Here is a 49,380-nt window from a genome sequence, read left to right as displayed (position 1 = left end):
CCGAGGCGGATGAGCTCCTGGGGGACCGGGGCCCGCCCCGGCGGGCCGGTGGCGCCGGCCAGCGCCTGCCCGACCGGCCCGTCGAGCGGGAGGCGGCCGGCGGCGAGGTCGCGGAAGGCGCCGGGAAGGGCGGCGGCGTCGGGCACGACGTCGCCCAGGGCGTCGAGCAGGAGCTCGAAGGGCCGGCCGAGCGAGCCGGGGTCGGCCTGGCCGGCGAGCACGGGGGTGCCCGGGGGGACGGCCTCGACCAGCTCCTGCACGAGCCGGGTCTTGCCGATCCCGGCCTCGCCGCTGATCAGCGCCACCTCGGGGGCCTTGAGGGTGGACAGCAGCGACGCCAGGCGACCCAGCTCGGCAGAGCGCCCGACCATCACCGGGCTCAATCCGGACCGACCGACGAGCATGGGACGAGCGTACCGGCGGGGTGTGACAGCCTCCCGGACCAGGTGGACCGCCCCGGTGGGCGCCGTCGTCAGAGGACCCGGGCGGGCGGGCGGAGGAGGCGAGCGCCAGCGCCCCGAGGGGTGCAGCGGCCTGCACGCCGGCGCCGGACGACGGCCTCGCAAGCCGACGCGACGACCAGCCGCGCCCCGAGGGGTGTGGCGCCGGGCGCCGGGCGTCGGACGCGCACCGAGCGCCGCCCACGGGGGGCCGGCGCTCGGCGGGAAGGGGTACGGGTCGGGCCGGGCGGCCGCTGGCGCGGGCCGGGCGGCGTGGGGGGTGGGGTCAGGCGGCCTGGCAGGGCTCGGCGGCCATCGCCGGGGCCACCGGCAGCTCCATGAGGTCGGCGGGCACGATGCTCGGGACGACCAGACGCCGGCGGAGGCGGGGGGCCGACCGGCGCTCGGCCGCCTCGGACAGGAGGGCCCGGCTCCGGTCGTCGGCGATGGTGGCGCTGTGGATGGGGTGCGGCATCACTGCTCCTCCTGGTGGTTCTCGTCCATCACAGGATGCGCCCCTGAACCAGTGCGCCACATCGACAGGTCGCCGTATTGCGCGACGTAGTCACCGTCTACGTATGACGATCGTCACCGGACCCGGTCGGCTCGTCCGGCCCCTCGACGGGCCGGCCGACGGCGCCGATGGCCACCAGGTAGTCGAGGTGGGCGGTGAGCACGGCGTCGACCTCGGCCGGCGTCACCTCGAGCCCCTCCGCCGCCGCCCGCTCCAGCACCCACGGCCTGGCCTCCTCGTCGCCGACCACGACGGGCGCGCCCGACACGGCCGCGTCGACGTCGGTCGGGACGCCCTTCGCGTCGAAGTGCAGCAGGTGGAGGCGGAGCAGGGCCCGCACGTCGTCGTGGCTGAGCGAGGCGCTCACCTCGAACGGGACGTGCTCGGCGACGTAGTCGACGGCGGCCTCCAGGTCGACGACGGCCCGGGGCGGCGCCGTGCCCAGCCGCCCGGCCTCCCGCCCGACGGCGGCCGCGGCGATGGCGAACACGACCAGGCCGACGAGCACGGCGACCACGACGACGACGGCCACCCGCCGGCCCCCCGCCGCGCTAGATGCCGATGCGCTGCGCGAGCAGCTCGCGGTGGTACGTCGGGTCCCCGAAGAGCAGCTCGGAGGACTTGGCCCGCTTGAAGTACAGGTGGGCCGGGTGCTCCCAGGTGAAGCCGATGCCGCCGTGGATCTGGATGTTCTCGGCGGCGGCGTGGAAGTAGGCCTCGGAGCAGTACGCCTTGGCGAGGCTGGCCATGGCCGGCAGCTCGTCGTTCAGCTCGGACGCGCACCAGCCGGCGTAGTAGGCCGCCGACTTGGCCGACTCCACCTCGAGGAGCATGTCCGCGCACTTGTGCTTGATGGCCTGGAACGAGCCGATGGGCCGGCCGAACTGGACCCGCACCTTGGCGTACTCGACCGCCATCTCGAGGCACCGCTGGGCGCCGCCGACCTGCTCGGCGGCGAGGGCGACGGCGGCGAGGTCGAGCACCCGCTGGAGGACGGCCCAGCCCTCGCCGTCGGTGCCGACGAGGCGGGCCGGCGTGCCGTCGAAGTCGAGCTTGGCCTGCTTGCGGGTCTGGTCCATCGTCGACAGCGGCGTGCGGGTCAGCCCGTCGGCGTCGCCCGGCACGGCGAAGAGGCTGACGCCGGCGTCGGTGCGGGCGGCCACGAGCACGAGGCCGGCGGTGTGGCCGTCGAGCACGAACGACTTGGTGCCGGCGAGCGACCAGCCGTCGCCGTCCCGCGTCGCCCGCATGGTGATCCCGGCCTCGTCCCACCGCCCGCTCGGCTCGGTGAAGGCGAGGGTGGCGATCGTCTCCCCGCCGGCGATGCCGGGCAGGAGCTCCTTCTTCGCGGCGTCGTCGCCCGAGTGGAGGAGGGCGTTGGCGGCGAGGGCGACGGTCGAGAAGTAGGGGGCCGGCAGCAGCGCCCGGCCCATCTCCTCGAGGACGACGATCAGCTCGACGTAGCCGTAGCCGGAGCCGCCGAACTCCTCGGGGACGACGAGCCCCTGGAGGCCGAGCTGCTCGGCCATCTGCCGCCAGACGCCCTCGTCGTAGCCGGCCTCGGTCTCCATCAGGCGACGCACCGTGGGCTCGTCGGACTTGGCCTCGAGGAACTGCCGGACCACCCGGCGCAGCTCTTCCTGCTCCTCGCTGAACGCGAAGTTCACGGCGACCCCCCGAGGGCGGTAGACAACCAGCGGCACTCCTTGTCTACTAGACCGGACGGTCAAGATGACAACGCACTACCAGGACGAGCAGGCCGAGATCCACAAGGTCGTGGTCGGCCCGATGGACAACAACGTGTTCGTGCTGCGGTGCCGCGCCACCGGCGAGGCCGTGCTGCTCGACGCGGCCAACGAGCACGAGCGGCTCCTCGACCTCTGCCGGCGCCTGAACGTGCGCCGGGTGCTCGAGACGCACGGGCACTGGGACCACATCCAGGCCGTCCCGGCCGTCCGCGATGCCGGCTACGAGGTCGGCGTCACCGCCGAGGACGCCTCCATGCTCCCGTCCTACGACTTCGTGCTGGAGGACGACTCGGTCGTCGAGGTCGGCCGGCTCCGGCTGCGGACGATCCACACGCCGGGCCACACGGCCGGCTCGATGTGCTTCCTGCTCGAGGGCTCGCCCGTGCTGTTCAGCGGCGACACGCTGTTCCCCGGCGGCCCGGGCGCGACGAAGTACGGCGGCGACTTCCCCACGATCATCCGCTCGATCGACGAGAAGCTGTTCTCGCCGCTGGCCGCGGAGACGATCGTCATGCCCGGCCACGGCGACGACACGACGATCGGGCGGGAGCGGCCCCACCTCCAGGAGTGGGTCGACCGGGGCTGGTGACCACCCACGAGGAGCGGCCGATCGACCCGACGCCGCTCCACACCGACGACCTGCCGGCCCTCCCCCAGCGGGACCGCCGCATCCCGGCCTCCGCCTGGGTCGAGGCGCCCGCCGCCCTCGTCCACCTCGGCGACGACCTCGGCACCGCCGAGCCGACCTACCTGCGCCGGATCGGGCGGTGGCTGCTGTGGCGGTCGGGCCCGCCCACCCACGGCGACGCCCGGTACCTCGCCGTCGCCGCCGACGACCTCGACCGGCACTGGACGTTCCGCCTGTTCCCCGACGGCACCGGCGAGGGCGACGCCCCCGACGGCGCGACCCACACCAGGTTCAGGACCTGGAAGGAGGCCCTCCGGGACGCCGGCTGAGGGTCAGGACGAGGTCGCCGTTATCGGGCGGCGAGGCGACTTGATCAGCGTGACCTCCGGGGGGAGGCCCTCGACGGAGACGTCGTCGCCGTCGACCTGGACGGTGATGCGGCCGCCGAGGATCGGGATGCGCTCGATGCGGAGGCGGCGGATGTCGGGCGGGAGCGCCGGCGCCAGCCACAGCTTCCCGGCCGGGATCCACGGGTCGATGCGCAGCAGGGTGCGCAGGAACATGAGCGGCGCGGCGGCGGACAGGGCTTTCGGCGCCGACGTGCCCGGGAAGGCGACGGGCACGGGGAGCTCGTCCCGGTCGATGCCGCTGACCAGCTCGGGCAGGCGGCCACCGCAGGCGGCGGCGGCGTCGAGCATGCCGCCGATCAGGCGGTGGGCCTCGTCCACGAAGCCGTAGCGCATGAGGCCGGCGGCGGCGAGGGCGGTGTCGTGCGGCCACACGGAGCCGAGGTGGTGGCTGAGCGGGTTCCACCCGGCCATCGACCGGCCGAGCGTGCGCACCCCCCAGCCGTTGAACAGCTCGGGGCTGGTGAGCTGCTTGGCCACCATCGACGCCCGGTCCTCGTCGAGGATGCCGGTCCAGAGGCAGTGCCCGACGTTCGAGGCGAGCGCGTCGACCGGCACCTTGTCCCGGTCGAGGGCCATCGCCAGCCAGCCCCGGTCGTCCATCCAGAAGTCCCGGTTGAACGCGGCCCGCAGCTTCCCGGCCTTCGCCGCCCAGCGCTCGTAGCCCTCGGCGTCGCCGGACTCCCTGGCGAAGTGGGCCCTCGCCACGTAGGCGGCGTAGACGTAGGCCTGCACCTCGGCGACGGCGAGCGGGGCCACGCCGGGCCGGCCGTCGGCGAAGCGGATGGCGCCCTCGGTCTCCTTCCAGCAGAGGTTGTGCGGGCTGCGGTCGCTCGCCCGCTGGTACTCGACGTAGCCGTCGCCGTCGCGGTCGCCGAACTCCTCGATCCAGGCGAGCGCCCGGTCGGCGTGGGGCAGCAGCCGGTCGACCACCTCGGGGGCGAGCCCCCAGCGCCGCAGCTCGCCGAGGAGGATGACGAACAGCGGGGTGGCGTCCACGCAGGCGTAGGAGACGAACCCGCCGAACGACAGCGACGCCGACGCGTCGAACCGCAGCTCGTAGAGGATGCGGCCCGGCTCCTCCTCCGACCGCGCGTCCACGTCCTCGCCCTGGAAGCGGGCCAGGGTCTCGACCACGCCGAGGGCGAGGCCGGGGTCGGCGAGGAGCGCGAGGTAGGCGGTGAGCAGCGAGTCCCGCCCGAACAGGCTCATCGCCCACGGGGCGCCGGCGGCCACCACGGCCCGCTCCGGGTACTCGGGGTCGAACACCCGCAGGGCGGCGAGGTCCTCGGTGCTGCGGGTGACGATCACGTCGAGGGCCGGGTGGTCGCTCACGACCGTCGGCACGTCGCGGCGCCACGACTCCAGCCGCTCGACGGCCTCGGACCGCTCGATCGGGCTGCCGCACCGCCACCGCGGCTCGATCTCCTCGCCCTCCAGCACGAAGGCGACCTCGAGGCAGGCCCGCCACGCGCCCTTGGGCGGGATGATGACCTCGTAGGTGACCGACCCGGGGGCGACGCGCGCCGCGCCCTCGCCGGCGAGCGTGAGGCGGACGACGCGGCGGTTGTCCCCCCGCCGGTAGTGCACCTCGATCCGCCCGTCGACCACCTCGGCCCACGGCTCCGACCGCGGGGGGCGACCGGCCCGGAGCTCGGCCACCGTGGCGAAGTCGGCGGCGAGGAGGACCTCGACCTCGCAGTAGGCCGGCTCCTCGGCGAAGTTCCTGACCTCGAGGTCCTCCCGGAGGCCGAGGCCGAGGTAGCGGTTGCGCCGCAGGAGCAGGGTGCTGTCGGTGCCGACGGGGGCCGGCGAGCGGGCGACGAACATCGCCGTGAACGGCTCGCCGCCGACGGCGGCCAGCGGCTCGGGCACCTCGCCGTTCAGGCGGACCTCGAGGCGGGAGAGGTAGCGGGTGTCGCGCAGCCACACGCCGTCGGCGCCGCCGGGGACGACGTCCCCCGAGCGGCGGGAGATGCAGAAGGCCGGCCCCTCGACGAGGGTGACGGCCAGGGGGTCGAGCGCCGCTCCCGGACCGCCCGGCTGCCCTGAGGGTGGCGACCACCACTGGGACACGCGCGGTGACGTTACCCACGCTCCCGGCCCGCCGGGGGGCACGTTCGACATTTCCCCTATGCCGGTAGTGCTAATACACTGCCGGCATGGACGTGCCGCTGTTCGAGATCGAGGGCCTGCACGTCGCCGCGGCCGGTCGGGAGATCCTGAAGGGCGTCGACCTGGTGGTCCGGGCCGGCGAGGTGCACGCCCTCATGGGGCCGAACGGGTCGGGCAAGTCGACCCTCGCGACCACCCTGCTCGGCAGCCCCGAGTACGAGGTGACGGCCGGGCGGATCCTGTTCAAGGGCGACGACGTCACCGGGTGGGACACCGACGTGCGGGCGAAGGCGGGCATGTTCCTCGCCTTCCAGTACCCCCAGGAGATCCCCGGCGTCTCGGTCATCAACTTCCTGCGCCAGGCGCTGTCGGGCCGGAAGGGCATCGACCTGTCGGTCCTCGAGCTGCGCCTCTCGATCATGGAGTGGATGTCGCGGCTGGAGATGGACCCGTCCTTCGCCGACCGCTACCTGAACGAGGGCTTCTCCGGCGGCGAGAAGAAGCGCAACGAGATCCTCCAGATGGCCGTGCTGGAGCCGGACTTCGCCGTCCTCGACGAGACGGACTCCGGCCTCGACATCGACGCCCTGCGGGTCGTGGCCAGGGGCGTCGAGGAGGTGCGGAGGGACCGGCCCGACCTCGGCGTGCTCGCCATCACCCACTACCAGCGCCTGCTCCAGGAGATGACCCCCGACCGGGTGCACATCCTCCTCGACGGCCGCATCGTCGACAGCGGCGGCCCCGAGCTGGCCGAGCGGCTGGAGCGGGAGGGGTACGAGGCGTGGCGCTAGCGGCCGACCCGCTCGACGTCGCCGGCCTCCGGCGCGACTTCCCGCTCCTCGCCCGCCACGACGGCCCGCTCGTCTACCTGGACTCGGCGGCCACGTCGCAGAAGCCCCAGGCCGTGCTCGACGCCATGGCCGACTTCTACGAGACGGCGAACGCCAACGTCCACCGGGGGGTCTACGGCCTGGCCGAGGAGGCGACGAGCCGCATGGAGTCGGCGAGGGAGCGGGTGGCCCGCTTCGTCGGCGCCCGGTCGTCCTCGGAGATCGTGTTCACGAAGAACGCCACCGAGGCGATGAACCTCGTCGCCCACACGTGGGGCCGGGCCAACCTCGGCCCGGGCGACGCCGTGCTCCTCACCGTGATGGAGCACCACAGCAACATCGTGCCCTGGCACATCCTCGCCGCCGAGCGGGGCTTCGAGCTGCGCTGGGTGCCGATCGGGCCGGACGGGCACCTCGACCTCAGCGACCTCGACCGGCTGCTCGACGGCGTGAAGCTCGTCGGCCTCACCGCCATGTCGAACGTGCTCGGCACGCTGAACCCGGTGGCCCGCATCGCCGAGGCGGCCCACGCCGCCGGCGCCGTCGTGCTGGCCGACGGGTGCCAGTACGTGCCCCACCTGCCCACCGACGTGGCCGACCTCGGCGTCGACTTCCTCGCCTTCTCCGGCCACAAGATGTGCGGCCCGACCGGGGTCGGCGTGCTGTGGGGCCGGGCCGCCCTGCTCGACGCCATGCCCCCGTTCCTCGGCGGCGGCGAGATGATCCGGGACGTCCGCCTCGACGGGTTCACCTGCAACGAGCTGCCGTGGAAGTTCGAGGCCGGCACGCCGCCGGTGGCCGAGATCGTCGGCCTCGGCGCCGCGGTCGACTACCTCGACGCCGTCGGCATGGACAACGTGCGCGAGCACGAGGTCCGCCTCGTGGCCGGCGCGCTGCGCACCCTGACCGAGCGCTTCGGCGACGACCTCACCGTCCACGGCCCGTCCGAGCCGGCCGAGCGGGGCGGGGTGCTGTCGTTCACCTTCCGGGACCTGCACCCCCACGACGTGTCGCAGGTGCTCGACCAGCACGGCGTGTGCGTCAGGGCCGGCCACCACTGCGCCAAGCCGCTGATGCGGGAGCTCGGCGTGGGCGCCACCGCCCGCGCCTCGTTCTACCTCTACAACGACGAGGCCGACGTCGAGGCGCTGGCGGACGCCCTCGACGCGACCGCGACCTTCTTCGCCTGACCCGCCGGAGGAGCCCGACCGTGCCCCAGCTCGAAGACCTCTACCGGGAGATCATCCTCGACCACTACCGGAACCCGCGGAACCGGGGCGAGCTGCCGGTGCCGCCCGCCCACCGGGCCGAGGGGTTCAACCCGCTGTGCGGCGACGAGGTCGTCGTGTTCCTCGACGTCGACGGCGACACCGTCCGCGACGTGCGGGTGAGCGGGCAGGGCTGCTCGATCAGCCAGTCGTCGGCGTCGATGATGGCCGCGGCGGTGAAGGGCAGGACGCTCGGCGAGGTCCGGGCCCTCGACCGGGCCTTCAAGGGGATGATGTCGATCCACGAGCAGGCCCTCGACGGCGAGGGCGAGGACGAGGTGGCCGCCGCCGACCTGAAGCTCGGGGACCTCGAGGCGCTCCGGGGCGTGGTGAAGTTCCCCGTGCGGATCAAGTGCGCCACCCTGCCGTGGCACACGCTGTCCCAGGCCGTCGCCGAGGTGGCGGCGGACGGGACGGTGGCGTCCTCCTAGCCCTCGCCGAGGGTCGTGTTGATCTCGGCCGCGAACGTGAGGTCGGCGTCGGTGACCCCGCCGGCGCTGTGGCTGACGAGGTCGATGCGGACGGTGTTCCAGCTGTTGGACCAGTCCGGGTGGTGGTTCCGCTTCTCGGCCACGAGCGCCACCATCGTCATGAACCCGAAGGCGTCGACGAAGGACGGGAACTCGAGCGTGCGGTGGAGCTTGCCGTCCACGAGGTCCCAGCCCTCGGGCAGGCGGGCGCGGACGTCGTCGTCGGCGAGGACGGTCGGGTCGCTCATGCCGACATCGTGCCAGGCCGGGCGAACGCCCTGACCAGCCCGGCCAGCGCGTCGGGCCGCTCGACGGCGAGCAGGTGGGCGGCGCCGTCGAGGACCTCCAGCCGGGCGCCCGGGATGCCGGCGACGTAGGCGTCCGCGTGGGCCGGCGGCACGAGCGTGTCCTGGGCTCCCCTGACGACGAGGGTCGGGGCGCTGACCCGGTGGAGGCGGCGGGGCAGCTTCGGGTCGTGCAGGTACGGGTTCCACCCGAGCCGGGCGGTCGCCGCCTGGTGCTGCAGCATCGGGCGGAGCACGGCGAAGTCGAGCTGGCCGGGGGCGACGTGGCGGAGGCCCCTCGCCACCTGGGCCATCGGGAAGTCGGGGTCGGCGAACAGGTCGTCGACCAGCTCCCAGGGCCGGCGGCCGAAGATGTCGCCGATCTCCGCGCCCTTCAGGTACAGGCCGACGGGGTTGACGAGCACGAGCCGGCCGACCCGGCCGGGGTGGCGGACGGCCAGCTCGACGGCCATCCACCCGCCGAGCGAGAGGCCGACGACGACCGGGTCGCGCAGGCCGAGCCGGTCCCACAGGTCGACGAGGTGGAACACGGCGTCGTCCATGTCGTCGACCTGCTCGATGCCCTCGCTGCCGCCGAAGCCGGGGAACATGGGGGCCACGACGGCGAACTCGTCGGCCAGCAGGTCGAGCAGGGCGAGGCCGTCGCCCTCCCCCACCGCCGAGTGGAGGTAGACGAGCGGCGGGCCGTCACCGCCCCTGCGGACCTCGACGGCGCCGAGGTCGGTGGCGACCCGCTCGACGGTGACGGCGCCCATCACGCGGCCGCCGGGTCGCGCAGGACGGGCCGCCCCTCGGGGAACCGCTCGCGCAGGCGGGGCATGACCTCGGCGGCGAACAGCTCGAGGTTCCGCCTGGTCAGGTCGGCCGGCAGGGTGCCGAGCTGGAACAGCCCGAGCAGGTTGCCGGCCCCGAGGCGCTCGAGGTTGGCGACGAGCCGCTCGTAGACGGTCTCGGGCGACCCGGCGATCACGTACTGGCCGGCCAGGGTCTCCTCCCAGCTCGACAGGCTCGCGGCGAACGTGCCGTGGGCCTTCACAATGTGCTCCATGGACCGCAGCGACGTGTAGCCGGGCGGCGAGATGTCGATGCCGGGGAGGAGCCGGCGGACGAAGTACCACCAGTGCTCCTCGAACTCGGCCCTCGCCCGCTCGTCGGTCTCGGCCACGTAGATCGGCGTCAGCCAGCCGGCCTGGCGGGGGTCGTAGGTGTAGCCGGCCCGCTCGCACGCCTCCCGGAACAGCCGGAACTGGCGGTCGAAGACGTCGATGTGGAAGTAGGGGATGCCCATGTAGGCGTACCGGTGGCGGGCGACGAAGTCCATCGTCTCGAGGGAGCCGGCGCCCGGGATCCACACCTCGGGGTGGGGCCGCTGCACGGGCTTCGGCCAGGTGTTGAGGAACCGGAGCCGGTAGTGCCGGCCGATGAACTCCTGGGGCCCGTCCTCGGTCCAGGCCTTGATGATCAGGTCGTGGGCCTCGGCGAAGCGCTCCCGGGCGTGGGCCGGGTTGATCGAGAACGAGTAGTACTCCGGGCCGCCGCCGACCACGAACCCGGCGATGAGCCGGCCGCCCGACAGGTTGTCGAGCATGGCGAACTCCTCGGCCACCCTGGTCGGCGGGTCGTACAGCGGCAGCGCGTTGCCGACCACGGCGATGCGGACCCTGGACGTCTCCCTGGCGATGGCGGCGGCCATCAGGTTGGGCGACGGCATCAGCCCGTACGCGTTCTGGTGGTGCTCGTTCACGCACACGCCGTCGAAGCCGAGCTCCTCGGCGTACACCAGCTCGTCGAGGTAGCGGTCGTACAGCTCGGAGCCGATCGCCGGGTCGTACAGGCGGTTCGGCACCGTCACCCACGCCGGCCCGTCGTAGTCGGCCGGGAGGCCCGGGTACGGCATCAGGTGGAAGCTGAAGAAGCGCACGGCGCGGCAGCGTAACCCTGACCCGCGGGTCAACTTCCCGACGATTTGAGAATGCCTTAACGGGGCCGCCGGTACGGTCCCATCGGCACATCTGGGGATCGAAGGGGGAGCCATGCGAGCTGGGGGACGGCGTCTCGCCGTCATGCTGTCGGCCGCGCTGTTGGGGGCGACGGCAGCCGTCACGATGCCGGCGGGGCCGGCGTCGGCGCTCGAGCCGGGCGACAGCCAGCGGTTCGACACGTGGGCCGGCTACGAGGTCAACCGCTATCCGGTGGAAGCGCTCGCCGGCGACTTCGACGAGGACGGCTCGCCCGACGTCGCCTGGGTGCGCAACGACTTCTTCGAGAACACGCTGAGCGTCACCCTGAACCTGGGCGAGGGCACCCTCGACGACCCCGTCGAGTACCCGGCCAACGAGTCCTCCACCGACGGCGACCTCGCCGACCTGAACGGCGACGGGCACCTCGACGCCGTCGTCGTGGCCGACTTCTCCTCGACCGTCGACCTCTACTTCGGCGACGGCACCGGCGCGTTCACCCACGCCACGACGCCGGGCGGCGACGACCCGGCCCAGGTCGTGGCCACCGACCTCGACGGCGACGGCGACGCCGACCTCGCCATGACCAACTCGTTCTTCAGCGCCAGCGTGAGCGTGCTGCTGAACGCCGGCGACGGCACCTTCGGCGCCGAGACCGTCTACCCGGTCGGCGAGCGGCCCGGCGGCATCGTGCCCACCGACTTCGACGCCGACGGCATCCTCGACCTCGTCGTGGCCGCCGGCGGGTTCAGCGGCGGCGAGCTCGCGCTCTACCCGCTCCTCGGCGACGGCACCGGCGACTTCACGCCCGGCGACCCCGTGCCGTTCCCCGGCCTGGCCGAGTCCCCCGTCCTCGCCGGCGGCGACTTCGACGACGACGGCGACCTCGACTACCTCACGGCCGGCATCCGCAGCGACGGCACCACCCTTCTGCGCAACGGCGGCGACGGCACCTTCACCACCGACCAGATCCCCGGCGGCTTCTCCTCCGGCGACATCGAGGTCCTCGACCTCGAGCCCGACGGCGACCTCGACGCCGTGAGCGCGACGTTCGGGTCGAGCCAGAGCGGCGACATCACCGTCCTGCGCAACGCCGGCGACGCCACGTTCACCACGGCGTCGCTCACCTCGAGCCAGCAGCCCATGGGCATCGACGTGGCCGACTTCGACCTCGACGGCGACCCCGACGTGGCCGCCGCCAACCGGGGCAGCAGCCTCGGCGTCATCCACCCGGGCAGCGCCGGCGGCACCTTCGAGCAGCCGCCGCAGGCCCCGCTGTTCGCCCCGCCGTTCAAGATCACCACCGGCGACCTCGACGGCGACGGCGACACCGACGTGGCCGCCAGCATCCAGGGCTTCTCCACGTCCGACCAGGTCGTGCAGCTGCTCCTGAACGACGGCACCGGCACGCTCGTGCCGAGCGGCACGGTGCCCGCCCTCGGCCGGCCGTTCTCGATCGACGCCGCCGACTTCGACCTCGACGGCGACGACGACCTCGTGTGGCAGCTGGCCGGCTACTCCCAGCCCGACGTGGGCGTGGCCCTCAGCAACGGCGACGGCACGTTCGCCGACGCGTTCGCCATCCGCGAGAACGACTGCGCCCCCGGCCAGATCAGCACGGCCGACATGGACGGCGACGGCGACCCCGACATCGTGATGCCCGACGAGGGCGGCGGCGAGTTCGGGTCCGACTGCGTCCAGGGCCAGTCCGTCACCATCATCCCGAGCCTCGGCGACGGCACGTTCGGCAACGGCATCCGGGTCGAGACCGAGGCCCTGCCCCAGCACGCGCTCGGCGCCGACATGGACGGCGACGGGCTGAACGACGTGGTCTCCGCCCACCTCTCCGGCAACGGCGGCGACCTCGCCGTGGCGCTGAACAACGGCGACGGCACGTTCGCCCAGCACGTGGAGATCGACACCGGCCGCAGCCACCGCGAGATCGCGGCCGCCGACCTCGACGGGGACGGCGACGTGGACGTGGCCGGCGTGGACACCGACGACGGCATCACCGTGTTCCTGAACGACGGCAGCGGCGTGGCCTTCACCACCGAGGTGTACGACGGCGAGACCGTCAACGGCTACCTCAACGCCGTCGCCATCGACATCGGCGACGTGGACGTGGACGGCGTGCCCGACATCGCCGTCGCCAACTGGACCGGCAACGACGTCGGCGTCTGGTACGGCCACGGGGACGGCACGTTCTCGCCCCGGGCCATCCACTACGGCATGAACACCGCCATCACCGACCTCGAGCTCGCCGACTTCGACGGCGACGGCCTGGTCGACGTGGCCACCCCGAACACCCAGGCCAACGCCACCACGATGGCGTCGGCGGGCAGGACGTCCGCCAGGGCGGCCGAGGCCGGCGCGGTGCGGGCCGAGGCGGTGGCCGCCGCCCCGAACGGGGTCAGCGTGGCCTTCAACGACGGCGCCCCGCAGTGCACGGTCAGGGGCTCCACCGGCGACGACGACGTCACCGGCACGCCCAGGGCCGACATCATCTGCACCTTCGCCGGCAACGACACGGTCAACGGCCGCGGCGGCAACGACGTGATCGTGACCGGCGCCGGCGACGACCGGGTCCTCGGCGGGGACGGCGACGACACCATCGACGTCGGCACCGGCCGGGACTACGTGCTCGCCGGCGACGGCGACGACGCGGTCCTCGCCATCGACGGCAACGACCGCCTCGAGGGCGGCGGCGGCCGCGACCGGCTGACGAGCGGCACCGGCAACGACCGCCTGTACGGCGGGGCCGGCGTCGACACGCTGGTCGCGGGCAAGGGCCTCGACCTCCTGAACGGCGGGCGCGGGCACGACCGCTGCAACGGCGGCGCCGACCGCGACCAGTCCACCAGCTGCGAGGTCCGAGTCAACATCCCCTGATGCCCGGCGCCCGTACGTACGGGCGCCAGTCACGATCGACCCCCCGGAGGGGCACATGCAGAGGTTTGGGAAGCGGGCGGCCGGTGCCGTCGCGGGCCTGCTCGTCTCGGCGACGGCAGTCCTCGTGGCACCGGTCGCCCCGGCCGGCGCCGCCGAGCCGGGCGACAGCGCCCGGTTCGACACGTGGACCGGCTACCAGGTCGGACGGGCCCCGATCGAGGCGCTGGCCGGCGACTTCGACGAGGACGGCTCGCCCGACGTCGCCTGGGTCAGGAACGAGTTCTTCGAGCCGTCCATCGCCATCACGCTCAACCTGGGCGAGGGCACGCTCGACGACCCCGTCCCCATCCCGGCCACCGACCAGTCGACCGACGGCACCGTCGCCGACCTGAACGGCGACGACCACGTCGACCTCGTGGTCGTGGCCAGGGGCAACGGGTTCGACAACGAGGTCGTCGACCTGTACCTGGGCGACGGCACCGGCGACTTCACGAGGACGACGACCCCCGGCGGGCACGCCCCGAACCAGGTGGTCGCGGCCGACCTCGACGGCGACGGCGACGACGACCTGGCCATGACCAACACCGGCACCGTCCCGACGGTCAGCGTGCTCATCAACGCCGGCGACGGGACGTTCGCCCCGGAGGCCACCTACCCGGTGAACGACGGCGCCTACGGCATCGTCGCCTCGGACCTCGAGGGTGACGGCGACCTCGACCTCGTGGTCGCGGCCAACGGCGCCGACTTCTCGGAGTTCGCGCTGAACCGGCTCGTGAACGCGGGCGACGGCACGTTCACGCCGGCGGCCCCGCTCACGTTCTCGGGGACGGGCAGCCAGATCGTGCTGGACGCGGCCGACCTCGACGGCGACACCGACGAGGACCTGTTCGCCGGCGGGTTCGGCGAGTCCCACTTCCTGTTCGTCAACGACGGCACCGGCGACTACACGGCCGAGCCGGTCCCGAGCGCCGGGTTCAACTCCGGCGACGTCGAGCTGGCCGACCTCGAGGGCGACGGCGACGTCGACGCGGTCAGCGCGACGTTCGGCTCGAGCTTCACCGGCGACGTCACCGTGTTCCGCAACGCCGGGGACGCCACGGTCGCCCCGGAGACGCTGATCTCGAGCCACCAGCCGATGGGCCTCGACCTCGCCGACTTCGACATCGACGGCGACCTCGACATCGCCGCCGCCAACCGCGGCAGCGGCCTCGGCGTCATCCACCCGGGCGGCCCCGGCGGCACCTTCGAGCAGCCGGACCAGCAGCCGCTGTTCGCCCCGCCGTTCAAGATCACCACCGGCGACCTCGACGGCGACGGCGACACCGACGTGGCCGCCAGCGTGAACGGCGGCTCGGCCAACAGCCAGGTCATCCAGGTGCTCCTGAACGACGGCGCCGGCACGCTGGTCCCGGCCGAGAGCATCCCGGCCGGCGGCCTGCCCCAGTCGGTCGACGCCGCCGACTTCGACCTCGACGGCGACGACGACCTCGTCTGGCAGCTCCTCGGCGGCCGGTTCGAGGAGGTCGGCGTGGCCTTCAGCAACGGCGACGGGACCTTCGGCGACGCCGTCCTCATCGACGTCAACGAGTGCCTGCCCGGCCAGGTCACCACGGCCGACATGGACGACGACGGCGACCCGGACATCCTGATCGCCGACGAGAGCGGCCAGGGCTTCGGGACCGGCTGCGTGCAGGGCCAGACGGTGACGATCCTGCCGAGCAACGGCGACGGCACGTTCGGCACGCCCTTCGCCGCCGGCGTGGAGTTCGCCCCGCAGCAGGCGATCGGGGCCGACGTGGACGGCGACGGCCTGAACGACGTCGTCAGCGCCCACCCGACCGGCAACGGCGGCGACCTGTCCGTCGCGCTGAACCTCGGCGGCCGGGAGTTCGCCCCGCACGTCGAGATCGACAGCGGGACCGGGCACCGTGAGATCGACGCCGCCGACCTCGACGGGGACGGCGACCTCGACATCGCGGCCGTCGACTTCGACAACACGATGACGGTGTTCCTGAACACCGGCGACGGCGTCACCTACACGATCACCACGTACCAGGGCGAGGCCATCGGCAACCTGCTGAACGGCGTGGCCGTCGACATCGGCGACGTCAACATCGACGGGTTCCTCGACATCGCCGTCGCCAACCGGTCCGGCAACGACGTCGGCGTCTACTTCGGCAACGGCGACGGCTCCTTCGACCCGCTGCCGCTGCACTACGGCATGAACGCCGACCTGTCCGACATCGAGCTGGCCGACTTCGACGGCGACGGGCTCCTCGACGTGGCCGTGCCCAACACGACCGCCGCCGTCGGGGCGGCGGCCACGGCCCGGTCCGCCACGGCGTCCGCGTCGGCCGAGGCGTCGGTGTCGGCGCTCGCGGCCGCGCCGAACGGCGTGTCGGTCGTGCTCAACGACGGCAACCCGGAGTGCACGGTCAGGGGCGGGAGCGGTGACGACAACCTCACCGGGACCCCGCTGGCCGACATCATCTGCACCTTCGAGGGCAACGACACCATCAACGGCCGGGGCGGCAACGACGTCATCCTCACCGGGGCCGGCAACGACCGGGTCCTCGGCGGCGCCGGCGACGACACCATCGACGTCGGCACCGGGAAGGACTTCGTGTCCGGCGGCGACGGCAACGACGTCGTCCTGGCCATCGACGGCAACGACCGCCTCGACGGCGACGCCGGCCGGGACCGGCTGACGTCGGGCACCGGCAACGACCGCCTGAACGGCGGGGCCGGGGTCGACACGCTGGTCGCCGGCAAGGGCGCCGACGTCCTGAACGGCGGCCGCGGCCGGGACCGCTGCAACGGCGGCGCCGACCGCGACCAGTCCAGCGAGTGCGAGGTCAGGATCAACATCCCCTGACCGCGCCGGGACCGGAGAGAGGGGCGGCCGCCGCGTGCGGCCGCCCCTCTCGCGTCCAGACGACAGTGGTGTAATTTGGTGTCCCAGCGTTGGGGATCCCGATGCATACGCAGGAGCGCCATGGTGACTGACTATCGCCACGATCCCGAGTACGCACTCCGATGGCCCGCCGACTTGTTTCGAGAGGAGGTACTGCGCCTCGTTCGTGCTGCACGGCAGTGGGGCGCCACCTATGACTGGCGGGAGGAAGTGATTGTGCTCCTCCGGCAAGCGTTTCCTTCTGACGTTCCGGTTCAGGAATTTGAGAGGGCACTGGACTCGCAACCGGCCTCGTACCCCGTCTATGACCCGAACGAGGAGCCGTTCTAGTATGGGTGCCCAAAGAGCCGTGAACTGGCTGGAGCAGCTGGCCGAATCTGCGCCGGTGTTTCCGAATGCCAACGAACGGCGACCGTACTGGTCACAGAGGTCGTCGCTTGATCATTCGAGAGTCGAGGTCCGTCTGCCTGCGGTCGTTCGCCGAGTTCGGCGGCTCATCGATGAACTCGAGCGCGAGCACTTGTTCTCGGAAGCACTCGGGTTCGAGTGCGTCGACGGGAATGGACGCAGCGACACGAGCGCAGCGACCGAGCTTGAGCGGCGCGTGCGGAAGGCGCACTTGCTCGACGTCGCCGACGAGGCGTGGAGTGCAGACGACCTCTGCGACTTCCTTGAGGTGTTCCATGACATGGCCTCGCGCCCGACTCGTGGATGGGAGCACGATTTCTGTAACTGCGGTTGGCACCCGACGGCGTACTCGAAGCGGTCGGGGCAGGCGCTATACCGCTGGCGAGTCAACGAGGAGCTCGCCAACACCTCCCTCGGTCTCAGAATGGCGACCGATGGAGAAGACATCGGGCGCATGGTGCGCGTCACGCCGCCTGCGCTAGCCGAACTCGAGTCCTATGCCTCGGAGTCGAACGCCCCCGATCGAGATGAGTTGAGGCACGCAGTTGCGATGTACCGATCGCGGGGAGCGGGACGCAACGCGAGACGGTCGGCTGTGATCGCACTCGCCCGCCTACTGGAGGATCGCCGTCAGCTGCTCAAGCGAGAGCTCTTCACGGGCGACGAACAGGCGCTCTTCAACATCGCGAACAACTACGACCTGCGCCATCGCGGCGTAAACCAACGATGCCACTACGATGACGCCTTCCTCGATTGGGTCTTCCATTGGTATCTCGCCACGATCCGCCTCGCCGACGTGTTAAGCGAGAGGAACACACCAGCCGGCCCACGGTAGACGAGCTTGTACCGCCCCCGTCTTAGGCGTGGGCGGCGTAGGCCGCGTAGCCGGTCGTCTCCAGCTCGGCGGCCAGCTCGGGGCCACCGGAGGCCACCACCTCGCCCTTCACGAGGATGTGCACCCGGTCGGGGCGCAGCTCGTGGAGGAGGCGGCTGTAGTGGGTGATGGCCAGCACGCCCAGCTGCTGTTCGTGGGTGGCCTGCTCGATGCGGCGGCTGACGGCCCGGAGGGCGTCGATGTCGAGGCCGGAGTCGAGCTCGTCGAGGATGGCGATGCGGGGCTCGAGCACGGCCAGCTGCACGGTCTCGTTGCGCTTCTTCTCGCCGCCTGACAGGTCCACGTTCAGCGAGCGGCGCAGCAGCGACCGGTCGAGGCCGATGCGGTCGGCCTCCTCCCGCATCCGGGTGACGACCACCGACGGGTCGCGGCCGGCGGCGACCAGCGCCTCGGCCACCACGTCCTCCACGGCCACGCCGGGCACCTCGGTCGGGTACTGCATGGCGAGGAACAGCCCGGCCTGGGCCCGCTGCCACGGCTCCATGGCCAGCACGTCGGCGCCGTCGAGGGTCACCGTCCCGCCCGTCACCTCGTAGCCGGGGCGGCCCATGATCACGTGGGACAGGGTGGACTTGCCGGACCCGTTCGGGCCCATGACGGCGTGCACCTCGCCGCTCGCCACGGTGAGGTCGATCCCCCGGAGGATCTCCTGGCCCCGCACCCCGGCCCGCAGGCCGCGGATCTCCAGCGTCGTCATGCGACCGGCGTCGGCCGAAGGCCGACTCTGCTTCTCGGCCCGCGAGCGGGTGGCAGGAAGGGGTGGGGCCCGGCCCCGACCAGGGGCCGGGACGGGGCCCCCGCCTGACAGGACCCGTGAGCCCTCACGGCAGGCGGACGACCACGTCGGTCCCGTCGACGCGGACGGCGTAGACCGGGGTCGGCTTCGTGGCGGGCAGCGTGTTGGGCCGGCCGGTCACGAGGGAGAACGTGCTGCCGTGCTTCCAGCACTCGATCTCCTTCGTGTCCGCGTAGACCTCGCCCTCGGCGAGCGAGATGTCGGCGTGGGTGCAGCGGTCGCCGATGGCGTAGAAGTCGTCGTCGATCCGCACGACGGCGACCCGGTGGCCGTTCACGTCGAAGCGGCGGGCCGAGCCGGGCTCGACGTCGTCGACCGAGCAGAGGCGGACCTCGGTCGCCATCAGCCCGCCCTCCGCTCGAGCTTGGTCGCCACCCGGCGGCGCAGGGCGGCGACGACGGGCGGGACCGGCAGCCGGGCCAGCACCTCGTCGAAGAACCCGGCGACCACGAGCCGCTCGGCGATGGCCGGCGGCACGCCCCGGCTCTCCAGGTAGAAGCGCTGGTCCTCGTCGATCGGCCCGATGGCCGAGGCATGGCTGCAGCGCACGTCGTTGTTCTCGATCTCCAGGTTCGGCACCGACTCCGCCCAGGCGTGCTCGGACAGCTTGATCGTGCGGTTGGTCTGGAAGGCGTTCGTGCCCCGCGCCACCTTCTCGACCCGGATGAGGCCCGTGTAGACGGAGCGGGACCGCCCGCCGACCGCGCCCTTGAACAGCAGGTCGCTCGTCGTGTCGGGCGCGGCGTGGTCCTGGAAGGTGCGCAGGTCGAGGGTCTGGTCGGCCTCGCCGAAGTAGACGGCGAGGAGGTCGCCGCTCGCGCCCCGGCCCTCCATGCGGCAGTCGGTGCGCAGCCGCGCGTAGTCACCGCCGAGCGCCGCCGTGCAGGCGAGCAGGCTGGCGTCCCGGTCGACCCGGCTGACCAGCGAGCCGACCTGCCACACGGCGAGGCCGAGGTCCTGCACGCCGAGCCAGCGGAGGCGGGCGGCGGGGGCGGCGTCGAGCTCGACGACCGGGACGACGAGCCCGGCGACCGGGTCGGACCCGGTGTAGCCGAGGACGGTGACGTCGCTGTCCTCGCCGGCCCTGACCACGACGCGGGGGAAGGTGGCCAGGCCCGGCGTCGACAGCCAGGTGGCCACGACGACGGGCCGGTCCACGGTCATGCCCCTCGGCACCCGGACCACGATGGGCTCGGCCGCGAACGCGTCGTTCATCTCGGCGAACACGTCGGTCGGGCGCTCGGCCACGGCGCCGAGGTCGCCCTCGCCGGCCGGGCCGACCTCGAGGCCCTTCGCCGCCAGCGCCGGGTCGACCTCCCGGTGGACGACGCGCCCGTCGACGGTGACGACCAGCGCGGACCGCTCGGCGACGGACTCGCCCAGCTCGGCCAGCCCGGCGGGGATGCCCGAGGGGGCGGGGCCGTCGAGCCGGTAGGCGTCGAGGTCGAGGTCGGCGATGCGGCTGTAGCGCCACACCTCCTCGTCGGTCGACGGCAGGCTGGCGGCGGCGAAGCGCTCGGCGGCGGCCGCCCGCCGGTCGCGCAGCCAGCCGGGGCCCGGCAGGGCGGCGGCGGCGTCGATGGTGAACGGTCCAGGCACGGCGACCGGCCAGCCTACCGGCGGCCGGCGGCGCCCCGGCCCCGAGCCGGGATCAGCGCCCGCGGCCGAAGACCCGCTTCCAGAACGGGCGGCGCCGGCGCTCCTCCTCGATCTCGGCGAGGATCTGCGGGCCGGCGGCGTTCACGATGTCCTCGGCCTCGTCCAGGACGGCGGCGACGTCGGGCGCGTCGGGGCGGGCCGGCGTCGGCGGCGTGACGAGGGTGCCGTAGCTCCAGTTCACGTCGGCCAGCCGCCGCTCGTACCTCGGGCAGTCCTCCGGGCAGCGCCACGGCGCCTCGGGCGCGAGGTCGAGGTTGCACTTGCGGACGGCCTCGCCGTTCGGGTAGGTCCGGCTCTCGAACTGCTTGCAGTCCTGCCGCATCGGCATGGCCGGGAAGTGTACGGGCCGGTCCCGGGGACCGGCCCGTCACCTCGGCCTCAGCCGACCGAGCCCTCCATCTGGAGCTCGATCAGGCGGCTCCACTCGACCGCGTACTCCATGGGCAGGGTCCTCGTGACCGGCTCGATGAAGCCGTTCACGACCATGCCCATGGCCTGCTCCTCGGTCAGGCCCCGGCTGCGCAGGTAGAACAGCTGCTCGTCGGCCACCTTCGACACGGTGGCCTCGTGGCCGATGCGGGCGTCGCGCTCGCCGATCTCCTGGTACGGGTAGGTGTCGGTCCGGCTGTGCTCGTCGAGCAGCAGGGCGTCGCACTGGACGTGGCTGCGGCAGCCGTAGGCGCCCTCCTCGACCCGGACGAGGCCGCGGTAGCTGGTGCGGCCGCCGTCCTTCGAGATCGACTTCGAGACGATCTTCGAGGACGTCTCCGGAGCGGCGTGGACCATCTTCGCCCCGGTGTCCTGGTGCTGGCCGGCGCCGGCGTAGGCGACCGAGAGCACCTCGCCGGTGGCCTTCGGGCCCATCAGGTAGACGGCCGGGTACTTCATGGTCAGCTGCGACCCGATGTTCCCGTCGATCCACTCCATGTGGCCCTCGGCCTCGACCCTGGCCCGCTTGGTGACGAGGTTGAAGACGTTGTTCGACCAGTTCTGGATGGTCGTGTACGTGACGTGGGCGCCGGGGCGCACGACGATCTCGACGACCGCGGAGTGCAGCGAGTCGGTGGTGTACACGGGGGCCGAGCAGCCCTCGATGTAGTGCACCTTCGACCCCTCGTCGGCGATGATCAGGGTCCGCTCGAACTGGCCCATGTTCTCGGCGTTGATCCGGAAGTAGGCCTGGAGCGGCATCGAGACCTCGACGCCGGGCGGCACGTAGATGAACGACCCGCCGGACCAGACGGCCGAGTTCAGCGCCGCGAACTTGTTGTCGTTCGGCGGGATCACCTTGCCGAACCAGCGCTTCACGATCTCGGGGTGCTCCCGGAGGGCCGTGTCCATGTCCGTGAACAGGACGCCCTGGGCGGCGAGGTCGTCCCGGTTGCGGTGGTACACGACCTCGGACTCGTACTGGGCCGTGACCCCGGCGAGGTACTTGCGCTCGGCCTCGGGGATGCCCAGCTTCTCGTAGGTGCGCTTGACCGACTCGGGCAGCTCGTCCCAGGCGTCGACCTGCTGGGCGGTCGGCTTGATGTAGTAGAAGATGTCGTCGAAGTCGAGCCCGGCGAGGTTGCCGCCCCAGCTCGGCATTGGGCGGCGGCGGAAGTACCGGTGGGACCGGAGGCGGAGGTCGCGCATCCAGTCGGGCTCGCCCTTCATCCACGACATCTCGCGGATGATCTCGTCGTTCAGGCCCTTCTTGGGCTTGAAGACGTAGTTCTCCTCGTCGCTCCAGCCGAGCTTGTACCGGCTGAGGTCGATGGCGAGGTCGGTGTCGGCCATGCGGTGCGTCCTGTCCCGTGCGGTCGGGGATTTCTCCTACGGCGATAGTAACAACTGCCTCCCCGGCGATCATCCCCCGGGGCGGCCTACAGCCCGACCTGGCCCGTGCCGATAGCGGTCCCTGAGGAGGTGGGAGGCCCTGTGCAACTGGAAGAGCTGGTCCTCCGCATCCCCGGCGACGAGCTCCGCGTCCGCTTCCACCCCCAGCTGACCGTGCTGAGCGGGATCGGCGTGCTCGAGCGTCAGGCGTTGGCGGAGAGCATCGTGGGCGCGCTGTCCGGGCGGGCGGAGGCGACCACCCTGACCTACCGGGACGGCGTCGGGCGGCGGGCCAGGGCGGTGTCGTCGGGCGGGCGGCTGGTGGCGACCTACGACGACGACGGCTCCCCCGCGCCGGTCCTGTTGGGCACGGTCGCGCCCGACGTCGAGGCCCTGCGGAGCCTGATGCTGCTGCACGCGGCCGACCTCGGGATGACCCTCGGCCGGCCGAGGACCGACGACCCGCCCGAGCTGGCCGAGGCCAGGGCCATGCTGCGGGCCCTGTCCCAGCAGCTGGACGAGGCGATGGCGGCGTCGAAGGTGGCCGAGGAGGTCAGGGCCGAGCTGGCCGGGATCGAGGCCACCCTGCGGGGCGCGGAGGACGGCGTGGCCCGGCGCGAGTACGCCCAGGTGCTCGCCGACCTGGAGCGGGTGCGGGCCGAGGCCGCCGCCCTCCAGGGCGGCTCGGCCGGGGTCGAGAAGGACCGCGACCTCCTGGCCGCGGCGACCGAGGCGAGGGGCGTGGCCGAGCGGTGGCGGGCCGTGTCCGACCGGCTGGCCGACCTTCGGCGGCGGTTCGGGGACCGGGACCGGCTGGCGGCCGCCGACGTGGCCGCCGCCCTGACCTACCCCGAGCGGATGCCGACCGAGCTCCCCGGCCTGGTCGCCGACCTCGAGGCCGCGCAGGCCGAGCGCAACACCCTGTCGCTGCGGCTGAAGGACCTCGCCGCCTCCCGCCTGCCCGAGCCGTCGTCGCCGACCGTGTCGGAGCTGGCCAGGGCGGAGCAGGGCGTGCTGTGGGACGCCCACCGCAAGGTCGCCGAGACGGCCAGGCGCCTCCAGGAGGCGCAGGTGGCCATGGGCGGGCTGGGCCCGGCCAGCGGCACCGCGCTCGTCGCCGAGCTGGAGGCGGCCCACCAGCGGGTCGACGAGGCCGAGCGCGACGTCGAGGGCGGCTGGCAGCGGGGGATCCTCGGCACCAGCCTCGGCGCCGTCGCCGCGCTGCTCGCCACGGAGGTGGCGCTCGGCCTCGCCGTCCTCGTGCTCGGGGCGGCCGCCGCCGTGGCCCTCTGGCTGCTCGTCCTGCCGAGGGCCCGGCTGCGCCGGGCGCTGACCGCCGAGCAGGCCGTGCTCGAACGGGCCGAGATCCCGAGCTACCTCGCCTACCAGATGCGGCGGGTGGAGGCCTCGGTCGACCCCGAGGCCCGCAAGCGCCTCGACCTCGCCACCCTCGACCACCGCACCGCGCTCGACGCCTGGCACCGGGTCGCCGGGCCGGTCAGCCCGGACGTGGCCACCCGGCTGGCCGAGGAGGTCCGGTCGTACGCGAGGGCGCTGTCGAGCCTCGGCGGCGCGGCCGAGGAGATCGAGGCCCTCCGCGACGACCTCACCGGGCGGGCCGAGCCGGCCCTCGCCGCCGCCCGCCAGGCCGTGCTCCGGGCCGTCACCCCGTTCGGCGTCGAGGACGTGGCCGTCGCCCTCGAGGAGGTGCGGGACCGCATCGCGCTCGGGCGCCTGGCCCGCCTCCAGGCCGAGCTCGAGGCGACCGAGGCCGAGGAGGCCGCGCTGGCCGCCGACCTGGGCGGGCTGCTCGACCGGGTCGGCATCGCCGAGGGCGACCTGGCCGAGCGGGTGGGCGCGCTCGACTGGGCCGTCCAGCGGGCCGAGGAGCGCCAGGAGGCGAGGACCAGGGCCAGGCCCAGGGAGGTCATCGAGGACGACCTCGTCCGCCTCCAGACCGAGGCCCGCCGGCTGCGCCGGCCGGAGTGGACGACGGTGACGGCGTCCGAGGCGACCGCGCCGGTGGCGTCGCCCGAGCTCGCCCACCGCCGGTCCGAGCTGCGGGCCCAGCTGGAGCGGGCCAGGGCCATGGAGGCCGAGGCCGAGCGCCTGGCCGACCGGCACGGCGCCCTGGAGCGCCGGGTCGCCGCCCTGGAGGCCCAGCACGGCGGGTCCGGCGAGGCGGCGCTCGCCTCGCTCGTCGCCGACGTCCAGCAGGAGCTGCTCGCCCACCTCACCGCCGCCAGCCACCCGGGCGGCGACCGCGAGCGGGTGCCGGTGCTGCTCGACGAGCCGTTCCTCCGCATCCCCGCCGAGCGGAAGTGGGAGCTGCTCGACATGCTCCTGCGCCTGTCGGAGCGGGTGCAGCTCGTCTACCTGACCGACGACCCGTACGTGACGGCCTGGGGCCGGCGGCGCGCCACCGACGCCAGCGTGCTGCTGCTGGAGCCCGAGCCCGAACCGGTCTAGGTACGCTCCGGCGGGTGACCGCCTCGTCAGCTGTGCCGACCACGCCCCCGTCCGCGGAGCGTCGCCCGCACTCGCGCACCGTCCACGGCGAGACCGTCACCGACGACTTCCACTGGCTGCGGGACCGCGACGACCCCGAGGTGATCGCCTACCTCGAGGCCGAGAACGCGTACACCGAGGCCGTGCTGGCGCCGACCAGCGCCCTGCGGGACGAGCTGTTCGAGGCGATCCGCCGGCGGACCCAGGAGACCGACGTGTCGGTGCCGGTCCGCAAGGGGCCGTGGTGGTACTACACCAGGACCTACGAGGGCCTCCAGTACGGCGTCCACTGCCGCCGGCCGGTCGGCACGGCCGAGGACGACGAGGGCGCCGAGCAGGTGCTGCTCGACGAGAACGAGATGGCGAAGGGCCTCGACTACTTCCGGCTCGGCGCCTTCTCCGTGTCGCCGGACCACACGATGCTCGCCTACGGCACCGACACGACCGGGGGCGAGGTGTTCACCCTGCGGGTGCGGGACCTGGCGACCGGCGAGGACCACGCCGACGAGATCACCGGCGCCTACTACGGCGCCACCTGGGCCAACGACAACCGGTCGGTCTTCTACACGACCCTCGACGCCGCCCACCGGCCCTGGCGGGTGTGGCGGCACGTGCTCGGCGCCCCCGTGGACGAGGACGAGTGCCTCCTCGAGGAGCCGGACGAGCGCTTCTGGGTGAGCGTCGGCAAGACCAGGAGCCAGCGCTTCGTCGTCGTCGGGCTCGAGAGCAAGATGACGAGCGAGGTCCACGTCCTCGACGCCGACGACCCCGGCGCCCGCTTCCGGGTCGTCGCCGAGCGGGAGACCGGCGTCCAGTACGACGTCGACCACCAGGCCGACCGCGACCGCTTCGTCATCACCACCAACGCCGACGGCGCCGTCGACTTCAAGCTGGTCGCCGCCCCGGTCGACGCGCCGGGCCGGTCGTCGTGGGAGGACCTCATCCCCCACCGCGACGACGTGAAGCTCGACGAGGTCGCCTGCTTCGCCGGCCACCTCGTCGCCTCCGAGCGCCACCAGGGGATGCAGCGCCTCCGGGTGCTCGACCCCGACGGCGCCGAGGTGAGGGCCGTCACGCATCCCGAGCCGGTGCACAGCGTCTGGCTGGAGCAGAACCCCGAGTACGAGGTCGACGCCGTCCGCTACGGCTACACGTCGCTCGTCACCCCCCGGTCGGTCTACGAGCACCGCTTCGACGGCGGGGAGGACACCCTCGTCAAGCGCCAGCCCGTGCTCGGCGGGTTCGACCCCGACGACTACGAGACCTGGCGGGAGTGGGCGACGGCGGAGGACGGCACCCGCATCCCGATCTCGCTCGTCCGCCGGCGGGACGGCGCCGGCGACGGGCCGGCGCCCTGCCTGCTGTACGGCTACGGCTCCTACGAGATCTCCACCGACCCGGTGTTCTCGATCCCCCGGCTCAACCTCGTCGACCGGGGGGTGGCCTTCGCCATCGCCCACGTGCGGGGCGGCGGCGAGATGGGCCGGCGCTGGTACGAGCAGGGCAAGTTCCTGGCGAAGCGCAACACGTTCACCGACTTCGTCGCCTGCGCCCGCCACCTCGTCGACCTCGGCTTCACGTCGCCCGACCGCCTCGTCGCCAGGGGCGGGAGCGCCGGCGGCCTGCTGATGGGCGCGGTCGTGAACCTGGCGCCCGAGCTGTTCAGGGCCGTCGTCGCCGAGGTGCCGTTCGTCGACGTGATCAACACGATGCTCGACGAGACGATCCCGCTGACGGTGGTCGAGTTCGAGGAGTGGGGCAACCCGAAGGACCCCGACTTCTACGAGGCCATGAAGGCCTACGCGCCCTACGAGAACGTCGAGCCCAAGGCGTACCCGGCCATGCTCGTCACCGCCGGGCTGAACGACCCGCGGGTGCAGTACTGGGAGCCGGCCAAGTGGGTGGCCAGGCTGCGGGCGACCAAGACCGACGACCGCCCGCTGCTGCTGCGCACCGAGATGGGCTCCGGCCACGCCGGCCCGTCGGGCCGCTACGACCTGTGGAGGGAGGAGGCCGAGACCCAGGCCTTCGTCCTCTGGCAGCTCGGCCTGGCGTAGGCCGCCGGCCGGGTCGGACCGGTCAGCCCCAGTCGCCGCCGCCGACGTCGCCGCCGAAGCCGCCGCCCCAGTCCCCGCCGCCCACGTCGCCGCCGAACCCGCCGCCGCCGTCGCCCCAGCCGCCGCCGTCGTTGTCGACGTACACGTCGCCGCCACCGCCCCACATGCCGCCCCAGCCGAACGGGGACAGCATCGAGCCGAGGAGCAGGCCGCTGAACAGGCCGCCGCCCCCGCCGAACCAGCCGCCGCCGTAGAACGGGGTGCCGTAGCCGACGTAGACGGGCTGGCCGTACTCGTCGAGGTCGAGGGCGGGCTCGTCGTGGCGGCCCCTGCGGGTCAGCTCGGGCGGCGGGGCCGGCGCCTCCCGGCCCTCGACGGTGGCCCTGGCCCTGGCCATCGCGTACTGCCCCTCGATGATCACCCGCTCGACCCGGACGAGGTCGACGTCGTCGCGGGCGTAGTCGAGCGCGGCGTGGGCGGCCCGGAAGCGGCTCACGGCCGCGTCGTAGTCGGGCCTGGCCTCGGGGTGGAGGGTGACCTGGGGCTCGAGGCCCATCACGTCGTCGCCCAGCACGGACAGCTCGGCCAGCAGGAGCTGGCGGTCGGCGTCGATCTCGACCTTGTGCTCGGCCTCCAGGCGCCGGCGCCGGGACCGGGACCAGAGGAACAGCCCGCCGCCGCCGGCGGCGAGCAGGCCGAGGAGCCCGAGGTTCGACACCCCGCCGCCCTCCCCGCCCTCGTCGGTGGCGGCGCCGGGGTCGGTGGCCGTGGTGCCGCCGGGGCCGGGGACCAGGCCGCCGTCACCGGAGCCGGTGCCCTGGGAGGCGGCCACCCGGCCGACGAAGTCGGCCAGGACGGCCTCGGTGCCCTCGGCCCCGCTCGCCTGGAAGGCGGCCGTGGCCAGCTCGCCGGCGTTGCCGGGGCCGACGGCCCTGAAGCTGTCGCCGACGACCACGCCGTAGGTCCCGGCCAGGCCGGTCGCCTCGGCGAGGGCGGCCGGCACGGCGTCGACGTCGCCGCCGGTGGCGTCGGCGGCCGAGGCCGGCAGGACGGCGAGGAACATGGCGTGGCCGCTCGCCGCCACCTGGGCGGCCAGGTCGGCGGCGGCCGCCTCGTCGATGGCCCGCTCGGCGTCGGGGGCGACGTAGACGGGCCGGCTCCGCAGCGCGTCGGCCGCGTCGGTCAGCGCGCTGGCGGTCTGGAGCGCGCCGGCCCGGCCCGCTCCGGCGAGGAGGGTGGCGACGACGACGAGGGCGACGAAGGGTACGCGGCGCACGGCGTCGTCCTACCCACTTCGGGGCGGACGCGTCCGTGACGTCAGTCGCCGACGACGGGGAGCTCGCGGAGGTCGATGGTCGAGGTGGCGGCGCCGTGGGCGGCCTCGGCGCGGTGGATGACGTCGAGGATCTCGCCGTCGATCAGCTCGTCGCGCTCGAGGAGGGCGTCGCGGAGGGCGTGGAGGATGTGGCGGTGCTCGGCCACGATGACCTCGGCGTCGGCCTTGGCCTCCTGGAGGATGCGGTCGACCGCCGCCCTGCCCTCCTCGTTCCCGAGCACCTTGGCCACGAGGTTCCCGGCGCCCTGCACGGCGGCCGCCTCGTAGCTGACGAGCGACCCGGCCATCCCGTACGAGCCGACCATGTGGGCGACGATGCTGGTGGCGCTCTGGAGGTCGCCGGCCGGCCCGGTGCCGAACTCGCCGAACTCCAGCTCCTCGGCCACCAGCCCGCCCATGGCGATCAGCACCAGCGCGTAGACCTCCGAGCGGGTGTTGGTGAACCGCTCCTCGGGGTCGCTGTGGGCCAGGAGGCCGAGCGCCTCGCGCCGCTTGATGATCGAGAGCACCTCGAGCTTGCGGGTCGCCCGGGCCGCGCCGGACCCGTCGGCGCCGGCCTTGGACACGAGGTAGGCGACGGTGGCGTGCCCCGACTCGTGGGTGGCGATCGTCCGCCGCTCCCGCTCGGTGTACTCGACCGGCTGCTTGAGCCCCAGCTCCTCGGTGAGCTTCGCCTGCTGGACGTCGTGCCAGTCGAGCCGGTCGGCGCCCCGCCGCAGCGCCCACACGAGCGACTCGTCGAAGAGGTGCTCGAGCATGACCGGCGAGTAGCCGAACGTCATGGCCGCCAGCTGGTCCCGGCGGACCGGGTCGTCGAGCTCGGGGGCGTGCGCCTTGCGGTCCAGGTAGAAGTCGATGATCTCCCGCCGGTCGGCCCGGTTGGGCAGGTCGAAGTGGATGGTCCGGTCGAAGCGGCCGGGCCTGAGCAGGGCGGGGTCGAGGTCGTCGGCCCGGTTGGTGGCCCCGACGACGAGGATGTTGGCCCGGCTCGACGGCGGCTTGCGGAGGTGGCGGTGGGGCGGGAGCAGGCGGTTCACCTGGTCGACGACCGCGCCCCACGCCCTCCCCGTCCTCGTCGGCTCGTCGAAGGACTGGAGCTGGATCAGCAGCTCGTTGACGACGCCGGTGATGCCGTCGGTGTTGTGCGAGCCCATCCCCTTGCGGGCCGCGCCGATGGCGTCGATCTCCTCGATGAACCCGATGGCCCCGCCCTCCTGGCGGGCGGCCTGGCGCAGCGCCCGGAAGTAGCTGCGGATCTTGCGGTTGGTCTGGCCGTAGTACATGGACTGGAAGGCCGACGAGGAGACGAACAGGAACGGCACCCCGGCCTCCTTGGCCATGGCCTTGGCCATGTAGGTCTTGCCGGTGCCGGGCGGGCCCTCGAACAGGATCGCCCTGCGGGGGGTGCCGCCCATGTGGTCCTGGAACGTCTTGTGGGCGAGGAACAGGTTGAGGGTCTTCACGACCTCGTCCCGCACCGCCCCGAGGCCCTTCACGTCGTCGAGGCCGACGTCGATCTCGCTCGCCCGGTAGAGCACGTGGGGCGACTTGCCGGCGCCGACGAGGGGGACGAGCAGCACGGCCGCCAGCAGGACGACGATGATCAGCATCGGGCCGAGCTCGGCCAGCATGGGCGGGAGGCCGGGCTGGACGGGGTCGCCGGCCACGAACTGGCGCCAGCCCATCCACACGGCGAGGGCGGCCAGGACGACGGTGAGCCGCTTGATCCGGCTCAGCCGGGTGCGCTCCCTGGTCGCGGCGACGTCGGCCAGCGCCTGCCCGAGGACACTTCCCTGCCAGAGGTGTTCCACGCCCATCGGCCACACTCCGTGTCACCGGGCCGCCCTGTGTGCCCGCTGCGTGGCACATTACCGCACAGCGCGGTCGGTGAACCCTCTGCGCGCGAGAAAAGTCAATGGGCCGACCGGCCCATCGTCCGAACCGCCGCCTACGGCGCGAACCGGCCGTACCCGCCGCGGAAGAACACCAGCGGACCGCCCTGGCGGTGCAGCTCGAGGTCGAGCACCCGGCCGATCACGATGTCGTGGTCGCCGCCCTCGTGGACCTCGTCGACCCGGCAGTCGAGCGACGCCAGGCAGCCGTGGAGCTGGGGGGCGCCGACGAGCGACGGCCGCCACCCGATCCCCGCGAACTTGTCCGTGCCCCGCCCGGCGAAGACCCGGCAGATGTCCTCCTGGTCCTCGGCGAGGATGTTCACGCAGAACGCCCCGACGTCGCGGATGCGGGGCCAGGTGGTCGACGTGCGGCCGGCGCAGAACAGCACGAGCGGCGGGTCGAGCGACAGCGAGGAGAACGACCCGATCGACAGGCCGATCGGCCCGTCGGTGCTCATGGCGGTGACGACGGTCACCCCGGTCGGGAAGTGGCCGAGCACCTGGCGGAACCGGGCCGAGTCGAACGACGCCGTCCACTCGGGGTCGAACGGGTTGCTCATCAGGGCACGGTCAGCGGGTCATCCGAACGCGACCGTCAGGCCCTCCGCCGCGGCCAGCACCTCCTCGACGCCGGAGCGCTCCGCCGCCCGCCGGGCGTCGCCGAGCAGGCGGTCGACGACGTCGTCGCCGTGGGCCGGGTCGTGGTGGAACAGGGCGAGGCGACGGGCGCCGGCCCGGCGAGCCACCTCCACGGCGTACTCGACCGTGCAGTGGCCCCAGTGGGCCCGCTCCGAGAACTCCTCGCCGGTGAACTGGGCGTCGTGGATCAGGAGGTCGACGCCGTCGCACAGGTCGAGCACGTCGTCGCTCACCCGCCCGGGGTCGTCCACCGGCTGCTGGTGGTCGCTGACGTAGGCGACGGACGCGCCGCCCCAGTCGATCCGGTAGCCGTTGGTCCGCCCGACGTGGGGCACGGGCCGGACCCTCACCTTGGCCTGCCCGACGGCCAGGTCGCCGGCGGCCACGTCGTGGAAGCGGATCTCGCCCCGGAGGTCGGCGACCGAGATCGGGAAGTAGGGCGCCCGCATGAACTCGTCGAAGGCGGCCGCGAGGCCCATCCCCTCGGGGGCCGGGCCGTAGATGTCGAACACGGCGCCGGGACGGTCGGCCGGGGCGAAGAAGGGCAGGCCCTGCACGTGGTCCCAGTGGAGGTGGGTGACGAGGGCGGTGCCCCGGAAGCTGCCGTCGGTGGGCTGGGTGGCGCCCCAGAAGCGGAGGCCGGTGCCGAGGTCGAGCACGATCGGGTCCTCGCCGGGGACCTCGAGCGCGACGCACGCGGTGTTCCCGCCGTGGCGGCGGTTGGCGTCGCACGGGCAGGGTGTCGAGCCCCGCACCCCGTAGAACGTGACGTTCAGCAGTGTCGGCCTCCCCCGGTGATCGGCGGACAGGGTACCCAGGCCGGCCCGCTCGGGGCGCGCCGTCCGTGGGCAACTCGCGGCCGTCGGTCACACCCGCCGGCTCAGGGGAGGCGCAGCGCGCCGGCGGCGACGACGGCGAGGCCGTCGGCCACCAGCCCGTCGGCCGCCCGCCTCGCCCTGGCCGGGTCCGACGGCCAGCCGGCGGTGGCGGCGATGGCGTCGAGGGGGACGGGGCCGTCGAGCAGGGCGGCGACCAGCCGGCCCCGGCCCTCCCGGTCGGAGCCGGCGAACCGGGCCTGACCCCGGCCGACCCCGGCCGACCCGTCGGCCGGGTCGGGGGGCGGCCGGCCGGCGGCGGCCCAGGCGCAGTCGGCGACGACCGGGCAGGCGCCGCACCAGGGCGAGCGGCGCACGCAGACGGTGGCGCCGAGGTCGAGGACGGCCTGGTTCCAGGCCCACCCCTGGCCGGCCGGCACGGCGGCGTCCGCCGCGGCCTGCGCGGCGGCCGCCCCGAGCCGCCGGCCGGCGACCCGGGCGAGCACCCGGGCGGCGTTGGTGTCGACGACGCCGACGTCGGCCCCGAACGCGAACGCCAGCACCGCCCGCGCCGTGTACGGGCCGATGCCGGGCAGCGCGACCAGCGCGTCGAGCGACGCCGGCAGCCGCCCGCCGTGGCGCTCGACGACGGCGGTGGCCGCCCGGTGGAGGGCGACGGCCCTGCGGTTGTAGCCGAGCCCCGCCCACTCGCGCACCACGTCGCCGACGGGCGCGGCGGCGCAGGCCGCCGGGGTCGGGAAGCGCGCGAGGAACGCCGCCCACCGGGGCGCGACGCGCGCCACCTGGGTCTGCTGGAGCATGGCCTCGCTCACCAGCACGGCCCACGGGTCCCGCGTCCGCCGCCAGGGCAGGTCCCGCCGGGCGGCCTCGCCCCAGGCCAGCAGGGCCGGGCTCAGCCGTCCCGGCGGCACCAGTACACGTCGGTGACGTAGGGCAGCGGGAACCGCTCGGGGAAGCCGTCGACCAGGCCGCGGACGTCGGCCGCGATCCGCTCCCGCTCCCCGGCCGGCTTGGCGGCGATGTAGCTGGTCGACAGCACCCGCTCCACCAGCAGGTCGGCGCCCATCTCCTGGTCGTGGTGGAAGCGGCGGTGCTCGACCGGGGTGAACCGGCCCGAGGCGGCGACGACCCCGGGCCAGTCCCGGTCGCGGTCGTAGGTGGGGATGGGCGAGTCGTGCCAGTGGATCAGCCGGGACAGCTCGGCCACCCACGGCTCGCTCTCGTCCCTCGTGTTCCAGAGGAGGGCGAGGCCGCCGCCCGGCCGCAGCACCCTGGCCAGCTCGGCGAGGGCGGCCGGCGCGTCGAACCAGTGGAAGGCCTGGGCGACGGTGACGGCGTCGGCCGAGCCGTCCTCCAGGGGCATGGCCTCGGCCGTGCCGTCGACGACCTCCGCCTCGGGCACGAGGCGGGCCAGCGTGTCCCGCATGGCGGCCACGGGCTCGACGGCGACGACCCTCGCCCCGGTCGGCGGCAGCAGCCGGGTCAGCTTGCCCGTGCCGGCGCCGAGGTCGACCACCGTGCGCCCCGGCCCGAGCCCGAGCTCGGCGGCGAGGAGGTCGACGACCTCGGGCGGGTAGCCGGGGCGGGCCCGCTCGTAGGCCCCGACCCCGTCGGTGAACCCCTTCTCGGCGGTGGGGTGGACGGTCATCCCGCGCCGCCGTCCCACACGTCGTCGCCGTAGGGCCGCTGCCGGGCCGGCGCCGCGTCCCGCTTCCACACGAGCACCTTGCGGCGGAACGAGCACACCTCCTCGCCCCGCTGGTTGAACCCCTTCGTCTCGACCGTCACCACCCCCCGGTCGGGCTTGGAGGACGACTCCCGGCGGTCGACCACCCTGGTCTCCGCGTAGATCGTGTCGCCGTGGAAGGTCGGGCGCTTGTGGCTGAGCGTCTCCACCTCCAGGTTGGCGATCGCCGCGCCGCTCACGTCGGGCACGCTCATCCCCAGGACGACCGAGTACACGAGGTTGCCGACGACCACGTTGCGCCCGTGCACGGTCCCATGCTCCGCGAACCAGGCGTCGGTGTGGAGCGGGTGGTGGTTCATCGTGACCATGCAGAACAGGTGGTCGTCGTACTCGGTGATCGTTTTGCCCGGCCAGTGCCGGTACACGTCGCCGACCTCGAAGTCCTCGAGGTGGCGGCCGAACGGGCGGTCGTGGGTCGTCACGCCCCGACCCTACGACGGCCTATGCGGCGCGGAGGATCTCGCCGACGGCCACGGCGACGCAGACGACGGCGGCGACCTCGAACACCATGGCTGCCACGAGCAACCAGCCTTTCACCGAGTTGACGGCGCGCGCCCGGCCGAAGACGGTCACGAGGGTCGACGCCACGCGCACGTTCGCGGCGCGCTCGTCGTCGTTCGAACACCTGTCGAGGACGGTGTTGAGCCCTTCCTCGGTGACGTTCCGGTAGAGCAGCGGGAGGTTCGTGAGCAGCGCCAGGACGGCCGAGACGACGAACAGGACGAGCGCGACCGCGAGCGGGCCATGGGCGCGCCTCGGGAGCTCGAACCCCTCGGCATCGGAGACGAGCGCGACGAGGCCGAACAGGAGCGACACGAGGACGCCAGAGGTCGTCACGACCGACAGCCCGCGCGACTCGATCGACCCCTTGCGCTCGTCTTGGCCCTTCACCAGCCCCTCGACGTAGGCGAGGTAGGTCTTGTGCCCCGCCGGCTCGCCCGCTGCCCCGGCGGGCGCAGCCGTCGCCTGCCCTGCCGGCGGCACAGCGGGCGCGACCGGGCCCGTCGGCGCGTCGGACATGGCGCTACGGCTCGACGCCGTCGTCGGGCTCGGGCTCGCCGCCGACATCGGGGACGTCGCGCGGGTCCCGCTCGAACTCGAACCCGGGATCCGGCGTTCGCTTCACCTCGTTGCTCGTCGGGATGCCCTCCCGAGGATCGCCCTGGTCGCTCATCGCCCGAACCTCCCGACGCGCCGTGCGCGAATCGTACGCCCGGGGCGGCCTCACGCGTCGAGCCGCGACGCATACGCTGTGCGGGCCGACGGTCACGACGAGAGGCGGGGCTGAACTCCGGGACCGATCGGCCGAAAGGACGACGTGGGTGCACAACGTGCGGACCCCGCCCCCTAGCGGGACGGGCGTGATCGTCGGCGCCCCCCGGCGGGGGGACGTGGTCGCCGCGCCCGAGCACGACGACGCGCCCCTGCACCTCCAGCCGACGGGCGACCACGGCCTCGAGGTGCCGGAGGCGGTCATCTGGCGCGAGCTGCTCTGGTCCCGCGTCTTCCTCGCCCGTCACGCCGGCGTCGTCGCCCTGGCGCTGGCCGCCGCGCTGGTCCCGGCCATCGGCCCGCACCGCCTGTGGATCGCGGCCGCCATGGTCACCCTCGTCCTCCCCTACGAGGTCGGCCTGCACCTGCTCTGGCGGCGCACCCGGCGGCTCCCGACGGCGCTCGTGTGGAGCAGCCCGTTCCTCGCCGCCGCCTTCACGGCCGTCGAGCCCCGAACGTTCGTCGCCACCCTGATCGTCGCCATCTCCGACCTCGCCCTCACGGCCGTCGCCTTCGGCCGCCGCCAGGCCGTCGGCAGCCTGGCCGTGGCCGTGGCCGGCATGTCGGTCGCCGTGATCGTCTCCCAGCCGCCCCAGGGCATCGTCGGCGTGTTCGGCCTCGCCATCTCCGGCACCGTCGTCGTCCTCACCGTCACCTCGGTCGTCGCCCTGGAGCGCATCCTCCGCCAGCGCTACGCCGAGCTGGTCGCCGGGCTCGACGCCGTCGTCTGGGAGAGCGACCCGGGGAGCGCGTCGATCCGCTGGATCTCCGGGCGGGCCGAGAGCCTGCTCGGCTACTCGGCCGCCGACTGGGTCGACGACCCGGAGTTCTGGCCCCGCCACCTCCACCCCGTGGACCGCGACGCCGTGATCGCCTACTGCCTCCAGTCCGAGGAGGAGGGCAGGGACCACGAGCTCGAGTACCGGATGGTGAGGGCCGACGGCACCACCGCCTGGGTGCACGACGTGGTCCGCATCGAGCGGGACCGGCACGGCCGCCCCGTGCGGGTCCGGGGCCTGATGGTCGACGTCACCACCAGGCGGCAGGCCGAGGAGGGGGTCCGGCAGTTCGCCGACATCGTCGAGAACATCGCCGTCGGCCTGTTCGTCGTCCGCCTGGACGACCGGGACGACGACCGGTCGCTGCGGATCGTGGCGGTGAACCCCGAGGCCGGGCGCCTGCTGCGCCGGGACCCCGCCGACCTCGTCGGCCGGCTGGTCGTCGAGGCCTTCCCCTCGCTGGTGAAGACCGTGCTCCCCCGCCGGCTGGCCGGCGTCGTCCGCACCCACCGGGCCTTCGCCGTCGAGTGGCCGGTCGACCAGGAGCGGCTGTTCTCGGTGCGGGCCTTCCCGCTGCCCGGCGACGCCGTCGGCGTCTCCCTCGACGACGTCACCGCGGCGACCCGGTCGGCCGAGCTGCTCCGCCACCAGGCCACCCACGACGACCTCACCGGCCTGCCCAACCGGGTGCTGCTCCTCGACCGCCTCCAGCAGGCGCTCGTCACCGCCAACCGCGAGGGGTCGGCCGTCGCCCTGCTCGTCATGGACCTCGACGCCTTCAAGGAGGTCAACGACGCCCTCGGGCACCACCACGGCGACCGCCTGCTCGTCGCCCTGTCCCGGCGGCTCGAGGACGTGCTGCGGGAGTGCGACACGATCGCCCGCCTGGGCGGCGACGAGTTCGCCGTGCTCCTCACCACCGACGTGTCCCGGGCCGGGGCCGAGGTGGTGGCCCGCAAGATCACCAACGCGCTGGAGCAGCCGTTCAGCATCGACGGGCTGCGCCTCCAGTCGAGCGCCAGCATCGGCATCGCCCACTACCCCGAGCACGCCGACCACGCCGACGAGCTCGTGCAGCGGGCCGACGTGGCCATGTACCTCGCCAAGCGCAGCGGGTGGGACTTCGCCACCTACGCCGCCGAGCAGGACAAGTCGAGCGTGCGGCGGCTCACCCTGCTCGGCGAGCTGCGGCGGGCGCTCACCGACGAGGAGCTGACCCTCCACTTCCAGCCGCTCGTCGACCTCCGCTCCGGGCGGGTGGTGCGGGCCGAGGCGCTGGTGCGCTGGGAGCACCCCCGCGACGGGCTCGTCGCCCCCGGCGACTTCATCGAGCTGGCCGAGCTGTCCGGCCTGATCCAGCCGCTCACCCGGTGGGTGATCGAGCGGGCCGTGCAGGAGTGCTGCCGGTGGGCCGGCGAGGGCTTCGACCTCGGCGTCGCCGTCAACCTCTCGGTGCGCAACCTCTACGAGCCGGAGCTGGCGCCGTGGCTGGCCCGGCTGCTGCGGCGGACCGGCCTGCCCACCGGCCGGCTGACCCTCGAGATCACCGAGAGCCACCTGATGGACGACCCGCTGCTCGCCCTCTCCGTGCTGCGGGAGGTGAGCGAGCTGGGCGTGGCGTCGAGCGTGGACGACTTCGGCACCGGCTACTCGTCGCTGTCCTACCTGAAGCACCTGCCCCTCGACGAGATCAAGATCGACCGGTCGTTCGTGGCCACGATGAGCAGCGACGAGAGCGACGCCACCATCGTCCGCTCGATCATCGACCTCGGCCACAACCTCGGCCTGCGGGTCGTGGCCGAGGGCGTCGAGGACGAGGTGGCGCTGCGCCGGCTCACCGAGCTCGGCTGCGACCGGGCCCAGGGGTTCCTGCTCGGCGCGCCCCGGCCGGGGGCCGAGTTCCTCGCCGACCTGCGGGCGCGGGAGCAGGAGGCCGCCGAGGCCACCGAGGCCACCGTCGGGCATGCTGGCGCCCGTGCCCCCGAACTGCGGTGACCCGGCGCCCGACGTCGACCTGCCCGACTGGGCCGGCGGCCGGTGGCGCCTGGCGGACCACCTCGGCCGGCCGGTGGTGCTGATCTTCCACCGCCACCTCGCCTGACTGCCCTGCCAGGAGCATGCGGTCGCCGTGCGCGACCGCCTCGACGACCTCGGCGACGCCGCCGTCGCCCTCGTGACGTTCGCGCCCCAGCGGGTCCTCCGCGGCCACCGGGCCAGGCTCGGCCTGCCCTACCCCGTGCTGAGCGACGAGGACCGGGCGGTGTACCGGGCCTACGGGCTCGGGCGGGGCCCGTGGTGGCGGGTGTGGGGGCCGGCCACGCTGCGCCGGTACGGGCAGCTGCTCCGCCGGGGCCGCCGCCTCCAGCGGGTCGGTGGCGACACCCTCCAGCTCGGCGGCGACGTGGTCGTCGGCCGCGACGGGCGCGTCGTCATGGTCCACCGCTCGGGCGGCCCGGCCGACCGCCCGCCGGTCGACGACCTGGTCGCCGCCGTCCGCAGGGCCTGACCGACGTATCACGCCCGGCCCGGGCGCGCTCGTCCACCCGAGGTCACCGACAACGGGGGGCGCCATGGCGCGCATCGGGATCGAGTGGGTGCAGCAGTACCACGGCAGGGCCAACGACCTGAGCAACACCAGGGCCCAGGCCGAGGGCTTCTACAACACGTTGAACGGCGTCCGCGCCTTCAACTGGGGCGACGACCTCGCCTGGGACCAGGACTTCGAGTCGTCGGGCAAGGGATCGCCGTCGGCCGGGACGGACACCACCTGGATCGACGACGTCGACATCGCCTTCTTCTCCGGCCACGGCTCGTCGACCGGCCTCCTGTTCGGGGTGGCGACCTCGGACGACGGCACGACCCGGCCGGGCGACGTCCGCTGGGGCGACGGCGACCTCGAGTGGATCGCCGTCGACGCCTGCGAGGTGCTCCAGGAGTCGGGGGTCTTCGACCGTTGGGGCTGGGGCGTGTTCGCCGGCCTCCACGTGATGTGCGGGTTCCACACGACCTGCGCCGACGAGAGCAAGCGGGGCCGCTACTTCGCGCAGTACCTGAACGCCGGGTGGACGGTGCGCCAGGCGTGGATCAGGGCGGCCCAGGACACCGAGCCGTCCGGCACCCAGTGGGCCTACCTGCGGGCCGACGCGCCGGGCACCGACACCTACGAGGACCACTGGTGGGGCGCCGGCACGGTCAGCGCCGACCCCGACGACCCGACCGTCCTCGCGTACGCGCGGGGCGCGTGCTGAGAGGGGCCGACATGCCTGCCGACTTCCGCATCGACGACCGGCGCGTCCGCCTGTCCGACGACCGCAGGGCGCTCCCGCTCCAGCGGACCCCCGCCCCGAGCATCGACGTCGGCGAGGCGTCGCGCCTCGCCCGGCGGCTCGGCATCGGCGCGTCGCCGAGGGACGACGGGCGCTTCGTCGTCGTCCGCGACGAGCGCTCCTCCCTCGAGGTGTTCCGGGCCAGCGGGTCGCTGCGCTGGACCCTCGACGCCCACGACGGCGAGGCCCGCGGGGCCGAGCCGCAACTGCCGGACGAGGGGGAGGCCGCGCGCATCGCCCGGTCGTTCCTCGCCGACCACGACCTCGCGTCCGATGCCCTCCGGGAGCCGACCGTCGCCCGGTCGGTCGCCCTCAGGGCCGAGCGCGGCGGCGAGCCGGTCGCCGTCACCGTCGCCCGACAGGTGTGCTTCTCCTACGAGCTCGCCGGGGTCCCCGTGTTCGGCCCGGGCGCCAAGGCGCAGGTGACGGTGGGCGACGGCGGCGAGATCGTCGGGTGGTACCGCTTCTGGCGGGACGCCGTCGCCGAGGACCTCGTGCCCGTCCTGCCCGCCGACCGGGCCTACGAGGTGTTCACGGCCGACCACGCCTTCGCCGACCTCGGCGACGACGCCACCGTCGAGGTGACGGACGCCGCCCTCGGGTACCTGGCCCTACCGCCGCAGGAGGCCCAGGGCTACCTCGTGCCGGTGTGGGCGTTCTCGGCGGTCACCTCGACCGAGGTGCTGCCGGCCTACGGGTTCACCCGGTACGTGGTCGCGGCGGTCGACGTCACCGCCGAGCGGGTGAAGGCGCTCGGCGCCGTCCACCGGGCGCCGCAGGCCGTGCTCTGAGCGGCGGCCGGGTACGGTCGGCGGGCGTGGGCGACGCGCCGGGACCGCTGCTGGCCTCGGGGCGGGACTCGGAGATCTTCGACGTGGGCGGCGGGCGGGTGCTCCGCCGGCCGCGGTCGGGGCGGTCCCTGGCCGGCGAGGCGACGGTGATGGCCGCCGTCCACGCCACCGGCTACCCGGTGCCCCGCGTCGACGAGGTCCTCCCCGACGGCTCGCTCGTGATGGAGCGGGTCGAGGGGCCGACGATGCTCGACGACCTCGCCCGGCGGCCGTGGCGGGCCCGCCGCCACGCCAGGACGCTCGCCTCGCTGCTCGGCCGCCTCCACGACGTCGCCGCCCCCGAGGGCATGGCGCTCGCCCCAGCCGGCGTGCCGGGCGACGCCATCGTCCACATGGACCTCCACCCGGCCAACGTGCTCATGTCCCCCGCCGGCCCGGTCGTGGTCGACTGGGCCAACGCCGGGCGGGGCGCGCCGGCGGCCGACGTGGCCATGACCTGGCTGCTGTGCCGGGCCGCGCAGGCCCCCGTCGAGGGCGCCGCCCGGGTCGTGGTCGCCGCCTTCCAGGCCCGCTTCGCGGAGCTCGTCGTCGCCGGGCTCGACCGCCGGGCCGCCATGGCCGCCGTGCCCGCCGTCGTCGAGTGGAAGGCGAAGGACGGCAACCTGCACCCGGGCGAGGTCGAGGCCATGCGCCGCCTCGCCCGGCGTGGCCGCTGATCCGGGGCGGTCGCTACGTTGGGCGGCCATGACCGCCCCCGTCCCCGACCTCGCCGGTGCCGCGACCGCCATCGAGCGGGCCGAGCACGTCGTCGAACGAGCCGCCCGCCACCTCGCCGGGCACGGCGGGGTCGACGCCAACCAGGTCGTCGCCTACGACCTGGCCCACGCCGCGGCCGCCGTCGAGACCGGGCGGGCGCTGCTCGACTACGGCGCCAAGGGCGACGTGGAGGCGGCGATCGCGTGCGCGTTCGTGGCCGACGCGGTCGCCGACCTGGTCGCCAGGGTGTGGGGCAGGGAGGCCGACTGGGGGCTCGCCTCCGACCCGCTCGAGATCTGCCACCCGTTCGTCGTCGCCCACCGCGACCCCGCCTTCCTCGCCTCGCTGGCCGACCTGGTGGCCGACGGCGGCCCCCGCCACCTGGACGAGGACTTCGAGCTCGTGCGGGACACGTTCCGGCGCTTCGCCGATGACCGCATCGCGCCGGTCGCCGAGCACGTCCACCGGGCCAACGCCGACATCCCCGAGGAGGTCATCTCCGGGCTGGCCGAGCTGGGCGGCTTCGGCCTGTCGGTGCCCGAGGAGTACGGCGGGTTCGCATCGGGCGGCGAGAGCGACTACCTGGCCATGGTCGTCGCCACCGAGGAGCTGGCCAGGGCGTCGCTCGGCGCCGGCGGGTCGCTCATCACCCGGCCGGAGATCCTGACGAGGGCGCTCGTGAAGGGCGGCACCGAGGAGCAGAAGCGGCACTGGCTGCCGAAGCTGGCGTCGGCCGAGGTCATGGCCGCCGTCGCCGTCACCGAGCCGGACTTCGGCTCCGACGTCGCCAACCTCAAGGTGACGGCCACGCCGGTCGACGGCGGCTGGGCCGTCAACGGGGTGAAGACGTGGTGCACGTTCGGGGCCAGGGCCGACGTGCTCATGCTGCTGGCCCGCACCGACCCCGACCGGGGGAAGGGCCACCGCGGCCTCAGCCTGTTCGTCGTGCCCAAGCCGAGGGGCGACGCCGGCGGGTTCCTGTTCACCCAGGACGGGGGCGGGCGCATGGAGGGCCGGCCGATCGACACGATCGGCTACCGGGGCATGCACTCCTACGAGATCGCCTTCGACGGCTGGGTCGTGCCCGGCGACTGCCTGGTCGGCGGCGAGGCCGGCCTCGGCCGCGGCTTCTACTCGCAGATGGAGGGGTTCGAGAACGGCCGGCTCCAGACGGCGGCCAGGGCCGTCGGCGTGATGCAGGCGGCGTTCGAGGCGGCCAGGAGCTACGCCGCCGACCGGGTCGTGTTCGGCGCGCCGATCGCCTCCTACCAGCTCACCAGGGCGAAGCTGGCCCGCATGGCCGTCGTCACCCAGGCGGCCCGCCAGTTCGCCTACGTGGTCGCCCGGATGATGGCCAAGGGCCAGGGCGCGCTCGAGGCGTCCATGGTCAAGGCCTACGTGTGCCGGGCCGCCGAGTGGGTGACGAGGGAGGCCATGCAGGTGCACGGCGGGTTCGGCTACGCCGAGGAGTACCCGGTCAGCCGCTACTTCGTCGACGCGAGGGTGCTGTCGATCTTCGAGGGCGCCGACGAGACCCTGTGCCTGAAGGTCATCGCCCGCCGGCTGCTGGAGCGGGTGCCGGCAGGCTGAACCGCCCGCCCGGGCCGGGCCGGCCATCGGCCAGGTCGGCGAGGATGCGCCCGATCACCGGGGTGAACTTGAACCCGTGCCCCGAGCACGGGGAGGCGACGACGATCGGGCCCCTGCGGTCGAGCACGAAGTCCTCGTCCGGGGTCGTCGTGTAGAGGCAGGTGGTCGGGAACCGGGGCTCGGGCCGCAGCCCGGGCAGCCAGCGCTCGACGTACTCGACGACCCTCGCCACCAGGGGGGCGTCGACCTCGAAGTCCCGCTCGTCCGGGTCGACCAGCGGGCCGGTGTGGTGCAGGCCGACCTTGACCCCCTCGGCCGGCGTGGCGCACCCGTAGGTCCACGGCTCGCGGTGGTGGATGAAGCTCGGCCAGGTCGGCTCGGCCGCCGGGTCGGCCGCCGGGAAGTGGACGGGCTGCTCCCGGGTGACGACCGTCGGCGGGAGGGGGACGGAGGCGCCGAGCAGCTTGGCCACCCACGAGCCGGCCGTGACGACGGCGACCGGGGCGCGGTGCTCGCCGGCCGCCGTGCGGACGACGGCCTCGTCCCCGCCCGGGCCGGCCAGCACCGACTCGGCCCCCTCGCCGAAGCGCACGTCGGCCCCGTGGGCCGCGGCCCGGTCCTGGAGGGCGCGGACGGCGTCGTCGGCCCGGCACCGACCGCCGCTCGCCGAGAACAGCACCGGCCCCTCGAAGCGGAACCCCGGCCAGCGCTCCTCGGCCTCGGCGGACGGCACCCACTCCCCCGGCGTGCCCGCCGCGGCGAGGGCGTCGGCCACCGCCTGCACGGCGTCCGGGCGGCCGTGGTCCACGCCGCCGAGCTGGTCCACGAGGGGCACGCCGGCCTCGTCCTCCAGCTCCCGCCACAGGGGCAGGGCCTGCTGGGCGAGGCGGACGTAGTCGACGTCCGGGTAGGCGAAGCGGAAGATCCTGGCCCCGCCGTGCGACGACCCCCGCCCGTGGCCCTGCTCGAACCGCTCGAGGAGCAGGACGGACCGCCCCCGCCGGGCCAGCCACCACGCCGTGGCTGACCCCATGGCGCCCGCGCCGACCACGATGGCGTCCCAGCGCTCGGTCACCCCCTGGTTCTAGCCGGGGCCGGGGTAGTCCGAGGCCAGGATCCCGGGGGCGCCCATCGACACGAGGGTCGAGATCGTGCGGTCCCAGGAGGCCTCGAGCGTCGGCCGCATCCACGCCTCGGTGGCCGGGTCGTCGAGGGCGGCGGCGACGGGCAGCACCGTGTAGTCCGAGCGGTCGACCCAGGTCGGCGTGACGACCAGGCCGGTCACCGTGGCCGGCCCGTCCGCCGGGGCCCGGACCTGGGCGGTCACGATCACGCCGTCCTGGGCGCCGGGCGCGCAGCACTCGGGCGACTGGTTGGAGAGGAAGTTGCCGAGCCCGTAGACGACGTACTCCCCGTCGATCTGCTCCACCGGCTGGACGACGTGGGCGTGGGCGCCGACGATCAGGTCGACGTCGGGCGAGGCCAGCAGCCGGCGGGCGAGCGCCGACTGGTCGGCGGTCGGCGCCGTCAGGTACTGCTCGCCCCAGTGCAGGTGGACGACGACGAGGTCGGCCCCGGCCTGCCGGGCGGCGGCGGCGTCGGCCAGGATGCGGTCGGGGTCGATCAGGTTGACCAGCCAGGGCTGGTCGTCGGGCAGGGTGAACCCGTTCAGCCCGTAGGTGTAGGACAGGCTGGCGATCGTCACCCCCCTGGCCTCGTACATGGTCGGCGCGGCGGCCTCCTCGGCGCTGCGGGCCGTGCCCGAGTGGCGCAGGCCGGCGGCGTCGAGCAGGTCCAGGGTGGCGTGCACGCCGCGGTCCCAGGCGTCCATGGCGTGGTTGGACGCGACCGTGCAGCCGTCCCAGCCGGCCCCGGCCAGCGCCGTCGCCACCTCGTGGGGCACGTTGTAGACGGGGTAGGTGCTGAGGTTCGTGTCGTCGGGCGACAGCGGCGTCTCCAGGTGGCACACGGCGACGTCGGCGGCCGACAGGATCGGCGCCACCCTGGCGAACATGGGGCCGTAGTCGTAGGCCACGCCCGACGCCCCGCCGTAGGCGGCCGCCTGGCGGGAGATCGGGGCGTGGGCCAGCACGTCGCCGGTGAACGCCATGGTGACCTCGACCGGCGGCGCCGTCGTGGTGGTGGCGCCGGTGGCCTCGACGCCCGCGCCGGCGCCGTCGCCCTCGCCGGTCGACGGGGCGCCGCCCGCCTCCCGGAGGGCGGCCGACGGCGGGGTGCCGCGCGAGCAGGCGGCGGCCAGCACCAGCGCGACGACCACGGCGGCCAGGCGCGCGCCCGGCCGGCAACCCCCCACGCCCGCGGAGCGTAGACGGCCCCACCCCTACTCCACGGTCAATCCCCGCAGGTAGTACCAGTAGGTCCGCCAGCGGACCTTGCCGAGCAGCAGCGACAGGAGGTCGCGGTACATCCACCACGTCCGCCGGAGGCCGTCGAGCCGGCCGAACTTGTCGCGCTTGGTGCGGTGGGACACCCCCCGCATGGTGCGGGCCACGGTCGGCAGGCGACCCTCGGCGATCACCTCGTTGATCCTGACCTCGATGGTGTAGCCGTCGAGCTTCCCGGGCGGGATCGCCTCGAACACCCAGCGGGGCACGACCCGCTCGCCCGACAGCGGCGGCCACCGCAGCACGAACGGGTTCCAGAACCGGCCGTAGTCGAAGGCCCCGAGCGACATGACGGCCCGGCCCTCCACGAAGGGCCGGCAGATGTCGTCGAGGTGGACGGACGTGAGGCCGGTGCAGTCGGCGTCCACGAACAGGACGGCCGGCGCGTCGCTGGCGGCGACCCCGGCGGCCATGGCGTGGGCCTTCGAGCCCGCGGGGGCGTCGCGGCGCAGCACCTTGGCGCCGGCCGCGGCCGCCACGTCGCCGGTGCCGTCGGTGGAGCCGTCGTCGACGACGAGCACCTCGCGGACGTAGGCGCACCCGAGGGCGGCGGCCACGTTGGCCGCGACCGTGGGCGCCTCGTTCCTGGCCGGCATCACCACGTCGATCGGCGCGGTGCCGGCGATCGCCCTCACGGGCGGTCCACTACCCGGCGGAGCGCCGCAGACCCGCCCGCTCGCCCCTCGCCACGAACTTCGCCGCCATCTTGCGGGAGGCCTCGTCGATCATCTCGTCGCCGAACATGACCGCGCCCTTGCGCTCGCCCTCGCCCTCGGTGGCCTCGCGGTAGGCCTCGAGGATGTCCCAGGCCCGGTCGAACTGCTCCTGGGTCGGCGAGTACACCTCGTTCAGGATCGTCACCTGGTCCGGGTGCAGGGCCCACTTGCCGTCGTAGCCGAGCGTCCTCGTCCGCTGGCAGTACTCCCGGAAGGCGTCGGGCTCCCGCACCTTCAGGAACGGGCCGTCGATGACCTGGAGGCCGTTGGCCCGCCCGGCCATCAGGATCTTCGAGAACACGTAGTGGAAGTGGTCGCCCGGGTACTCGGGGATGGCCACCCCGCCGGTGAGGACGGGCATCTCCATGCTGGCGGCGAAGTCGGCCGGGCCGAAGATGATCGTCTCGAGCCGGGGCGACGCCGCGCAGATCTCCTCGACGTTGATGAGGCCGCGCGTGGTCTCGATCTGGGCCTCGATGCCGATGTGCCCGGCGGGCAGGCCGACGTTCTCCTCCACCTGGGTGAGCAGCAGGTCGAGGGCGACGACCTCGGCGGCCGTCTGCACCTTGGGCAGCATCACCTCGTCGAGGCGCTCGCCGGCCCCGCCGACGACCTCGATGACGTCGGCGTAGGTCCACTTCGTGTCCCAGGCGTTGACCCGCACGCACAGCACCCGGTCGCCCCAGTCCAGGTTCTTGACGGCGTCGACGACCTTGGCCCGCGCCCCCTCCTTCTCGAGCGGCGCCACCGAGTCCTCGAGGTCGAGGAAGGTCATGTCGGCCGGGACGCTCGGGCCCTTGGCGAGGAACCGCTCGCTGGAGCCGGGCACGGACAGGCACGAGCGGCGGGGCATCTCACGGGTGCGGGCGGACATGGCGCCGAGCCTACGAAGCCCGGCCCGGCGCCCGCCACCTGCCGGAGCCCGCCCCCGGCGTCAGCTGCCGACGGGTCGCGTGCCGAACATCAGCACCCGCCGCTCGAGGTCGAAGGTGACCCGGCCGGCCGAGGCGAACAGGTCCTGGAGGTTGTCGGCGTCGTCCTCGCTCAGGCGGAGGACGTACTCGTCGGCGCCCTGGTCGAGGATGAGCTGGCAGGTCCACACGCCGTCCTCGCCTGGCGCGGACTCGGTCCAGGTGAACTGGTAGTGGGTGACGTCGCGGACGACGATCTGGTTCGGCGTGATGGGCTGCGGCGTGGAGTCGTCGGACATGACGGCGCCCTACCCGCTAGGGCAGGCGCCAGAAGTCCCCCGTCAGCCCGACCGCCTCGAGGATGGCCTGGTTCTGCTCCCTCGTGTGGGGCCGCCAGTCGGGCGAGAGCCGGTCGTGCCACCACCCCTGCGCCAGCGCGGCGAGCGTGCCGACCGGCGTCGTCACCCCCGGCGGCCGCCCGGCCAGCCAGCGCTCCACGTGCTCCTCCGACCGGAAGAGCAGCATGGTCCGTCAGGTGTGGACGATGTCGTCCCACCAGTGGGCGGCCGGGACGAGGCAGTGGAACCGCAGGGACCCGTCCGTCGGCCGGCCGTCGCGGACGCCGAAGGCGATCGGGTCGCCGCAGTCCGGGCAGGCCGACTCCACGTCCCCGTCGGCGTGCAGCGCGGCGCACACGCCGAACGCGTCCCAGGCGCAGTTGGCGAACCACGACCGGCCGGCCGCCTGCACCCGGTAGGCGGTGGGCACGGCCGAGAACGGGTGGGCCATGAGCAGCCCGCCGGCGCGGTCGAGGACGAGGGCGTGCCCGTCGTGGAGGCGGCGCCAGGCGGCGGCCACCTCGGCCTCCCCCGTCCCCAGTTCGGCCGCCACCTCCGCCGGTGACGGGGCCCGGCCGAGCTCGACGAAGCGCCGGTAGGTGGCGTTGCGGGCCCGGAGGTCGGCCTCGTCCACCGGTCAGGCCGCGGCCTGGAGGTCCGCCGGGGTGAGCTGCTCGGTGATCAGGCGCTCGAAGCGGGCCGGGTCGCCGGCCACGTAGCGCCGGCACAGCGGCAGCCCCTCGACGTAGCAGGTCATGTACGCCCGCCAGGTCCGGTCGGTGAGGAACTGCACCAGCTTCTCGGCCCGGTTGCGGGGCAGCAGCCCCCAACGCTCGGCGTACGAGACGGCCTCCTCCTCGCCGACCCCGTCGGCGTGGAGCAGGAGGGCGACGTTCCCCCGGACCCCGGACATGGCGTCGCCGGCCTCGGCGGCGGCGGCCACCACCTCGGCGTCGTAGGGGATGCCGAGCGGGCGCAGGTGCTCGGCCACCACCGGCTCGGGCCGCTCGCCGACGACCACCTCGAGGCCGAGGTCGGCCAGGCCCTCGGCCATCAGGCAGGACGGGGTGCCGACGAGCGCGATCGTCTCCTCCAGCCACCGCCGCCGCCGGACGAGCCCGACCTCCTTGCGGCTGTGCTCGGTGTGGTGGCCGGGGTAGGCCTCGTGGGCGACGAGGTGGCCGAGGCTGGTCGACAGCACCGGCAGGTCGACGTTGATGGCCACCCGGCTGCGGAGGTCGCCGAGGTAGTAGTTGAACCCCGACCACGGCTGGTCGGTGACGAGCTCGAACTCCACGTGCTCGCCCTCGGGCAGGCCGAACAGGCGGTCGGTGCGCTCCCTCAGGTCCTCGGCGAGGGACCGGATCGCCGGGTCGAGCCGGTCGGGCGGCACCACCTGGGACTCCCGCCAGGCGATGTACCGCTCGGCCAGCGGGCCGGTGCCGGGCAGGGCCTCGTCGAGGCGGCGGTGGGCGGCGGCCAGGTCCTCCTCCGGCACGCGGCGGGGGCGGACGCCGTAGCACCGCTCGACCTCGTCCTCATAGCCGATGTCCTCGCCCGACAGCTTCCCGGCCGTCGTGTGCAGGCCGACGACCTGGGCCCGCAGCCAGGCCCGGCGGGCCGGCGTCAGCGGGTCGGCCGGCGGGTCCGGGTCGACGCCGGCGTCGAGGTCGGCCACCAGCCGGGCCGCCTCGGCGGCGAGCGCGTCGGGCGGGTGGGGCGGCTCGGCCTCGGCCCGGCGGGCCAGGTCGGGCGGGCCGTAGTAGGCGTCGACCAGGCCGTCGACGTGCCGGCCGAGGGCGAGGCCGAGCTCGAGGTAGCGGACGACCGGGTCGGCGGTGGGCGCCATCAGCCCAGGTGCTCACGCAGGAACGAGAGCGTCCTGGACCAGGCCTCGCCCGCCGCGTCCGGGTCGTAGACCTCGGGCCGATCGTCGTTGAAGAAGGCGTGGTCGGCGTCGCGGTAGATGAAGAACTCGACGTCCACGCCGTGCCCGCGGAGGGTCTCCTCCAGCGCCCTCGCCTTGTCCGGCGTGAAGAACTCGTCCTTCCCGGCGTAGTGGCCCTGGACGTGGGCCCGCAGCTGCGACCAGTCCGGCTGGGCGCCCTCCCACGGGATCAGCCCGTAGTACGGCACGCAGGCCCGCACGGCGTCGGGCCGGTGGCAGGCCAGCACCAGGGCCAGGCCGCCGCCCATGCAGTACCCGACGACGCCGACGCCCTCGCCCCGCACGGCGTCGCTCCCGAGCAGGTAGTCGACGGCGCCCGACATGTCCTTCGCCGCCTCGCCGATGTTCATCGCCATCATCAGCTTCCCGGCCTCGTCCGGCTCGGTCGTGCTCCGGCCCCGGTACAGGTCCGGGGCGAGGGCGGTGAACCCCTCGGCCGCGAACCGGTCGCACACGTCCTTGACGTGGGGCACGAGCCCCCACCACTCCTGGATGACGACGAGGCCGGGACCTGCGCCCTCGGGCCGGGCCAGGTAGCCCGACGCCGTCCCGCCGTTGCTCGCGAACTCGACGATCTCACCCATGGCGCCGACCCTACTCCCGGCTCAGTAGGTGCCTCCCAGCTTGGTGTGGTCCCAGGAGACGACCCGCTCGACGTCCAGGCGGACGGCCACCCGCTTGGCCCCCACGGCGGCGACGGCGGCCGCCGCGGCGTCGTCCCACGGCCCCGTGTAGCGCTCCCACACGCTCCGGCCGACGGCCAGCACGGCCGCCCGGTCGGCCAGCACCTCGCCCCGCCCGACCAGCTCCACCCCGCGAAGGTCGCCGTACGCCTCGCCCGCCTCGACCAGGCACGTGCACCGGGGGTCGCGCTCCAGGTTGCGCACCTTCTGGCTCCTGGCGTAGGTCCAGAACGCCGGCGCGCCGTCGAGGAAGCCGTACCACATGGCCACGAGGTGGATGGCGCCGCCGGGGCCGACGGTGGCGACGCTCATCGAGTGCCGGCCGGCGAGGAAGGCGTCGACCTCCTCGGCCGACATGCGGATCAGGTCCCGCCGGGACGGCATCAGCGGGTGAGCTCGGGGGCGACCGGGCAGTCGACGGCCCGCAGCGCCGTCGCCACGTCGACGACGCCGGCCGGGCCGACCACCCGGTCCACGAGGTCCACCGGGACGACCTCGACCTCGGCGTCCCACGGGTCGCCGAGCAGGTCGACCCGGCGGGCGAGCGCGTCCCACAGGCGGGCGGGCAGGAGCCGGCCCCTGGGGACGGTGAGCCACACCGGCGCGCCCCGGTGGCGGGCCACGGCGGCCGCCGCCCGCGAGCCGGGGACGGCCGCGAACTCGGCCGGGCCGACGGCGTTCGCCTCGAGGAGGACGAGGTCGGCCTCGGCCGCCGCCGCCCCGAGCCCGCCGGCGGGCACGTCCACGGCCGGCACGTCGGCCCGGGTCAGCCGGCGGACCAT

General features: G+C 74.0%; 50 protein-coding genes. 17 read left to right on the top strand and 33 right to left on the bottom strand.

Annotated elements, in window-relative coordinates; all coding sequences use genetic code 11:
* The 4 genes from VGB14_01165 to VGB14_01150 all read right to left on the bottom strand — a co-directional run.
* Positions 1-404: ATP-binding protein (locus VGB14_01165; GenBank protein HEX9991514.1), on the bottom strand; the 404-nt coding region annotated here is incomplete at its 3' end.
* A gap of 322 nt (positions 405-726) precedes the next feature.
* Positions 727-915 carry a hypothetical protein gene (locus VGB14_01160; GenBank protein ID HEX9991513.1) on the bottom strand — a complete coding sequence of 63 codons (189 nt, stop codon included), beginning with the start codon at positions 913-915 and terminating at the stop codon, positions 727-729.
* 97 nt (positions 916-1,012) lie between these two features.
* Entirely contained in the window at positions 1,013-1,486 is a 474-nt protein-coding gene (locus VGB14_01155) for a hypothetical protein (protein ID HEX9991512.1), read from the bottom strand.
* 19 nt (positions 1,487-1,505) lie between these two features.
* Positions 1,506-2,621 (bottom strand): acyl-CoA dehydrogenase family protein, encoded by a 1,116-nt coding sequence (locus tag VGB14_01150; GenBank protein ID HEX9991511.1) that lies wholly within the window; start codon positions 2,619-2,621, stop codon positions 1,506-1,508.
* A 64-nt stretch (positions 2,622-2,685) separates the two neighbouring features.
* Here VGB14_01150 and VGB14_01145 point away from each other — a divergent pair, with 64 nt between their 5' ends.
* On the top strand, positions 2,686-3,291 hold the full coding sequence (locus tag VGB14_01145; GenBank protein HEX9991510.1) for an MBL fold metallo-hydrolase: 606 nt from the start codon (positions 2,686-2,688) through the stop codon (positions 3,289-3,291).
* A complete protein-coding gene (locus VGB14_01140) occupies positions 3,288-3,659 on the top strand; it encodes a hypothetical protein (protein HEX9991509.1) in 372 nt (123 codons plus the stop codon). The genes VGB14_01145 and VGB14_01140 overlap by 4 nt, the downstream gene beginning before the upstream one ends.
* A 3-nt stretch (positions 3,660-3,662) precedes the next feature.
* Here VGB14_01140 and VGB14_01135 read toward each other — a convergent pair whose 3' ends face one another.
* Positions 3,663-5,813, bottom strand: a complete 2,151-nt coding sequence (locus VGB14_01135; protein HEX9991508.1) for a glycogen debranching N-terminal domain-containing protein — start codon at positions 5,811-5,813, stop codon at positions 3,663-3,665.
* Positions 5,814-5,899: 86 nt separating this feature from the next.
* On the opposite strand from VGB14_01135, the gene sufC (VGB14_01130) reads away from it, so the two are divergent.
* From sufC (VGB14_01130) to VGB14_01120, 3 genes are read left to right on the top strand one after another with little or no spacing between them, the layout of a single operon-like run.
* Positions 5,900-6,643 carry a Fe-S cluster assembly ATPase SufC gene (sufC, locus tag VGB14_01130; protein ID HEX9991507.1) on the top strand — a complete coding sequence of 248 codons (744 nt, stop codon included), beginning with the start codon at positions 5,900-5,902 and terminating at the stop codon, positions 6,641-6,643.
* Positions 6,634-7,872 carry a SufS family cysteine desulfurase gene (locus tag VGB14_01125; protein HEX9991506.1) on the top strand — a complete coding sequence of 413 codons (1,239 nt, stop codon included), beginning with the start codon at positions 6,634-6,636 and terminating at the stop codon, positions 7,870-7,872. Before sufC (VGB14_01130) ends, VGB14_01125 begins: the two co-directional genes overlap by 10 nt.
* Positions 7,873-7,892: 20 nt before the next feature.
* Positions 7,893-8,381, top strand: a complete 489-nt coding sequence (locus tag VGB14_01120; protein ID HEX9991505.1) for an SUF system NifU family Fe-S cluster assembly protein — start codon at positions 7,893-7,895, stop codon at positions 8,379-8,381.
* On the opposite strand, the gene VGB14_01115 is transcribed toward VGB14_01120, so the two are convergent.
* The 3 genes from VGB14_01115 to VGB14_01105 are packed head-to-tail and all read right to left on the bottom strand — an operon-like array spanning position 8,378 to position 10,646.
* On the bottom strand, positions 8,378-8,668 hold the full coding sequence (locus VGB14_01115; GenBank protein ID HEX9991504.1) for a 4a-hydroxytetrahydrobiopterin dehydratase: 291 nt from the start codon (positions 8,666-8,668) through the stop codon (positions 8,378-8,380). The genes VGB14_01120 and VGB14_01115 overlap by 4 nt on opposite strands.
* Positions 8,665-9,480, bottom strand: coding sequence for an alpha/beta fold hydrolase (locus tag VGB14_01110; protein ID HEX9991503.1), 816 nt, complete (start codon positions 9,478-9,480; stop codon positions 8,665-8,667). The genes VGB14_01115 and VGB14_01110 overlap by 4 nt, the downstream gene beginning before the upstream one ends.
* Entirely contained in the window at positions 9,480-10,646 is a 1,167-nt protein-coding gene (locus tag VGB14_01105) for an LLM class flavin-dependent oxidoreductase (GenBank protein ID HEX9991502.1), read from the bottom strand. The genes VGB14_01110 and VGB14_01105 overlap by 1 nt, the downstream gene beginning before the upstream one ends.
* Before the next feature lie 112 nt (positions 10,647-10,758).
* Between VGB14_01105 and VGB14_01100 the strand changes: the two genes are divergently transcribed.
* The 3 genes from VGB14_01100 (at position 10,759) to VGB14_01090 (ending at position 17,729) form a co-directional block, all read left to right on the top strand.
* Positions 10,759-13,572: an FG-GAP-like repeat-containing protein gene (locus VGB14_01100; GenBank protein ID HEX9991501.1), complete on the top strand. Its 2,814-nt coding sequence runs from the start codon at positions 10,759-10,761 to the stop codon at positions 13,570-13,572.
* Positions 13,573-13,627: 55 nt separating this feature from the next.
* Entirely contained in the window at positions 13,628-16,447 is a 2,820-nt protein-coding gene (locus VGB14_01095) for an FG-GAP-like repeat-containing protein (GenBank protein ID HEX9991500.1), read from the top strand.
* A 388-nt stretch (positions 16,448-16,835) separates the two neighbouring features.
* On the top strand, positions 16,836-17,729 hold the full coding sequence (locus tag VGB14_01090) for a hypothetical protein (GenBank protein HEX9991499.1): 894 nt from the start codon (positions 16,836-16,838) through the stop codon (positions 17,727-17,729).
* A gap of 22 nt (positions 17,730-17,751) precedes the next feature.
* On the opposite strand, the gene sufC (VGB14_01085) is transcribed toward VGB14_01090, so the two are convergent.
* From sufC (VGB14_01085) to sufB, 5 genes are all read right to left on the bottom strand, one after another.
* Positions 17,752-18,486: a Fe-S cluster assembly ATPase SufC gene (gene sufC, locus VGB14_01085; protein HEX9991498.1), complete on the bottom strand. Its 735-nt coding sequence runs from the start codon at positions 18,484-18,486 to the stop codon at positions 17,752-17,754.
* A gap of 124 nt (positions 18,487-18,610) precedes the next feature.
* Complete coding sequence (locus VGB14_01080) at positions 18,611-18,928, bottom strand: non-heme iron oxygenase ferredoxin subunit (protein ID HEX9991497.1); 318 nt, start codon at positions 18,926-18,928, stop codon at positions 18,611-18,613.
* On the bottom strand, positions 18,928-20,184 hold the full coding sequence (locus tag VGB14_01075) for a SufD family Fe-S cluster assembly protein (GenBank protein HEX9991496.1): 1,257 nt from the start codon (positions 20,182-20,184) through the stop codon (positions 18,928-18,930). The genes VGB14_01080 and VGB14_01075 overlap by 1 nt, the downstream gene beginning before the upstream one ends.
* A 52-nt stretch (positions 20,185-20,236) precedes the next feature.
* On the bottom strand, positions 20,237-20,572 hold the full coding sequence (locus tag VGB14_01070) for a hypothetical protein (GenBank protein HEX9991495.1): 336 nt from the start codon (positions 20,570-20,572) through the stop codon (positions 20,237-20,239).
* A gap of 50 nt (positions 20,573-20,622) precedes the next feature.
* The gene (sufB, locus tag VGB14_01065) at positions 20,623-22,026 is read right to left on the bottom strand and encodes a Fe-S cluster assembly protein SufB (protein ID HEX9991494.1); all 1,404 of its coding nucleotides are present in this window, start codon (positions 22,024-22,026) and stop codon (positions 20,623-20,625) included.
* A gap of 141 nt (positions 22,027-22,167) precedes the next feature.
* Between sufB and VGB14_01060 the strand changes: the two genes are divergently transcribed.
* Positions 22,168-24,534 (top strand): hypothetical protein, encoded by a 2,367-nt coding sequence (locus VGB14_01060; GenBank protein HEX9991493.1) that lies wholly within the window; start codon positions 22,168-22,170, stop codon positions 24,532-24,534.
* A 14-nt stretch (positions 24,535-24,548) separates the two neighbouring features.
* The gene (locus tag VGB14_01055) at positions 24,549-26,630 is read left to right on the top strand and encodes a S9 family peptidase (protein ID HEX9991492.1); all 2,082 of its coding nucleotides are present in this window, start codon (positions 24,549-24,551) and stop codon (positions 26,628-26,630) included.
* A gap of 22 nt (positions 26,631-26,652) precedes the next feature.
* Here the strand turns inward: VGB14_01055 and VGB14_01050 are convergent, their stop codons facing one another.
* The 9 genes from VGB14_01050 to VGB14_01010 all read right to left on the bottom strand — a co-directional run bounded on the left by VGB14_01050 (position 26,653) and on the right by VGB14_01010 (position 34,257).
* On the bottom strand, positions 26,653-27,906 hold the full coding sequence (locus VGB14_01050; GenBank protein ID HEX9991491.1) for a hypothetical protein: 1,254 nt from the start codon (positions 27,904-27,906) through the stop codon (positions 26,653-26,655).
* 41 nt (positions 27,907-27,947) lie between these two features.
* Complete coding sequence (locus tag VGB14_01045; protein ID HEX9991490.1) at positions 27,948-29,783, bottom strand: AAA family ATPase; 1,836 nt, start codon at positions 29,781-29,783, stop codon at positions 27,948-27,950.
* Between the two features lie 131 nt (positions 29,784-29,914).
* Complete coding sequence (locus VGB14_01040) at positions 29,915-30,421, bottom strand: flavin reductase family protein (GenBank protein ID HEX9991489.1); 507 nt, start codon at positions 30,419-30,421, stop codon at positions 29,915-29,917.
* 18 nt (positions 30,422-30,439) lie between these two features.
* The gene (locus VGB14_01035; protein HEX9991488.1) at positions 30,440-31,255 is read right to left on the bottom strand and encodes an MBL fold metallo-hydrolase; all 816 of its coding nucleotides are present in this window, start codon (positions 31,253-31,255) and stop codon (positions 30,440-30,442) included.
* Between the two features lie 125 nt (positions 31,256-31,380).
* On the bottom strand, positions 31,381-32,247 hold the full coding sequence (locus VGB14_01030; protein ID HEX9991487.1) for an A/G-specific adenine glycosylase: 867 nt from the start codon (positions 32,245-32,247) through the stop codon (positions 31,381-31,383).
* A complete protein-coding gene (locus VGB14_01025) occupies positions 32,229-32,984 on the bottom strand; it encodes a methyltransferase domain-containing protein (GenBank protein HEX9991486.1) in 756 nt (251 codons plus the stop codon). Before VGB14_01025 ends, VGB14_01030 begins: the two co-directional genes overlap by 19 nt.
* Positions 32,981-33,505, bottom strand: a complete 525-nt coding sequence (locus VGB14_01020) for a MaoC family dehydratase (protein HEX9991485.1) — start codon at positions 33,503-33,505, stop codon at positions 32,981-32,983. Before VGB14_01020 ends, VGB14_01025 begins: the two co-directional genes overlap by 4 nt.
* Before the next feature lie 19 nt (positions 33,506-33,524).
* Positions 33,525-34,103, bottom strand: a complete 579-nt coding sequence (locus tag VGB14_01015; protein HEX9991484.1) for a hypothetical protein — start codon at positions 34,101-34,103, stop codon at positions 33,525-33,527.
* A 4-nt stretch (positions 34,104-34,107) separates the two neighbouring features.
* Positions 34,108-34,257, bottom strand: a complete 150-nt coding sequence (locus VGB14_01010) for a hypothetical protein (protein ID HEX9991483.1) — start codon at positions 34,255-34,257, stop codon at positions 34,108-34,110.
* A 187-nt stretch (positions 34,258-34,444) separates the two neighbouring features.
* Here VGB14_01010 and VGB14_01005 point away from each other — a divergent pair, with 187 nt between their 5' ends.
* The 7 genes from VGB14_01005 (at position 34,445) to VGB14_00975 (ending at position 41,597) form a co-directional block, all read left to right on the top strand.
* Entirely contained in the window at positions 34,445-37,129 is a 2,685-nt protein-coding gene (locus VGB14_01005) for an EAL domain-containing protein (GenBank protein ID HEX9991482.1), read from the top strand.
* Entirely contained in the window at positions 37,110-37,235 is a 126-nt protein-coding gene (locus tag VGB14_01000; protein ID HEX9991481.1) for a hypothetical protein, read from the top strand. The genes VGB14_01005 and VGB14_01000 overlap by 20 nt, the downstream gene beginning before the upstream one ends.
* A gap of 27 nt (positions 37,236-37,262) precedes the next feature.
* Positions 37,263-37,640, top strand: a complete 378-nt coding sequence (locus VGB14_00995) for an AhpC/TSA family protein (GenBank protein HEX9991480.1) — start codon at positions 37,263-37,265, stop codon at positions 37,638-37,640.
* Between the two features lie 64 nt (positions 37,641-37,704).
* A complete protein-coding gene (locus VGB14_00990; GenBank protein HEX9991479.1) occupies positions 37,705-38,382 on the top strand; it encodes a DUF6345 domain-containing protein in 678 nt (225 codons plus the stop codon).
* A gap of 11 nt (positions 38,383-38,393) precedes the next feature.
* On the top strand, positions 38,394-39,251 hold the full coding sequence (locus VGB14_00985) for a hypothetical protein (protein ID HEX9991478.1): 858 nt from the start codon (positions 38,394-38,396) through the stop codon (positions 39,249-39,251).
* 26 nt (positions 39,252-39,277) lie between these two features.
* Positions 39,278-39,967, top strand: a complete 690-nt coding sequence (locus VGB14_00980; protein HEX9991477.1) for a phosphotransferase — start codon at positions 39,278-39,280, stop codon at positions 39,965-39,967.
* 28 nt (positions 39,968-39,995) lie between these two features.
* Positions 39,996-41,597, top strand: a complete 1,602-nt coding sequence (locus VGB14_00975) for an acyl-CoA dehydrogenase family protein (GenBank protein ID HEX9991476.1) — start codon at positions 39,996-39,998, stop codon at positions 41,595-41,597.
* On the opposite strand, the gene VGB14_00970 is transcribed toward VGB14_00975, so the two are convergent.
* The 11 genes from VGB14_00970 to VGB14_00920 form a co-directional block, all read right to left on the bottom strand.
* On the bottom strand, positions 41,557-42,672 hold the full coding sequence (locus VGB14_00970; GenBank protein HEX9991475.1) for an FAD-dependent oxidoreductase: 1,116 nt from the start codon (positions 42,670-42,672) through the stop codon (positions 41,557-41,559). The two genes, VGB14_00975 and VGB14_00970, sit on opposite strands and share 41 nt — an antisense overlap.
* 9 nt (positions 42,673-42,681) lie before the next feature.
* A complete protein-coding gene (locus VGB14_00965) occupies positions 42,682-43,911 on the bottom strand; it encodes a CapA family protein (protein ID HEX9991474.1) in 1,230 nt (409 codons plus the stop codon).
* 27 nt (positions 43,912-43,938) lie between these two features.
* The gene (locus tag VGB14_00960) at positions 43,939-44,637 is read right to left on the bottom strand and encodes a glycosyltransferase (protein HEX9991473.1); all 699 of its coding nucleotides are present in this window, start codon (positions 44,635-44,637) and stop codon (positions 43,939-43,941) included.
* A gap of 10 nt (positions 44,638-44,647) precedes the next feature.
* Positions 44,648-45,592: a CoA ester lyase gene (locus VGB14_00955; GenBank protein ID HEX9991472.1), complete on the bottom strand. Its 945-nt coding sequence runs from the start codon at positions 45,590-45,592 to the stop codon at positions 44,648-44,650.
* 60 nt (positions 45,593-45,652) lie between these two features.
* Complete coding sequence (locus VGB14_00950; protein HEX9991471.1) at positions 45,653-45,928, bottom strand: hypothetical protein; 276 nt, start codon at positions 45,926-45,928, stop codon at positions 45,653-45,655.
* A 16-nt stretch (positions 45,929-45,944) separates the two neighbouring features.
* The gene (locus VGB14_00945) at positions 45,945-46,154 is read right to left on the bottom strand and encodes a hypothetical protein (protein HEX9991470.1); all 210 of its coding nucleotides are present in this window, start codon (positions 46,152-46,154) and stop codon (positions 45,945-45,947) included.
* A gap of 6 nt (positions 46,155-46,160) precedes the next feature.
* The gene (merB, locus tag VGB14_00940; GenBank protein HEX9991469.1) at positions 46,161-46,601 is read right to left on the bottom strand and encodes an organomercurial lyase; all 441 of its coding nucleotides are present in this window, start codon (positions 46,599-46,601) and stop codon (positions 46,161-46,163) included.
* Between the two features lie 3 nt (positions 46,602-46,604).
* A complete protein-coding gene (locus tag VGB14_00935) occupies positions 46,605-47,816 on the bottom strand; it encodes a hypothetical protein (GenBank protein ID HEX9991468.1) in 1,212 nt (403 codons plus the stop codon).
* Positions 47,816-48,499 (bottom strand): dienelactone hydrolase family protein, encoded by a 684-nt coding sequence (locus VGB14_00930; GenBank protein ID HEX9991467.1) that lies wholly within the window; start codon positions 48,497-48,499, stop codon positions 47,816-47,818. The genes VGB14_00935 and VGB14_00930 overlap by 1 nt, the downstream gene beginning before the upstream one ends.
* A gap of 21 nt (positions 48,500-48,520) precedes the next feature.
* Entirely contained in the window at positions 48,521-48,982 is a 462-nt protein-coding gene (locus VGB14_00925) for a TIGR03618 family F420-dependent PPOX class oxidoreductase (protein ID HEX9991466.1), read from the bottom strand.
* On the bottom strand, positions 48,982-49,380 hold a 399-nt coding region (locus tag VGB14_00920; protein HEX9991465.1), incomplete at its 5' end, for a hypothetical protein. The genes VGB14_00925 and VGB14_00920, both read right to left, overlap by 1 nt.

Source organism: Acidimicrobiales bacterium (genome assembly GCA_036399815.1).
GTDB lineage: Bacteria > Actinomycetota > Acidimicrobiia > Acidimicrobiales > DASWMK01 > DASWMK01.
Note: the sequence above shows the minus strand (reverse complement) of the source record. Positions and strands in the feature narration are given on the sequence as shown.

What these genes read in the sequence shown, in the direction of transcription:
- VGB14_00935 (HEX9991468.1), bottom strand. Translation starts at nt 47,816, where the DNA reads ATGGCGCCCACCGCCGACCCGGTCGTCCGCTACCTCGAGCTCGGCCTC.
- VGB14_01100 (HEX9991501.1), top strand. Translation starts at nt 10,759, where the DNA reads ATGCGAGCTGGGGGACGGCGTCTCGCCGTCATGCTGTCGGCCGCGCTG.
- VGB14_01045 (HEX9991490.1), bottom strand. Translation starts at nt 29,783, where the DNA reads ATGGGCGTGGAACACCTCTGGCAGGGAAGTGTCCTCGGGCAGGCGCTG.
- sufC (HEX9991498.1), bottom strand. Translation starts at nt 18,486, where the DNA reads ATGACGACGCTGGAGATCCGCGGCCTGCGGGCCGGGGTGCGGGGCCAG.
- VGB14_01010 (HEX9991483.1), bottom strand. Translation starts at nt 34,257, where the DNA reads ATGAGCGACCAGGGCGATCCTCGGGAGGGCATCCCGACGAGCAACGAG.
- VGB14_00950 (HEX9991471.1), bottom strand. Translation starts at nt 45,928, where the DNA reads ATGTCCGACGACTCCACGCCGCAGCCCATCACGCCGAACCAGATCGTC.
- VGB14_00985 (HEX9991478.1), top strand. Translation starts at nt 38,394, where the DNA reads ATGCCTGCCGACTTCCGCATCGACGACCGGCGCGTCCGCCTGTCCGAC.
- VGB14_00925 (HEX9991466.1), bottom strand. Translation starts at nt 48,982, where the DNA reads ATGCCGTCCCGGCGGGACCTGATCCGCATGTCGGCCGAGGAGGTCGAC.
- sufC (HEX9991507.1), top strand. Translation starts at nt 5,900, where the DNA reads ATGGACGTGCCGCTGTTCGAGATCGAGGGCCTGCACGTCGCCGCGGCC.
- VGB14_01080 (HEX9991497.1), bottom strand. Translation starts at nt 18,928, where the DNA reads ATGGCGACCGAGGTCCGCCTCTGCTCGGTCGACGACGTCGAGCCCGGC.
- VGB14_01070 (HEX9991495.1), bottom strand. Translation starts at nt 20,572, where the DNA reads ATGCCGATGCGGCAGGACTGCAAGCAGTTCGAGAGCCGGACCTACCCG.
- VGB14_00930 (HEX9991467.1), bottom strand. Translation starts at nt 48,499, where the DNA reads ATGGGTGAGATCGTCGAGTTCGCGAGCAACGGCGGGACGGCGTCGGGC.
- VGB14_01145 (HEX9991510.1), top strand. Translation starts at nt 2,686, where the DNA reads ATGACAACGCACTACCAGGACGAGCAGGCCGAGATCCACAAGGTCGTG.
- VGB14_01160 (HEX9991513.1), bottom strand. Translation starts at nt 915, where the DNA reads ATGCCGCACCCCATCCACAGCGCCACCATCGCCGACGACCGGAGCCGG.
- VGB14_00990 (HEX9991479.1), top strand. Translation starts at nt 37,705, where the DNA reads ATGGCGCGCATCGGGATCGAGTGGGTGCAGCAGTACCACGGCAGGGCC.
- VGB14_01015 (HEX9991484.1), bottom strand. Translation starts at nt 34,103, where the DNA reads ATGTCCGACGCGCCGACGGGCCCGGTCGCGCCCGCTGTGCCGCCGGCA.
- VGB14_01115 (HEX9991504.1), bottom strand. Translation starts at nt 8,668, where the DNA reads ATGAGCGACCCGACCGTCCTCGCCGACGACGACGTCCGCGCCCGCCTG.
- VGB14_01095 (HEX9991500.1), top strand. Translation starts at nt 13,628, where the DNA reads ATGCAGAGGTTTGGGAAGCGGGCGGCCGGTGCCGTCGCGGGCCTGCTC.
- VGB14_00955 (HEX9991472.1), bottom strand. Translation starts at nt 45,592, where the DNA reads ATGTCCGCCCGCACCCGTGAGATGCCCCGCCGCTCGTGCCTGTCCGTG.
- VGB14_01025 (HEX9991486.1), bottom strand. Translation starts at nt 32,984, where the DNA reads ATGACCGTCCACCCCACCGCCGAGAAGGGGTTCACCGACGGGGTCGGG.
- VGB14_00975 (HEX9991476.1), top strand. Translation starts at nt 39,996, where the DNA reads ATGACCGCCCCCGTCCCCGACCTCGCCGGTGCCGCGACCGCCATCGAG.
- VGB14_01040 (HEX9991489.1), bottom strand. Translation starts at nt 30,421, where the DNA reads ATGAGCAACCCGTTCGACCCCGAGTGGACGGCGTCGTTCGACTCGGCC.
- VGB14_01110 (HEX9991503.1), bottom strand. Translation starts at nt 9,480, where the DNA reads ATGGGCGCCGTCACCGTCGAGCGGGTCGCCACCGACCTCGGCGCCGTC.
- VGB14_00945 (HEX9991470.1), bottom strand. Translation starts at nt 46,154, where the DNA reads ATGCTGCTCTTCCGGTCGGAGGAGCACGTGGAGCGCTGGCTGGCCGGG.
- sufB (HEX9991494.1), bottom strand. Translation starts at nt 22,026, where the DNA reads ATGGCCGACACCGACCTCGCCATCGACCTCAGCCGGTACAAGCTCGGC.